The sequence below is a fragment of the Mycobacterium appelbergii genome (assembly GCF_032883035.1).
Classification (GTDB): Bacteria; Actinomycetota; Actinomycetes; order Mycobacteriales; family Mycobacteriaceae; genus Mycobacterium; species Mycobacterium appelbergii.
In genome coordinates, this window is the sequence record NZ_JAMQTH010000022.1 from 1 (window position 1) to 56,682 (window position 56,682).

Annotated in this window: 53 protein-coding genes and 2 riboswitches (1 of these 55 only partly in view); of the genes, 27 read left to right on the forward strand and 26 right to left on the reverse strand. The window is 66.5% G+C overall.

The window, feature by feature from the left end; genetic code table 11:
* Positions 1-310: 310 nt before the first annotated feature.
* On the forward strand, positions 311-3,598 hold the full coding sequence (locus M1247_RS34340; RefSeq protein WP_317160923.1) for an error-prone DNA polymerase: 3,288 nt from the start codon (positions 311-313) through the stop codon (positions 3,596-3,598).
* A 34-nt stretch (positions 3,599-3,632) separates the two neighbouring features.
* Entirely contained in the window at positions 3,633-4,793 is a 1,161-nt protein-coding gene (locus M1247_RS34345) for an SGNH/GDSL hydrolase family protein (RefSeq protein WP_317160924.1), read from the forward strand.
* Here the strand turns inward: M1247_RS34345 and M1247_RS34350 are convergent.
* Positions 4,744-5,721 (reverse strand): EamA family transporter, encoded by a 978-nt coding sequence (locus M1247_RS34350; protein ID WP_317160925.1) that lies wholly within the window; start codon positions 5,719-5,721, stop codon positions 4,744-4,746. The two genes, M1247_RS34345 and M1247_RS34350, sit on opposite strands and share 50 nt — an antisense overlap.
* Positions 5,722-5,789: 68 nt before the next feature.
* On the opposite strand from M1247_RS34350, the gene M1247_RS34355 reads away from it, so the two are divergent.
* Positions 5,790-6,671: a LysR family transcriptional regulator gene (locus tag M1247_RS34355; RefSeq protein WP_317160926.1), complete on the forward strand. Its 882-nt coding sequence runs from the start codon at positions 5,790-5,792 to the stop codon at positions 6,669-6,671.
* A gap of 38 nt (positions 6,672-6,709) precedes the next feature.
* On the opposite strand, the gene M1247_RS34360 is transcribed toward M1247_RS34355, so the two are convergent.
* Positions 6,710-7,576 carry a hypothetical protein gene (locus tag M1247_RS34360; RefSeq protein WP_317160927.1) on the reverse strand — a complete coding sequence of 289 codons (867 nt, stop codon included), beginning with the start codon at positions 7,574-7,576 and terminating at the stop codon, positions 6,710-6,712.
* Between the two features lie 333 nt (positions 7,577-7,909).
* Here M1247_RS34360 and M1247_RS34365 point away from each other — a divergent pair, with 333 nt between their 5' ends.
* On the forward strand, positions 7,910-8,479 hold the full coding sequence (locus tag M1247_RS34365; protein ID WP_317160928.1) for an XRE family transcriptional regulator: 570 nt from the start codon (positions 7,910-7,912) through the stop codon (positions 8,477-8,479).
* A gap of 33 nt (positions 8,480-8,512) precedes the next feature.
* On the opposite strand, the gene M1247_RS34370 is transcribed toward M1247_RS34365, so the two are convergent.
* Positions 8,513-8,926: a TIGR03667 family PPOX class F420-dependent oxidoreductase gene (locus M1247_RS34370; protein WP_317160929.1), complete on the reverse strand. Its 414-nt coding sequence runs from the start codon at positions 8,924-8,926 to the stop codon at positions 8,513-8,515.
* A 22-nt stretch (positions 8,927-8,948) separates the two neighbouring features.
* Here M1247_RS34370 and M1247_RS34375 point away from each other — a divergent pair, with 22 nt between their 5' ends.
* On the forward strand, positions 8,949-9,602 hold the full coding sequence (locus M1247_RS34375; RefSeq protein WP_317160930.1) for a nitroreductase family protein: 654 nt from the start codon (positions 8,949-8,951) through the stop codon (positions 9,600-9,602).
* Between the two features lie 84 nt (positions 9,603-9,686).
* Here the strand turns inward: M1247_RS34375 and M1247_RS34380 are convergent, their stop codons facing one another.
* A complete protein-coding gene (locus M1247_RS34380; protein ID WP_317160931.1) occupies positions 9,687-10,151 on the reverse strand; it encodes a tRNA (cytidine(34)-2'-O)-methyltransferase in 465 nt (154 codons plus the stop codon).
* Positions 10,152-10,442: 291 nt separating this feature from the next.
* Between M1247_RS34380 and M1247_RS34385 the strand changes: the two genes are divergently transcribed.
* From M1247_RS34385 to M1247_RS34405, 5 genes are read left to right on the forward strand one after another with little or no spacing between them, the layout of a single operon-like run.
* The gene (locus M1247_RS34385) at positions 10,443-13,280 is read left to right on the forward strand and encodes an ATP-binding protein (protein WP_317160932.1); all 2,838 of its coding nucleotides are present in this window, start codon (positions 10,443-10,445) and stop codon (positions 13,278-13,280) included.
* Positions 13,277-13,684, forward strand: coding sequence for a roadblock/LC7 domain-containing protein (locus M1247_RS34390; protein WP_317160933.1), 408 nt, complete (start codon positions 13,277-13,279; stop codon positions 13,682-13,684). Before M1247_RS34385 ends, M1247_RS34390 begins: the two co-directional genes overlap by 4 nt.
* 7 nt (positions 13,685-13,691) lie before the next feature.
* Positions 13,692-14,057: a DUF742 domain-containing protein gene (locus tag M1247_RS34395; protein ID WP_317160934.1), complete on the forward strand. Its 366-nt coding sequence runs from the start codon at positions 13,692-13,694 to the stop codon at positions 14,055-14,057.
* Entirely contained in the window at positions 14,038-14,652 is a 615-nt protein-coding gene (locus M1247_RS34400) for a GTP-binding protein (RefSeq protein WP_458695277.1), read from the forward strand. The genes M1247_RS34395 and M1247_RS34400 overlap by 20 nt, the downstream gene beginning before the upstream one ends.
* A 3-nt stretch (positions 14,653-14,655) precedes the next feature.
* Positions 14,656-15,216: a pentapeptide repeat-containing protein gene (locus M1247_RS34405; RefSeq protein ID WP_317160935.1), complete on the forward strand. Its 561-nt coding sequence runs from the start codon at positions 14,656-14,658 to the stop codon at positions 15,214-15,216.
* 75 nt (positions 15,217-15,291) lie between these two features.
* Here M1247_RS34405 and M1247_RS34410 read toward each other — a convergent pair whose 3' ends face one another.
* Positions 15,292-17,952: an FHA domain-containing protein gene (locus M1247_RS34410; protein ID WP_317160936.1), complete on the reverse strand. Its 2,661-nt coding sequence runs from the start codon at positions 17,950-17,952 to the stop codon at positions 15,292-15,294.
* Positions 17,953-18,019: 67 nt separating this feature from the next.
* Between M1247_RS34410 and M1247_RS34415 the strand changes: the two genes are divergently transcribed.
* Positions 18,020-19,795: a BamB-related PQQ repeat family beta-propellar protein gene (locus tag M1247_RS34415; RefSeq protein WP_317161018.1), complete on the forward strand. Its 1,776-nt coding sequence runs from the start codon at positions 18,020-18,022 to the stop codon at positions 19,793-19,795.
* Here M1247_RS34415 and M1247_RS34420 read toward each other — a convergent pair whose 3' ends face one another.
* On the reverse strand, positions 19,796-20,692 hold the full coding sequence (locus M1247_RS34420; protein WP_317160937.1) for a diphosphate--fructose-6-phosphate 1-phosphotransferase: 897 nt from the start codon (positions 20,690-20,692) through the stop codon (positions 19,796-19,798).
* 5 nt (positions 20,693-20,697) lie between these two features.
* Positions 20,698-21,912 (reverse strand): NADH:flavin oxidoreductase, encoded by a 1,215-nt coding sequence (locus M1247_RS34425; protein WP_317160938.1) that lies wholly within the window; start codon positions 21,910-21,912, stop codon positions 20,698-20,700.
* 39 nt (positions 21,913-21,951) lie between these two features.
* Between M1247_RS34425 and M1247_RS34430 the strand changes: the two genes are divergently transcribed.
* On the forward strand, positions 21,952-22,803 hold the full coding sequence (locus tag M1247_RS34430) for a bifunctional methylenetetrahydrofolate dehydrogenase/methenyltetrahydrofolate cyclohydrolase (protein ID WP_317160939.1): 852 nt from the start codon (positions 21,952-21,954) through the stop codon (positions 22,801-22,803).
* On the forward strand, positions 22,800-23,093 hold the full coding sequence (locus tag M1247_RS34435) for a DUF3017 domain-containing protein (RefSeq protein ID WP_317160940.1): 294 nt from the start codon (positions 22,800-22,802) through the stop codon (positions 23,091-23,093). Before M1247_RS34430 ends, M1247_RS34435 begins: the two co-directional genes overlap by 4 nt.
* Positions 23,094-23,102: 9 nt before the next feature.
* Here the strand turns inward: M1247_RS34435 and erm are convergent, their stop codons facing one another.
* Complete coding sequence (gene erm, locus M1247_RS34440) at positions 23,103-23,849, reverse strand: 23S ribosomal RNA methyltransferase Erm (RefSeq protein WP_317160941.1); 747 nt, start codon at positions 23,847-23,849, stop codon at positions 23,103-23,105.
* A gap of 232 nt (positions 23,850-24,081) precedes the next feature.
* Here erm and M1247_RS34445 point away from each other — a divergent pair, with 232 nt between their 5' ends.
* Both M1247_RS34445 and M1247_RS34450 read left to right on the forward strand, forming a co-directional pair.
* Positions 24,082-24,699, forward strand: a complete 618-nt coding sequence (locus M1247_RS34445; RefSeq protein ID WP_317160942.1) for a TetR/AcrR family transcriptional regulator — start codon at positions 24,082-24,084, stop codon at positions 24,697-24,699.
* Positions 24,696-26,264 (forward strand): FAD-dependent monooxygenase, encoded by a 1,569-nt coding sequence (locus M1247_RS34450; RefSeq protein ID WP_317160943.1) that lies wholly within the window; start codon positions 24,696-24,698, stop codon positions 26,262-26,264. The genes M1247_RS34445 and M1247_RS34450 overlap by 4 nt, the downstream gene beginning before the upstream one ends.
* A 30-nt stretch (positions 26,265-26,294) precedes the next feature.
* Here the strand turns inward: M1247_RS34450 and M1247_RS34455 are convergent, their stop codons facing one another.
* The 3 genes from M1247_RS34455 to M1247_RS34465 are packed head-to-tail and all read right to left on the reverse strand — an operon-like array spanning position 26,295 to position 29,486.
* On the reverse strand, positions 26,295-27,026 hold the full coding sequence (locus M1247_RS34455) for a class I SAM-dependent methyltransferase (RefSeq protein ID WP_317160944.1): 732 nt from the start codon (positions 27,024-27,026) through the stop codon (positions 26,295-26,297).
* Complete coding sequence (metX, locus tag M1247_RS34460; protein WP_317160945.1) at positions 27,023-28,153, reverse strand: homoserine O-acetyltransferase MetX; 1,131 nt, start codon at positions 28,151-28,153, stop codon at positions 27,023-27,025. Before metX ends, M1247_RS34455 begins: the two co-directional genes overlap by 4 nt.
* 10 nt (positions 28,154-28,163) lie before the next feature.
* A complete protein-coding gene (locus M1247_RS34465; RefSeq protein ID WP_317160946.1) occupies positions 28,164-29,486 on the reverse strand; it encodes a bifunctional o-acetylhomoserine/o-acetylserine sulfhydrylase in 1,323 nt (440 codons plus the stop codon).
* Between the two features lie 161 nt (positions 29,487-29,647).
* A riboswitch (SAM riboswitch) is annotated at positions 29,648-29,768 on the reverse strand.
* Between the two features lie 272 nt (positions 29,769-30,040).
* Between M1247_RS34465 and M1247_RS34470 the strand changes: the two genes are divergently transcribed.
* A complete protein-coding gene (locus M1247_RS34470) occupies positions 30,041-32,281 on the forward strand; it encodes an NADP-dependent isocitrate dehydrogenase (RefSeq protein ID WP_317160947.1) in 2,241 nt (746 codons plus the stop codon).
* Between the two features lie 28 nt (positions 32,282-32,309).
* Positions 32,310-33,530, forward strand: coding sequence for an NADP-dependent isocitrate dehydrogenase (locus M1247_RS34475; RefSeq protein WP_317160948.1), 1,221 nt, complete (start codon positions 32,310-32,312; stop codon positions 33,528-33,530).
* On the opposite strand, the gene M1247_RS34480 is transcribed toward M1247_RS34475, so the two are convergent.
* A complete protein-coding gene (locus tag M1247_RS34480; RefSeq protein ID WP_317160949.1) occupies positions 33,527-34,378 on the reverse strand; it encodes an epoxide hydrolase EphH in 852 nt (283 codons plus the stop codon). The two genes, M1247_RS34475 and M1247_RS34480, sit on opposite strands and share 4 nt — an antisense overlap.
* Positions 34,379-34,478: 100 nt before the next feature.
* Between M1247_RS34480 and M1247_RS34485 the strand changes: the two genes are divergently transcribed.
* A complete protein-coding gene (locus M1247_RS34485; RefSeq protein ID WP_317161019.1) occupies positions 34,479-35,270 on the forward strand; it encodes an exodeoxyribonuclease III in 792 nt (263 codons plus the stop codon).
* Here M1247_RS34485 and M1247_RS34490 read toward each other — a convergent pair.
* Complete coding sequence (locus M1247_RS34490; RefSeq protein ID WP_317160950.1) at positions 35,258-35,878, reverse strand: TIGR03086 family metal-binding protein; 621 nt, start codon at positions 35,876-35,878, stop codon at positions 35,258-35,260. The two genes, M1247_RS34485 and M1247_RS34490, sit on opposite strands and share 13 nt — an antisense overlap.
* A 78-nt stretch (positions 35,879-35,956) precedes the next feature.
* Between M1247_RS34490 and M1247_RS34495 the strand changes: the two genes are divergently transcribed.
* From M1247_RS34495 to yhjD, 3 genes are read left to right on the forward strand one after another with little or no spacing between them, the layout of a single operon-like run.
* Entirely contained in the window at positions 35,957-36,352 is a 396-nt protein-coding gene (locus M1247_RS34495) for a MarR family winged helix-turn-helix transcriptional regulator (protein ID WP_317161020.1), read from the forward strand.
* 24 nt (positions 36,353-36,376) lie between these two features.
* Positions 36,377-37,393: a tryptophan--tRNA ligase gene (gene trpS, locus M1247_RS34500; RefSeq protein WP_317160951.1), complete on the forward strand. Its 1,017-nt coding sequence runs from the start codon at positions 36,377-36,379 to the stop codon at positions 37,391-37,393.
* Between the two features lie 20 nt (positions 37,394-37,413).
* Positions 37,414-38,433 (forward strand): inner membrane protein YhjD, encoded by a 1,020-nt coding sequence (gene yhjD / locus M1247_RS34505; RefSeq protein WP_317160952.1) that lies wholly within the window; start codon positions 37,414-37,416, stop codon positions 38,431-38,433.
* Between the two features lie 7 nt (positions 38,434-38,440).
* Here yhjD and M1247_RS34510 read toward each other — a convergent pair whose 3' ends face one another.
* Positions 38,441-39,139, reverse strand: a complete 699-nt coding sequence (locus M1247_RS34510) for a helix-turn-helix transcriptional regulator (RefSeq protein WP_317160953.1) — start codon at positions 39,137-39,139, stop codon at positions 38,441-38,443.
* A gap of 90 nt (positions 39,140-39,229) precedes the next feature.
* Between M1247_RS34510 and M1247_RS34515 the strand changes: the two genes are divergently transcribed.
* A complete protein-coding gene (locus M1247_RS34515) occupies positions 39,230-39,655 on the forward strand; it encodes a hypothetical protein (RefSeq protein ID WP_317160954.1) in 426 nt (141 codons plus the stop codon).
* Positions 39,656-39,659: 4 nt separating this feature from the next.
* Here M1247_RS34515 and M1247_RS34520 read toward each other — a convergent pair whose 3' ends face one another.
* The gene (locus tag M1247_RS34520; RefSeq protein ID WP_317160955.1) at positions 39,660-39,977 is read right to left on the reverse strand and encodes a DMT family transporter; all 318 of its coding nucleotides are present in this window, start codon (positions 39,975-39,977) and stop codon (positions 39,660-39,662) included.
* An 11-nt stretch (positions 39,978-39,988) separates the two neighbouring features.
* A riboswitch (guanidine-III (ykkC-III) riboswitch) is annotated at positions 39,989-40,052 on the reverse strand.
* On the opposite strand from M1247_RS34520, the gene M1247_RS34525 reads away from it, so the two are divergent.
* Complete coding sequence (locus M1247_RS34525) at positions 40,033-40,929, forward strand: nitronate monooxygenase (protein ID WP_317160956.1); 897 nt, start codon at positions 40,033-40,035, stop codon at positions 40,927-40,929. It overlaps the preceding riboswitch by 20 nt.
* 3 nt (positions 40,930-40,932) lie before the next feature.
* Positions 40,933-41,268 (forward strand): hypothetical protein, encoded by a 336-nt coding sequence (locus M1247_RS34530; RefSeq protein ID WP_317160957.1) that lies wholly within the window; start codon positions 40,933-40,935, stop codon positions 41,266-41,268.
* A 120-nt stretch (positions 41,269-41,388) separates the two neighbouring features.
* On the opposite strand, the gene M1247_RS34535 is transcribed toward M1247_RS34530, so the two are convergent.
* Complete coding sequence (locus M1247_RS34535; protein WP_317160958.1) at positions 41,389-42,621, reverse strand: D-alanyl-D-alanine carboxypeptidase family protein; 1,233 nt, start codon at positions 42,619-42,621, stop codon at positions 41,389-41,391.
* Between the two features lie 129 nt (positions 42,622-42,750).
* On the opposite strand from M1247_RS34535, the gene M1247_RS34540 reads away from it, so the two are divergent.
* The gene (locus tag M1247_RS34540) at positions 42,751-43,272 is read left to right on the forward strand and encodes a DUF488 domain-containing protein (protein ID WP_317160959.1); all 522 of its coding nucleotides are present in this window, start codon (positions 42,751-42,753) and stop codon (positions 43,270-43,272) included.
* A 6-nt stretch (positions 43,273-43,278) separates the two neighbouring features.
* Here M1247_RS34540 and M1247_RS34545 read toward each other — a convergent pair whose 3' ends face one another.
* The 3 genes from M1247_RS34545 to M1247_RS34555 form a co-directional block, all read right to left on the reverse strand.
* A complete protein-coding gene (locus M1247_RS34545; protein ID WP_317160960.1) occupies positions 43,279-44,265 on the reverse strand; it encodes an SMP-30/gluconolactonase/LRE family protein in 987 nt (328 codons plus the stop codon).
* 97 nt (positions 44,266-44,362) lie between these two features.
* Complete coding sequence (locus M1247_RS34550; RefSeq protein WP_317160961.1) at positions 44,363-45,748, reverse strand: aspartate aminotransferase family protein; 1,386 nt, start codon at positions 45,746-45,748, stop codon at positions 44,363-44,365.
* Entirely contained in the window at positions 45,745-46,263 is a 519-nt protein-coding gene (locus M1247_RS34555; protein WP_317160962.1) for an Lrp/AsnC family transcriptional regulator, read from the reverse strand. The genes M1247_RS34550 and M1247_RS34555 overlap by 4 nt, the downstream gene beginning before the upstream one ends.
* Positions 46,264-46,386: 123 nt before the next feature.
* On the opposite strand from M1247_RS34555, the gene M1247_RS34560 reads away from it, so the two are divergent.
* Positions 46,387-47,874, forward strand: a complete 1,488-nt coding sequence (locus tag M1247_RS34560) for a gamma-aminobutyraldehyde dehydrogenase (RefSeq protein WP_317160963.1) — start codon at positions 46,387-46,389, stop codon at positions 47,872-47,874.
* Between the two features lie 72 nt (positions 47,875-47,946).
* Here M1247_RS34560 and M1247_RS34565 read toward each other — a convergent pair whose 3' ends face one another.
* The gene (locus tag M1247_RS34565) at positions 47,947-49,287 is read right to left on the reverse strand and encodes an NAD-dependent succinate-semialdehyde dehydrogenase (protein ID WP_317160964.1); all 1,341 of its coding nucleotides are present in this window, start codon (positions 49,285-49,287) and stop codon (positions 47,947-47,949) included.
* Between the two features lie 288 nt (positions 49,288-49,575).
* Between M1247_RS34565 and M1247_RS34570 the strand changes: the two genes are divergently transcribed.
* On the forward strand, positions 49,576-50,994 hold the full coding sequence (locus tag M1247_RS34570; RefSeq protein WP_317160965.1) for an NAD(P)/FAD-dependent oxidoreductase: 1,419 nt from the start codon (positions 49,576-49,578) through the stop codon (positions 50,992-50,994).
* Between the two features lie 13 nt (positions 50,995-51,007).
* Here M1247_RS34570 and M1247_RS34575 read toward each other — a convergent pair whose 3' ends face one another.
* The 6 genes in view from M1247_RS34575 to M1247_RS34600 are tightly spaced (at most 35 nt apart) and all read right to left on the reverse strand, a layout consistent with a single transcriptional unit that may run on beyond the window.
* Complete coding sequence (locus tag M1247_RS34575) at positions 51,008-51,709, reverse strand: gamma-glutamyl-gamma-aminobutyrate hydrolase family protein (protein ID WP_317160966.1); 702 nt, start codon at positions 51,707-51,709, stop codon at positions 51,008-51,010.
* Positions 51,709-52,425: an ABC transporter substrate-binding protein gene (locus tag M1247_RS34580; protein ID WP_317160967.1), complete on the reverse strand. Its 717-nt coding sequence runs from the start codon at positions 52,423-52,425 to the stop codon at positions 51,709-51,711. The genes M1247_RS34575 and M1247_RS34580 overlap by 1 nt, the downstream gene beginning before the upstream one ends.
* Positions 52,422-53,798, reverse strand: coding sequence for a glutamine synthetase family protein (locus tag M1247_RS34585; protein ID WP_317160968.1), 1,377 nt, complete (start codon positions 53,796-53,798; stop codon positions 52,422-52,424). Before M1247_RS34585 ends, M1247_RS34580 begins: the two co-directional genes overlap by 4 nt.
* A 35-nt stretch (positions 53,799-53,833) precedes the next feature.
* The gene (locus tag M1247_RS34590) at positions 53,834-54,025 is read right to left on the reverse strand and encodes a ferredoxin (protein WP_317160969.1); all 192 of its coding nucleotides are present in this window, start codon (positions 54,023-54,025) and stop codon (positions 53,834-53,836) included.
* Entirely contained in the window at positions 54,022-55,251 is a 1,230-nt protein-coding gene (locus tag M1247_RS34595; RefSeq protein ID WP_317160970.1) for a cytochrome P450, read from the reverse strand. Before M1247_RS34595 ends, M1247_RS34590 begins: the two co-directional genes overlap by 4 nt.
* On the reverse strand, positions 55,241-56,682 hold the 3' portion of the coding sequence (locus M1247_RS34600; RefSeq protein ID WP_317160971.1) for an APC family permease. Its footprint extends 88 nt past the window's final position; 1,442 of the gene's 1,530 nt are visible here — the last part of the coding sequence; the start codon falls outside the window, past its right edge — the gene reads right to left on this strand; its stop codon occupies positions 55,241-55,243. Before M1247_RS34600 ends, M1247_RS34595 begins: the two co-directional genes overlap by 11 nt.

Genomic DNA, 56,682 nt, shown 5'->3' on the forward strand with positions numbered 1-56,682 from the left:
ACGGCGAGCAGCTCAGTACGGGTCAGTGATTCGACCTCGCAGGCGGCGAACGCGTCGAACGCCGCCCGCAACCCGGCAATCGCTGTGACCGCATCACCCTCCATTCATCGAACATATATTCGACCACCGACAAGTGCGATTCACACCTAGATGTGATGTCTTAACGTCGGGACCGTGGTGGTGACAGTTCCGCCTCGGGAACTGTCACCGATGTCCTGATACAGAACTGTCACCGATGTCTAGATACATAACAGGACTGACCGCGACACGCCGCTATCGCTATCGAACAATTGTTCGATAGACTGGTAAGGTGGGTTGGCACAATGGACCACCGAGCTGGACCGAAATGGAGCGGGTGCTCAATGGCAGAGCGCGCCGTTCCGGAGGGCTGGCTGAGCCGCATGGCGACGGTGGGGACGGCCCGGCCTGGTCGCGTAAGCGCGGTGCCTACCAGCCGCCGGCGCCACAGCCGTCAACGTCCGCATCGGTCCGGTACGCCGAACTGCACGCACATTCGGCCTACAGCTTCCTCGACGGGGCCAGCACGCCGGAGGAGCTTGTCGAGGAGGCGGCCCGGCTGGGCCTGCGGGCTATCGCACTGACCGATCATGACGGGCTCTACGGGGTGGTGCGTTTCGCCGAGGCCGCCAGGGAGCTCGACGTAGCCACGGTGTTCGGTGCAGAACTGTCGCTGGGCAACATCCCGCGCACCGAGGATCCCGATCCGCCGGGCCCCCACCTGCTGGTGCTGGCCCGTGGACCCGAAGGGTATCGACGGCTCTCCAGGGAGCTGGCCAAGGCGCACCTCGCCGGTGGGGAGAAGGGCAAACCCCGATACGATTTCGACGCGCTCAGCGAAGCCGCCGGTGGGCATTGGCACGTCCTCACCGGATGCCGCAAAGGCCATGTCCGCCAGGCGTTGTCGCGAGGTGGCCCGGAGGCGGCCGCCACCGCGCTGGCCAGCCTGGTGGATCGGTTCGGTGCCGACCGGGTCAGCATCGAGCTCACCCACCACGGCCATCCGTGTGACGACGAGCAGAACGCCGCACTGGCCGCACTCGCGCCGCGCTTCGGGGTCAGCGTCGTGGCCACCACCGCTGCCCACTTCGCCGCACCGTCCCGTGGCAGGCTGGCCATGGCGATGGCGGCCATCCGGGCCCGTAATTCGATGGACAGTGCGGCCGGCTGGCTGGCCCCGCGCGGCGGTGCGCATCTGCGCTCGGGGGAGGAGATGGCCCGGCTGTTCGGTCCTGAGATCGTCACGGCGGCAGCCGATATCGGTGAACAGTGTGCATTCGGACTGGCACTCATTGCGCCACAACTGCCACCGTTCGACGTGCCGCCGGGGCACACCGAGGACAGTTGGCTGCGCCATCTCGTCATGGCGGGGGCGGCTGAGCGATACGGCCCGCCGGCAACCGCAGCCAAGGCCTACGCGCAGCTCGAGCATGAGCTGAGAATCATCGAACAGCTGACATTTCCGGGCTACTTCCTGGTGGTGCACGACATCACCCGGTTCTGCCGCGACAACCACATCCTGTGCCAGGGCAGGGGATCGGCGGCCAACTCGGCGGTCTGTTATGCACTGGGGATCACCAACGTCGACCCGATCAGCAACGAGCTGCTGTTCGAGCGGTTCCTGTCCCCGGTCCGCGACGGCCCGCCGGACATCGACATCGACATCGAATCGGACCTGCGCGAGAACGTCATTCAGTACGTCTACGAGCGGTACGGCCGCGACTATGCGGCCCAGGTCGCCAACGTCATCACCTATCGTGGCCGCAGCGCGGTGCGCGATATGGCGCGTGCCCTGGGATTCTCCCAGGGGCAGCAGGACGCCTGGAGCAAACAGATCAGCCGGTGGAACGGCCTTGCCGACTCCCCGGACGTTCAAGACATCCCGGAGTCGGTGATCGAGCTGGCCACCCAGATCACCAATCTGCCTCGCCACATGGGAATCCACTCCGGGGGCATGGTGATCTGCGACCGGCCCATCGCCGACGTGTGCCCGGTGGAGTGGGCGCGCATGGAGAACCGAAGCGTGCTGCAGTGGGATAAAGATGACTGTGCGGCGATCGGTTTGGTGAAGTTCGATCTGCTCGGCCTCGGAATGCTCTCCGCGCTGCACTACGCCATCGACCTGCTCGCCGAACACAAGGGCATCACCGTCGACCTGGCCAAGCTGGACCTGTCCGAGCCCGCCGTCTACGAGATGCTGCAGAAAGCCGACTCGGTCGGGGTGTTCCAGGTGGAATCCCGCGCGCAGATGGCCACCCTGCCACGGCTGAAACCTCGCGAATTCTACGACCTCGTGGTCGAGGTGGCGTTGATCCGTCCCGGCCCCATCCAGGGTGGTTCGGTGCACCCGTACATCAAGCGGCGCAACGAATTAGAGCCGGTCACCTACGACCATCCGTCGATGGAACCGGCGCTGAAGAAGACGTTGGGAATACCGTTGTTCCAGGAGCAACTCATGCAACTCGCGGTCGACTGTGCGGGTTTCACCGCGGCCGAGGCCGACCAATTGAGGCGGGCGATGGGCTCCAAGCGTTCCACCGAGAAGATGCGACGGCTGCGCGGCAGGTTCTACGACGGTATGCGGGACAAACACGGCATCACCGGCGAGGTGGCCGAGCGGATCTACGAGAAGCTGGAGGCCTTCGCCAATTTCGGTTTCCCGGAAAGCCATTCGCTGAGTTTTGCGTCGCTGGTGTTCTACTCGTCGTGGTTCAAGCTGCACCACCCGGCGGTGTTCTGCGCGGCGCTTCTGCGGGCCCAGCCGATGGGTTTCTACTCGCCGCAGTCGCTGGTCGCCGATGCGCGGCGGCACGGGGTCACGGTGCACGGCCCGGACGTCAACGCCAGCCTGGCCTACGCCACCTGCGAGAACCAAGGTCTGGAGGTGCGGTTGGGTCTCGGCGCGGTCCGCCACATCGGGGACGACCTGGCGCAGCGCGTCGTCGACGAGCGAGATGCCAACGGGCCGTTCGCAACCCTGCTGGATCTCACCGGACGGGTGCAATTAAGCGTCCCGCAGACCGAGGCACTGGCCACCGCGGGGGCGCTGGGTTGCTTCGACATCACCCGCCGTGAGGCGTTGTGGGCGGCCGGTGCGGCAGCCACCCAACGGCCCGACCGGTTACCGGGGGTCGGGTCGTCATCCCATATCCCGTCGTTGCCGGGAATGAGTGAGCTGGAGTTGGCCGCCGCCGACGTGTGGGCCACCGGTGTTTCACCGGACAGCTATCCCACCCAGTTCCTGCGTGAGGATCTCGCCGCGCTGGGCGTGGTGCCTGCGGAAAAGTTGCTCGAGATTCCCGATGGCACCCGAATCCTGGTGGCCGGCGCGGTGACTCACCGGCAGCGGCCTGCGACCGCGCAGGGTGTCACCTTCATCAACCTCGAAGATGAAACCGGCATGGTCAACGTGCTGTGCGCCCCGGGGGTGTGGTCGCGTCACCGCAAGTTGGCGCAGAGCGCGTCAGCACTGATCATCCGGGGCATCGTGCAGAACGCCACCGGCGCGGTGACCGTCATCGCCGACCGGATGAGGCCCATCAACCTGCGGGTGACATCCCGGTCCCGCGACTTCCGGTAACGACGCGCAGCGCGCTACTGGCACCATTGCGCCCATGGCAGATCTCATCACCACCCCGCTGACCGCCGCGCTGTTGCTCGGTGCACTCGATGTGGAGCACACCGAGCACGGGCTCATGCCCTACCGGCTGCCCGCGCGTGCTCGCGCACAGGCCGACCAACAGTTGCTGATGGCAGCGGGTCAGCCCTCGGGGGTGCGGCTGGCGTTCCGAACCCGGGCCACCGTCATCGAATTGGACGCCCATCGCACGACCATGGCCTTCCGCGGGGTCCCGCCACGCCCGGACGGGCGCTATGACCTGTTCATCGACGGCCGGGCCACCGGCCAGGCGGTGTCCACCGGCGGTACCACCGTGATCGTCGACAGTGCGACGGGAGAAGCCGAGATTCAGCCCGGGCCGCCGGCGACCGTCCGTTTCGCTGAACTGCCCGCCGGGGAGAAAGACGTCGAGATCTGGCTGCCCCACTACGAGCGGGTCGAGTTGTTGTCCCTGCGGACCGACGCCGGTGTCGAGCCGGCCGGCGCCGCGTCGCGGCCGCTGTGGCTGCACCACGGCAGCTCGATCAGTCAAGGCTCCAACGCTGCGAGTCCCGGGACCACCTGGGCGGCCCTGGCCGCCGCACACGGGGGCGTCGACCTGATCAATCTCGGCTTCAGCGGAAGCGCCATGCTCGACCCGTTCGTCGCCCGCACGATGCGCGACCTTCCGGCCGACCTGATCAGCGTGAAGATCGGGATCAACCTCGTCAACGGCGACGTCATGCGGCTGCGCGCGTTCACCCCGGCCGTGCACGGCTTCCTGGACACGATCCGCGACGGGCACCCGGCAACACCACTGCTGGTCGTCTCGCCGATCCTGTGCCCGATCCACGAGGACACCCCGGGCCCGGGCGCCCTGGACCTCACCGACGGGACCATGCGGTTCCGTGCCACCGGAGATCCCACCGACGTCCGCGCGGGCAAGCTGACGCTTCAGGTGATCCGGTCCGAGCTCACCCGCATCATCGAGCAACGGGCGACCTACGACCCCAACCTGTTTCTGCTCGACGGCCGGGAGCTTTACGGCGAGGCGGACGCCGCCGAACTGCCCCTGCCCGACCGCCTGCACCCGGACGCCGCCACCCACCGCCTGATCGCTGAACGATTCACCGCGGCGGCGTTCGGCGCCGGCGGCCCGTTCGCGCGGACACCGTAGGCAGGTCGGGGCGGGACGTCGATCCGGTGGCGAGGACAACGCCGACGTTGGCGATGACGATCAGGGCGATGGCGATCCAGTCGAGAGCGGCCAGTGCTTCGCTGAGCACGACGGCGCCGATGGCGGCGGCGAACATGGGATTGACGCTCATGAAGATCCCGAAGAAATGCGTGGGCACCCGGCGCAGCGCGAGTACATCGGCGATGAAGGGGATCACAGACGCCAGCACCCCCGCGGCGAGGCCGCAGCCCAGCGCGAAAAGGGTTGGTGGGTGGGCGATCAGGGCGACAACCCCGATCGGTATGTAGACCACCGCCGATATCGCGCCTGCCGTGGCGGATCCCTCGATCCCGGCGAATCGTTTTCCCACGATGCTGTTGAGCAGGATGTAGCCGGCCCAGCAGGTCGCGGCGAGCAGGCCGAGGCCGACACCGACGTAATCGGTGGACGGCTGCGGGCGGGTGAGCACGAGGACGCCGACCGCCGCAAGGATCGCGCAGGTGAGGGTGAGGCGGCGGCGCGTGCCCGTCGGCGTGGCGAGGAGGGCGCCGGTGAGCGCGATGGTCAGTGGGCCGAGGAACTCCAGCGTCACCGCCAGGCCGAGGCCGATGCGGTCGATCGCCGTGTACAGCGCGAGGTTGATGGCTGCGAACACCCCGGCCAACCCGATCACCGGAACCCATTGCCGCCGCGTGAAAGTGCGCAGCCGTGGCCGGCCGACAGTCAGCAGGATCACGCCGGCCACCCATTGACGGATCGCGACCACACCGACAGGTCCGATCACCGGAAACGCAAGCGCACCGACGGCCGCACCCGACTGGTTCGACAGGGCGCTGCCCACCATGAGTGCCACGCCGGCGGCACGATCTCCGCGATGATCCGCGGGCGCGGCGGTGATCGCGGATCGGTCCTGGATGTCGTTGTCCACCTGGCCAGCGTGCAGGCACGTTGTGGATTCGCAAAATGCATTTTATGTCCGATCGATACGCTTGACGCATGGATCTCGAGTTGCGGCACCTGCGCTGTCTTGTGGCGATCAGCGATCACGGCGGCTTCACCGGTGCCGCCGCGGCGCTCGGGGTGTCCCAGCCCGCGGTATCGCGCGGGTTGGCGGCGCTCGAGCGGGAACTCGGGGTGCGCTTACTGCGACGCACCAGTCGCGAGGTCGTGCCGACCGCAGCAGGGGAGCGGGTCCTCGCCAGGGCCCGCCGCCTACTCGCCGAAGCTGACGATCTCGTGCGCGACGCCCGGGGTGGAATCGGCAGGCTGCGCATCGGCCACGCCTGGGCGGCGATGGGAGCACACACCGTGGAGTTCCAACGCAGATGGGCCGCGGGACACCCAGACATCGACCTGCATCTGGTTCGTACCAACTCACCGACGGGCGGCCTGGCCGAAGGCGCCTGCGATGTCGCCGTCGTGCGGACCTCCCGGGACACTCCCGGCATCGGCGACGCGCGTTTCGACGACGTGATTGTGGGGCTGGAGTCCCGCTACGCCGCGGTGGCCGCGGATGATCCGCTCGGGCGGCGCCGCCAGTTGCGGCTGGCCGATCTCGTCGACCGTGTCGTCGCAGTCGATCCTCGCACCGGCACGACCACACCCGAGCTGTGGCCACTCGGCAGCAGGCCGGAGGTCGAGGAGATCCACGACGTGGACGACTGGCTGGCGGTGGTCGCGGCGGGTCGGTGCGTCGGGGTCACGGCGCAGAGCACTCTGACGCAGTACCGCAGACAGGGCGTGGTCTTCCGTCGCCTACAGGACGCGCCCCCGGTGCCGGTCCGGCTCGTCTGGTGGCGTGACGATGTGCACCCGGCCACCACCGATGTCGTCGGACTGCTCTCCGAGTTGTACCACCGGGCGGCCCCGTCGCGCTGAAATCATTGCGGATGACGGTGATTCGGTGCTCCCGTTGATCAACCGTTGTTGTTCGACAGCCCGGTGCGCAGTAGCGCCCAGGCCAGCCTGCGGGCTTCCGAGGCTCGTTCGTGCATGAGCCGTTGCACGGCAGGGATGGGGTTGGGTTGCGGTGTGCGTCCCTCGACCACCTCGGCGTGTACGTCCTCGGCGACCCGGATCCCCATCAGCACAGCCTCATTGATCTGATCCAGCGCCTGGTGCAGCCGGTCGTCCTCACTGAGCAGGTGGGCATTGTCGAGTTCCACCCCGACGTCGTTGACGACCTGGCTGATCTGTTCGAAGATCGCGTTCATGGCTTGTTCGCGCACGTCGCGGTCGTCGTTGCCGAGAACCCTTGCGCCTTCGCTCCACAACGTCGCCAGCATCCGGGTCTGCGCTCCCACGGCGCGGGACACCTCGATCATCGCCTGCTTCTGCATGTGTTCGTGAAGGTGGGCGCGCTCCACGCGGGCCAGTTGCCGTTGTGCCTCCAGTTCGGCGCGATGCAGACGCTGCCGGGATTCCATCTCGGCGCGGTGCCACTTCTGCGTGAGCGCAAGTTCAAGTGCCGCACGCTCGTCCGCGGCCGCCAGTTCCCGTTGCAACCGCTCGGCCGCGTCGGCGACATCCTGCCTGGCCTGACGTTGGATGTTGAGGGTCTGCCACATCGTCACCATGACGACGGCGAAGACGACGGCACCGAAGAACCACTCCGACTTGCTTCCGAGTTCGCCCGGACTGAACAGGATGAACCAGGCGATGGCCACGCCTGCCACACCGGCGCAGACCAGCCACCCGATCCCGTTCCTGCCTTCGATCGGGTTGCTGCGCGACTCCTGCGGTTCCGGCGCTACCAGTGGTATCGGTTCCGTGGGTTCACTCACCTCGCTGCGTGCTGACGATTCGATGGCTCTGGTCGATTGAGTTAGTCCGGTCATCCTGACCTCCCGTGACCCGAGCCGGCTGCGCGTTCAGACTAGGTGTACACGAATTTGGTACACCACCGGCGGGTGCCATTTCCACCGGACCCCGTTGACGCAAACACCGCCCCGCATACTCCAATTCGCCGAATTCTTCAATAACCCCTAGGCAGTGACGGGGCGCGCCCAAACCGTTACTCTCCTCGAGTGCTCAGTTCGAGCGGCGCGAATCGAAGTCGTTCCGTGTCGTCGGCTGCTCACGGCCATTGCATTTCATCGCGGGAGAATTGAGGGCCCATGGGACAGAACGCGTCATTGGATGGCGATTCGTCGATCATCGTCAGTCTCTCCGAGGCTGCGATGCACATGTACTCCGCCGCCATCGATGCGTTGCCGTTCCAAGAGGACAAGAAATTCCACAAACGCGCCGACGTCGTGCTGTCGGGCATGCGCAAGCTGCGCGCCGCACTGACCGAGGCCGCAGGCAGCTCACGGCCGTCACCCGATGTGATCGTGGCGCTCAGCGGCGTTCGTCGTCGCTACGACTCCCTCATGGCGCATGCGGCGTCGGCACCGGGGTCGAGTCTGGGACAGCAGCTGTACGTCACGCGCATCCATGCCAAGCTGTCCGCCCAGGAAGTGGCCAACGGAGCCGGATTGCGCGCAGGACTGCTCGACGAGCTTGAGGCCGGCGCCACGCCCACTGATGACGAAGCCAAGAAGATCACGGAAGCGATCGCTGCCCTCGGTGGTCTGCCCGACGCCGATCATGAGGTGCAGCCCGCAGCTCAGCCCGGCTACGAGCAGTCGCTGGAGGCGCAGGTCAACGGCTGGGACGACATGGTCCTCGCCGAGAACGCCAACTGAGCAACGCCGCAGCACACCGTAATTCGGTGCGGCTCAGCCCTCGGTCGGGGTGGTCCAGACCTTCTCGAGGCTGATGCGCAGCCGGGTGTTGTAGGCCGCCATCGCTTCGGTGAGGCCGAACTGTTCGGCGTCGGCGGCATACTTGCCCCAGTACGCCGGGTCCGTGCGGGGATCGGCCCCTTCGGCCTCCACGCGGGCGTGCCCGCCGATCACGATGACCCCGCCGCCGTTGCCGTCGGAATCCAGGTTGAGACTCACTTGCGGATGCGCCGTCACGTGACGCACCTTCGCCGCCTCGGGCATCGTGTAAACGACGACGTCGGTGCCGTCGAAGTAGAACCACACGAGCCTGGGCACCGGCTGTCCTGATTTCGTGACGGTGGTCAGCCAGCCATAGTGGTCAGCGCTCAAGCGTTGGGTGACTTCGGTTGTCAGCTCTGCAGTCATGACGCGAATGTAGTCTCGCGAGATGACCGCCGATTCGAACCTGAACCTGTCCGTCGATGAACTTCTGACCACCACCCGGTCTGTGCGCAAACGGCTCGACTTCGAAAAGCCCGTGCCGCGCGAGGTGCTCATGGAATGCCTCGACCTGGCGCTACAAGCCCCCACCGGTTCGAATGCCCAAGGCTGGCAATGGGTTTTCGTCGAGGACCCCGCAAAGAAGAAGGCGCTGGCCGACATCTACCGGACCAACGCCAACCCGTATCTCGATCTGCCCAAGCCCGAGCGCGGCGACCTCCGTGACGAGCAGATCGATGGCGTGACGAACTCGGCCAAGTACCTCAACGAGAACTTCGAGAAGGCCCCGGTGTTGTTGGTGCCGTGCCTGGAGGGCCGTCCCGACGGGGCGCCCGCGGGGATGAGTGCGTCGTTCTGGGGGTCGCTGCTGCCCGCGGTGTGGAGTTTCATGCTGGCGCTGCGGTCCCGCGGCCTGGGGTCGGCGTGGACGACGCTGCATCTGCTCGGCGACGGCGAGAAGCAGGCCGCCGAGGTGCTGGGCATCCCCTTCGACCAATACGCGCAGGCCGGGTTGTTCCCGATTGCCTACACCGTGGGCACCGACTTCAAGAAGGCCAGGCGACTGCCCGCCGAACAATTCACCCACTGGGACACCTGGTGAAGCAGGGACAGAAGTTAAGCCGGTCTTGAAGCGACTCTGAGAATCCGGTCGGCCGCCGGGGCCTCCGGGACTGAGCTACAGCGGCTACACCGCCCCGGAGAACCCGTGTTGGCGCCACGCTTCGTAGGCGGCGACGGCCGCCGCGTTCGACAGATTCAGTGACCGCCTGCCGTCGAGCATCGGGATCCGCACCTGCATGGTGATGTGCGGATCGGCCAGTGTCTCGGCGTCCAACCCGGTGGGTTCCGGGCCGAACATCAGCACATCACCGGGTTGGTAGGCGACATCGGCAAACGACGTGGATGCATGCGCAGTGAAGGCGTAGACGCGCGCAGGCATGACAGCCGCCCACGCACCCGTCAGATCGGTATGCACGGTCACCGACGCAAGATCGTGGTAATCCAGGCCGGCGCGGCGCAGCTTCGGTTCGGACAGATCGAAGCCCAGCGGCTCCACCAGATGCAATTCAGCACCGGTCGCAGCAACCATGCGGATCGCATTCCCGGTGTTGGGGGCAATCCGCGGTGAGTAGAACATCAGCCGAAACATTCGACGATGATCGTACGACCGTCGCCGGCGAGTTCACCCGGCCCAAATGCGCAGCACAATCAGCGATCGGTCGATTGTTTGCTCGATTACCACACAACTGGGCAACGGCTCGGTCACGAACTCTGTCTGTTCAGTAAGAATTGTGGAAACGACCGCGCGCGGCTGTCATACTCGTGCAATTGCCAGGCGTATGACGCCCGCCCGAGCATGGGCGAAATCAGCAGGAAGCCTTATGAATCACGCCTCAGGACTGAATTGCGGACACGCGGCCCGTAGCACGGCCGGGCGCCGATGACCGCCTTCACGCAGTTGAAACAGGCCGACGGCGCCCTGGTCGAATTCGCGCCGGCCCAGGACACGCCGCCGCCCAAACGGCCGTCCAGCTTCTCGCCCGCGAATTGGCCGGTCCGGTGGAAAGTGCTCGCGATCGTTCTGGTGCCGTTGATACTGGCCGCCACGTTCGGCGGACTACGTATCTACGCCAGCGCCACCGAGGCCGCCGAACTCCGGTTGGCTGCCGACCGCGCCGAATTGATCCCCGCGATCAACGACTACATGGGCGCCCTCGACAAGGTGATGATGGCCGCCACCGGAGGCGGCGACGTCCGGTCCGCGATAACGGAATTCGACACGCGCAAATCGGAACTGCAGCAACGGAAGGATTCCACCGACGTCGTCGACGATGCCGGTCAGGCCGTGACCAGCCTGCTCGACAAGGGGCAGGGACTGGTCGACAAAGTGAAGGCCAATGCGGTCGACCTGCGCGGCGGCGTCCTGGAATACGCACAGCTGCTGCTGACCGCCGAGACCGCTGTCACCGGATCGGTGCAGACCGACGACCATGCCGTTCAGCTGCAGGCCGAGGCGCTGGCGAGGGCCATCGGCGCACGCGGACAGATGATGATGCAGGGCCTGATGGTCAACCGGGGCGGTGACCTGCCCGAACCGGAACTGCGTACCTCGATGATCACGCTGGCGGGCACCGAGCCGTCGACCATCACGGCCATGGCGAAGGTTCTCGGCGGTGCCTCCGACGAGGCTGCGACGCTGCGCGCCGAGATGGTCAAACGCATGGCCATGATGTCCAACCCGACGGTCCCGCTCGTCGGTAACCCGGATTTGCTGGCATCCATGCAGGCCACAGGAAAGATCGCCGATCAGATCATCGCGGACACCACATCGGCCATCCCTGCTGCCGTGGAGCAGGCGGCTGCCGATGCCCGTGGCGACGCCATCCGGGATGCGGTGCTGGTAGCGATCGCGATCATCACTGCGTTGGTCATCGTGTTGCTGGTGGCCCGTTCGTTGGTGCTGCCGTTGCGCACGCTGCGTGACGGCGCCCTCAAGGTGGCGCACGAGGATCTGGCCCGCGAGATCGAGCGAGTGCGCGGCGGCGGGGAACCCGGCATGGTCACCCCGCTGCCGGTGACCACCACCGAGGAAGTCGGACAGGTGGCGCACGCGGTCGACGAATTGCACCAGCAGGCCGTCTTCCTGGCCGGCGAGCAGGCCCAGCTGCAGTTGCAGGTGTCCGACATGTTCGAGACGCTGTCGCGGCGCAGCCGCTCGCTGGTCGACCAGCAGCTGTCCCTCATCGACCGGCTGGAACGCAACGAGGACGATCCGGAGCGGTTGGACAGCCTGTTCCGCCTGGACCATCTGGCCGCCCGGATGCGCAGAAACGGCGCCAACCTGTTGGTGCTGTCGGGGTCGAAGGTCACCCGCGAACACCGCGAGCCGGTGGCCGTGGCCACGATCATCAACGCCGCGGCATCCGAGGTCGAGGACTACACCCGCATCGTCACCGCGACTGTCGTCGACACCGAGATCGTCGGCTCCGCGGCGGGCGATCTCATCCACCTGCTGGCGGAGTTGCTCGACAATGCGCTGCGGTATTCGCCGCCCGTCTCCCAGGTGCGGGTGTCTGCGGTGGACGCAGGAAACGGTGGGCTGGTGATCGAGGTCAGCGACGTCGGTCTGGGTATGACCGAATCCGACCTGCGCGTCGCCAACATCCGACTGCAGTCCGGCGGTGAGGTGAATCCGTACACCGCGCGGCACATGGGTCTGTTCGTGGTGGGGCGCCTGGCCACCCAACACGGCCTCGTGGTCCGGCTGCGCGACACCGCCGACGATGAGGGCTCGGGCACGACCGCGGGGGTGTACATCCCGGCCGAACTGCTGGCGCGCGACGGTGCCGTCCCAAGTGCTGATCTGCCCTACGGCACGCCCGACGACGCGTCGGCCGCCGTCCTGGGCGCGTCGCCGCTGGAGGCTCAACAGGCATCGGCCGACGGCGTCGGGACCGAGTATCAGTTCAACGGCCACGCGGACGTACCCGTCGGCCTGTTGCCCCAGCGCAATCCGGGCGCGAGCGGTATCTCCGAACTACCGGGAACACTGCGGCCCGACGGGCCGGCCGGCGAGGAGCCGACGCCTGTCGAGCCGGCAGCCGAGTGGCCCCAGCAGTGGCCGGCCGACGCCGCCGAGCAGGATCGGCCCAGTCAGGCTCCGACCAACACGTCATCGTTCTTCGCGTCGCGGGCCCAGGCCGGCGTCAACGGGACCAACGGAATCAACGGGGTGCACCTGCCCGCCGACGAACCCGAACCCGCCGCGGGGGAGCTGCAGCCCGTCGAGCAGCAGCCCGTCAACGTGGCCCCGGCAGAGTCGGCGACCGCATCGGACGGCGACGCGATCTACCAGTCGATGATCTCGGAATTCTCGATCGACCCGACCACTCACGCGCGCAGCGAGGACCTGGACTGGAAAACGGTGTGGGAGAAGGGCTGGTCGGTGGCCGCGGCCGCGCAAGACGCGCCCGTCGAGCAACGCACCGAGGAAGGCCTGCCGATGCGTACGCCGGGGGCCCGGTTGGTGCCGGGTGGCGTCGCTGCGGTCACGGGTGTCCCTGACGGTGTGAACGGGCGTCACCGCAACGGTGGAGCGCACCGGAACGACGACAGATCCGAGACGGTAGCATCGACAGACGAACCTGACAGCGACATATTTGCGGTGTTCCAGCCGCGCGATCCCGAGGCTGTCCGTGCGAGCATCAGCAACCACTTCGGCGGAGTGCATGCAGGCCGCTCGCACGCCCGAGAGACCAGAGGAACCGATAGCGAATGACCCGACCGACGCAGCGCGATTCCCTGGACTGGTTGGTGTCCAAGTTCGCCCGCGAAGTGTCCGGCGTGTCCCACGCGGTGCTGGTGTCGGCGGACGGTCTGCTGATGGCGGCCAGCGAGAACATGCCGATCGAACGCGCCGACCAGCTCGCGGCGGTGACCTCAGGGCTCGCCAGCCTCGCTACCGGCGCCGCGCAGCTGTTCGACGGCGGCTATGTGATGCAATCCGTGGTCGAGATGGAGAACGGCTACCTGCTGTTGATGCGGGTCGGTGACGGCTCGAACCTCGCGACGCTGACCAGCCCCTCGTGCGATATCGGGCAGGTCGGTTACGAGATGGCGATTCTGGTGGAACGTGTCGGCGCCGTGGTGCAGTCGTCGCGTCGTGCACCACAACCTTCGTGAGGGGTCAGTGGACGAACCCGAACCCGTCGATCGACCGAGCTTGGTGCGGCCGTACACGCTGACGGCCGGCCGTACCGACACCGGGATCCACTTGCCACTGGAGGCGCCGGTGGAAACTCTCGACACGCCGCGTGAACCACACTGGCCTGGGCGCGATGTGCGCGGCCAGATCGTAGAGTTGTGCGCGGACAGCCCATCTGTGGCCGAAATCGCCGCACATTTATCGCTACCGCTCGGCGTGGCGCGCGTGCTGATCGGGGACTTGGTGACGCAGGGTTATCTACGGGTGCACACCACCCTCGACGATTCGGCGACCTTCGATGAACGCCGCGAACTGATAGGAAGGACCCTGCGTGGCCTACGAGCACTTTGAAAGGCGCTCGGCCCCTGCCGATGGCCGGCCACGGCGGCGGGCGGCTGCCTCGACGAAGATCGTCATCTCCGGTGGATTCGGCGCCGGCAAGACGACGTTTGTGGGTTCGGTGTCGGAGATCATGCCGTTGCGCACAGAAGCGTTGGTCACCAACGTGTCCGAAGGCGTCGACGCACTCGACGGAACCCCGGACAAGCGCACCACCACCGTCGCGATGGACTTCGGCCGGATCACTCTCGACGAGGATCTGGTGCTGTATCTGTTCGGCACACCCGGCCAGCGTCGGTTCTGGTTCATGTGGGACGACCTGGTGCGCGGCGCCATCGGCGCGATCGTGCTGGTGGATGTGCGCCGGTTGCAGGACAGCTTCGCCGCAGTGGACTTCTTCGAGGCCCGCAAACTTCCCTTCCTGGTTGCGGTCAACGAGTTCGACGGCGCCCCAAAACATCCCGCTGTCGCGGTGCGCAAAGCGCTGGCCTTGGCCGACCACATTCCGGTGATCACCGTCGACGCGCGGGACAGGAACTCGGCGAAATCCGCACTGATCGCGATCACCGAGTATTCGCTGAACAGCCTCACGGCCCTGCCCGGCTGAGGCGTGGACAGCGGCGAGACGGTCTGGGTGGACCGCGAATTCAATGGCCATGACTTTCGCGAAGAGGATCTGAGCCGGCTCCGCACCGAGCGGGTGGTCTTCACCGAGTGCGATTTCAGCGGCGTCGACCTGTCGGAGTCCGAGCACGCCGGATCGGCGTTCCGCAACTGTAAATTCCGTCGGACCACGCTGTGGCACAGCACGTTCACCAACTGCAGCCTGCTGGGTTCGGTGTTCACCGAATGCCGGCTGCGGCCCATCAAGCTGGTGGAGTCCGACCTGACGCTGGCCGTGCTCGGCGGGTGCGATCTGCGTTCGGTCGACCTGTCCGACTGCCGGCTGCGGGAAGCCAGCCTGGTCGGTACGGATCTGCGCAAAGCGGTGTTACAGCGTGCCGATCTGACCGGTGCACGGGTGCAGGATGCCCGGCTGGAGGAGGCTGATCTGCGCGGCGCCCGCGTCGACGCCACCTTCTGGACCACCGCGAAGGTTCGCGGCGCGAAGATCGACATCGAGCAGGCCCTGGCCTATTCCGCCGCCCACGGCCTGGTGGTCGGGGGCTGACTTTCCTGCCGAGCAGGCAGTCCGGTACCGCTGCGCAGGCATTTTCGGGTACCGGCGTGTCTGCTCGCGGAAAACTCAGCGGCCCTTGAGCCGGATCTTCCAGCGCACGAAGCCGATATAAAAGATCGACAGCCCGGCCAGCATGGCCATATTGAACAGCCACGCACCGGAAGTGTGCTTCCAGAGCGCATCGTCGGGCATGATCGGCGGTTTCACCATGTCGGTCAGGCCCACGGTCGACGATGTGGCCGCAAATCCCCACCGCGCCGGGGTGATCCAGGACAGCTGATCCAGCCCGGCTCGACCCGTCACCGGGATCAGGCCGCCGGAGAACACCAGCTGGCTCATGACCGCGACCACCAACAGCGGCATGATCTGCTCGCCGGTCTTGGCCAGGGCGGACAGTGCCAGGCCGACCGCTGCGGAGCAGACGGTACAGGCGGCCATGCCGACGAACAGCTCAAACGATGCGCTGCCGAGCACGTTGGCACCATGGGTGGGTGCGCCGACTCCGATGATCGTGATGCCGGTGACGATGCCGGCCTGGATCACCGCGAAGATGCTGTACACACAGATCTTGGCCAGCAGGTACGCGGTCGTGGACAAGCCAACGGCCTGCTCGCGCAGGAAGATCGGGCGTTCGCCGATCAGGTCGCGGACCGTCAGCGCGGTGCCCATGAAAATGGCACCGACGTTGAGCAGCACCAGCACCTGCCCGGGCTGGTTGGGCGCCTCGCCGGCGGGATTCGGTTGTCCGAGGCCGGTGTCGCCGGGCACCGACAGCGACAGCGCGCCCATGATGAACGGCAACAGCGCCAGGAAGATGAAATACCCGCGGTCGGAGACAATCAGCCGCATCTGGCGCCGGGCGATCGTGGAGAACTGGCGCAGCAGGCTGGTGTGGGTCGGCTCGCCGATGTCTGCGGGTTTCTCCGCGGGCGGTTTCGGCGGCGGCGGACCGTGCAGCGCGAGGTAGCGCTGTTTGGCGCCGTCCGGGTCACTGGCGACGGAGCTGAAGATGTCGGCCCAGTTGGTGGTGCCCAGCTCCCGGCCGATGTCGTCGGGCGGTCCGCAGAACGACGTCTTGCCGCCCGGCGCCAGCAGCAGCACCTGATCGCACACATCGAGGTAGGTCAGCGAGTGCGTCACCACCAGCACCACGCGGCCGGCGTCGGCGAGTTGGCGCAGCATCGTCATGACCTGGCGGTCCAGCGCCGGGTCCAGACCCGAGGTCGGCTCGTCGAGGATCAGCAGTGAGGGACCGGTCAGCAATTCCAGGGCCACTGAGGCGCGTTTGCGCTGGCCGCCCGACAGCTTGTCGACGCGGGTGTCCAGATGCTTGGTCATCTCGAGTTCCTCGAGCACCTGCATGACGACCTGTTCGCGGTCGGCCTTGTTGGTGTCGGGTGGCAGCCGCAGTTCGGCGGCGTACATGAGCGCCTGCCGGACGGTGAGCTGACCATGCACCACATCGTCCTGCGGCACCATGCCGATACGGGAGCGCAGCGAGGCGTACTCGTGGTGGACGTCGTGACCTTCGAAGGTGATCGTGCCGCTGGTCGGGTGGGTCAGGCCGGCGACCTGGCGGGCGAAGGTGGACTTACCGGCGCCCGACGGACCGATCACGGCCGTCAGGGTGCCCGGCCGCGCCTCCAGCGAGATGTTGTCCAGCAGCGTCTTGTTGCCCTCGATGGTCCAGGTCAAACTGCTGACCTCCAGGCCACCGGTTCGGGTGTCGGCCTCGGTCTCGGTGCGGCGCACCAGCGTGCCACCGGCGAACACCAGGTCGACGTTGCCGATGGTGACCACGTCACCGTCGTGCAGCACCGCGGAGTCGATCTTGGCACCGTTGACGAACGTGCCGTTGATGCTGCGCTCGTCGCGGATCGCGGTACCGCCGGGCATCGGCATCAACGTGGCGTGGTGCCGTGACGCCAGCACATCGGGGATCACGATGTCGTTGTCGGTGGCCCGACCGATCTTCACCGCCCCGGCAGGCGCCTCCGGCGTGCGGCCGGGACGCAGGATCTTGAGCATGCTGGTCGCGAGGTTGCCGACCGGCTCGCTGGCCCGCGGCGGCGCGGCCGCGGGGCTCATCGCGGTTGGAGCCTGCGCAGGCGGCGGCGGGGCCGGTGTCCGGACCGGCTGCGATTGATATGACTGCGGCCCGCTCGGGTAACCCGACTGCGGCCCGCTGGGATAGGGGCCGCTCGGATAGCCGGTATTGGGGCCCGACGGGTAGCCGGGTTGGGGTCCGGACGGATAGCGGGGCTGCGGGCCCGACGAATAGCCCGTTCGCTGCGCGCCGGGTGGCTGGGTGTACGGCTGCTGCCAACCGCCGCCGGTCGGTGCCTGGGTGGGCCACGAGGCACTGGGCCGGCCGCCGATGGGCACCGCCGTCGTCGGTGTGCGACCCACATTGCCGTCGTGGTGGCCGACTTCGAAGGTCACCTGCGGGCCGTCCGGGTTGCCGATGTTGACGACCTGACCGTCCCGGACGTCGACCGTGGGAACTCTGCGCCCGTTGACGAACATGCCGTTGAGGCTGCCGTTGTCGATGGCCATCCATCGGCCCTGGTCGAAGCGCAGCACCAGGTGCGCACGCGAGATCAACGGGTGGGCGATCCGCACATCAGCGCGCAGATCGCGACCGATGACAACATCGTTGCCCGGTGCGAAGGTACGGGTTGACCCGTCATAGCGAACGGTCAGCGCGGGCGGGGCTGGTCGGCTCATCGCCGTCAACTCTATCGGTAGTTGTCGGCAGGGTTGCCGTGCTGCGCAGGTGGCGCGTCGTGTGACGATGACCCGCATGGGCCCGGACACGAATGAATCTCCGATCGAAGAGGTTGCCGAACGGATGCGTGCCGTGTGGCGGCCGGTGGCCTTGGTGCTGTCCGGGGTCGCGGTGGTGTTGCTGGTGTGGGCGGCCGCGCTGGGACTGTGGGCCCGCCTGGTCGCGGCGCGCCCGGTTGCCGATGGGGCGTGGTACCTGGACCGTTTGCACCGCTGGGGCGATCGGTTGCCGGACGGGATGGCCATCGCCGTCGGCGTCGTCGCGGTTTTGCTGATCGCCGCGATGGCGTTCAGCTACTGGCGCGGCCGCACCGGGCGGCTCCAACCCGGCCTGCCCGCCGGGGTGGCCGCGTTGACGGCATTGCTGTTCTTCGCCTATTTCAGTCAGGGCATCCCGGCGTTCTACCGCCTGATGATGCAGAGCTTCCCGGTCACCGCCTCGGTGCCTGCCGGTGTCGCGGCGTGGGGTTTGAGCTTTGCCGGTGCGGCCGCGACCTTGCTTGGCGCAGCGGCCTTTCCGCAGTTGACGCGTGGCGGCATGCGACTCGTCGGGGTGGGTGCGGCGATCGCCGTCGTGGCCGCCACCGTGGTGACCGTGGGAGCGCTGCGGGCCGGGGACGACGGCCGGTACGTGGATGCGACGACCGCCGCCGCGACCGAGGCTCCGCCCACGCCCACCGCCGTCGGGCAGCGCGCCTTCACCGTGTCGGTGCCCGACGGTATTGCCGGGGACCCGCCGCGACCGCAGGTGGCCGTCGTCGCGGCAGGACCCGGTTTCGTTGTGTTCAAAGACAACCGGGTGACGGCGTACGGCGTCGACGGCAAGGAGCGTTGGCACTATGCCCGCACCGGGCCCGGCGAGGTCGCGGTCAACGCGATGCGGGTATTCGACCACGGTGCGACGGTCGTGCTTTCGGTGAACGACGCGCTGATCGGTGTCGACGCCACGACCGGCGAACAACTGTGGTCGAGCGCCGACAGTCGCATGGTGTACGCACTTTCCCAGGAACCTGGCTACAACCTCGTCGTGCCGTACCTGGTGTACCGCGACGCCCAGTCGTGGGTGCGTTACGACACCCGTAGCGGTACCCCGATGTGGACGGTGCCCGCCCCCTACGTGCAGTGCGACATCCCGCCGCGCGCTGTCGACACGCGGTCCTGGCTGGTCACCGTCTTCCGGTGCGAATCCGACGGCGGCGTCGACATCCGGGTCACCGCACACGACCCGGCCAACGGCGAAACCCGGTGGGACACCGTGGTCAGTCATGGCGGGCCCGGACTCGACGCGGTTGCCACCCCGGCCAACGCGAGGGGAGTCTTCATGCAGTTCGGCGGGGATCAATCCCCGCACGGGGTCAGCTACGTCAATGTCGTCGACAAGTCGGTGACGGCGCTTCCGCCGCGGGGTGACGCTCAGCCCTCGATCGGTCCGGGCGACGACTTCGCATTCTCGGGCTGGGACGATGCCCGGCAGCTCGTGCTGTTCGGGCCCGACGGTAAGGAACGCTGCACGGTCACCGGGGATGTTCTGGGGGTCCAGACACAGGTGCCCGGCCAGGGCAATGGCCTGGCCTACGTCCCGTTCGAGGGCAGCTTCGTCGTGGCCGACCGCGACCGTCTCGGTGCCGCGGGCTCGCTACGCACATTCGACAGTGCGACGTGCGCCCAGACCGCGGCGGTACCGGCTGCCGCGGTGGTGGGTTTGGTCCCTGTTCCCGGTGCCGTTCTGGTACTGCGTCGCGACGACCGGACCCTGCAGATCGACGGGTACACCGCCGGGTAGTCAGGTCGAGTCGGCAAGGGCGGGAACGGCTTCGGAGGGATACCTGTCTGCGGCGTCCCAGACGTCCCAGGTCTGCACGCCCCAGAACACGCCGAACTGCACGATGAGGGCGACCTCGACGGTGATCACGCCGTAGCGCATGTGCGCGCACAGGAACACGACGGCCAGCACCACCGTCGTCAGCATGAGTGCGGCGATGGTCGCGTAGAACCGGGCGCGCTGCTGGCGCACTGCGGCCCGGGCGTAGCAGGCGTGGTAGACCGCGACCAGGGTGATGCCCAGGAACATCGCCACCGCAGCGAAGACATGCGCGCGGGCCATGAACCAGTCCCACAGCAGCAGTGGGGCACCGATGATCGCGATCACGAAAAGCGCCGTGGGTAGCCATTTCTCGGTGCGCAGCAGGGCCGTGGCGATGCGCTTCCACGGCGTGGCGGCCTCGGCGCAGGCCGGGGCTGAGGCGGTGGGCGCCGACTGGGCGGGACGCCACCGGTCCAGGGCGAGGTAGAGGCCCGCACCACCGGCGGCTGCGACGAACAGTGCGGTGATGTTGTTGGCCACGCCGCCGAACGGATCGGACACGGTGGGCAGCCAGGGCTGGCACAGGCCGTCATTGCCCGTGGGGATCAGCGCGACGACGAACGCCATGAACCCGGAGAAGTTCAACAGCGCGTCTTCGCCGAGGCGACTGCCCTTGTAGGCGATCAGACAGATGCCCACCGCACACAGCGCGGCCAGGAACACCGCGTGGGTGCGGGTGTAGAAGAACGCGCTGATCGAGCCCTGCAGGCAACTCTGCCCCCAGGTCAAGGCCAGCGAGACCAGCAGGAACACCACCAGCGCAACCAGACCGACCCGCACGTAGCGGTAGGTCACCATGGTGTCGCTGACGGGCATGGCGTTCAGTTCACAAGCGAGTCAGGCGCCCCGGTCACCACGCAGTGGGTGTGGCTGTAAATCGTCGGCATGCACCGGTTGCAGTGCGTACACAAGGAACGTGTGGCGCTGTCGGCCTTGATGCGATTGATCAGGTCCGGCTCGGCCAGCAGGGCTCGGCCCATCGCCACGAAGTCGAAGCCTTCGGCCATCGCCAGATCCATGGTGTCGCGGTTGGTGATGCCGCCGAGCAGGATCAGCGGCATCTTGAGCTCGGCGCGGAACAGTTTGGCGTCGCGCAGCAGGTATGCCTCGCGGTAGGGGTACTCGCGCAGGAAGTTCTTGCCCATCATCCGCACGCCCCAGCTCATCGGCGGTTTGAACGCACCGGCGAACTCCTTGACCGGGGCGTCGCCGCGGAACAGGTACATCGGGTTGACCAGTGAGCTGCCCGCGGTCAGCTCGATGGCGTCCAGGCAGCCGTCCTCCTCGAGCCACTTGGCGGTCTGCAGGGACTCCTCGGTGGAGATGCCGCCGCGCACCCCGTCGGACATGTTGAGCTTGGCGGTGACCGCGATCTGGCCTGCGCCGTATTCGTCGACCGCCTGGCGCACCGCCCGGACCACCCCGCGGGCCACCTTCGCCCGGTTCTCCAGGGAGCCGCCGAACTCGTCGGCGCGGCGGTTGATCAGCGGGCTGAGGAACGAGCTGGCCAGATAGTTGTGGCCGAGGTGCACCTCGACGGCGTCGAATCCGGCGTCGATGGCCAACCGCGCGGCGTTGGCGTGTGCTGCCATAACGTCGCGGATGTCATCGATGGTGGCTTTCTTGGCGAACCGCATCGAAAGCGGGTTGAAGAACCGAACCGGTGCCAGTGCCTTGGCCTTGTTGGTCCTGGCGTTGGCGACAGGTCCGGCATGCCCGATCTGTGCGCTGATCGCCGCGCCTTCGGCGTGGATCGCGTCGGTGAGCTGGAGCAGGCCGGGTACGGCCTCCGGACGCATCCAGATCTGCCAGCCGTCGGTGCGTCCGCCGGGTGCCACCGCGCAGTACGCGACCGTGGTCATCCCGACGCCGCCCGCCGCGGGCAGCCGGTGATAGTTGATCAAATCGTCGGTGACCAGCGCGTCCGGTGTGGACGCCTCGAAAGTCGCGGCCTTGATGATGCGGTTCCGCAGGGTCACCGGGCCGAGCTTGGCCTCACTGAATACATCAGTGAACACACTGGGCTGGGTGTTCATGACTCTAGAGCCTGCCACGTAGATGGAATGATGTGTGCCGTGGGAGCGATCATTCTGGACGGTAAGGCCACGCGCGATGAGATTTTCGTCGACTTGAAGGAACGCGTGGCAGCGTTGACAGCCGCAGGCCGCACGCCCGGGTTGGGCACGGTGCTCGTCGGTGACGACCCTGGATCCCAGGCATATGTGCGCGGTAAACACGCGGACTGCGCGAAGGTGGGCATCAACTCGATCCGTCGCGATCTGCCTGCCGACATCAGCCAGGCCGAGCTCGACGCGACCATCGACGAGCTCAACGCCAACCCGGACTGCACCGGCTATATCGTGCAGCTGCCGCTGCCCAAGCACTTGGATGAGAACGCCGCACTGGAACGCATCGACCCCGCCAAGGACGCCGACGGCCTGCATCCGACCAACCTGGGCCGGCTGGTGCTCGGCAAGGCCGCCCCGCTTCCCTGCACGCCGCGGGGGATCGTGCACCTGCTGCGCCGGTTCGAGGTACCGATCGCCGGGGCGCACGTAGTGGTGATCGGGCGTGGCGTCACCGTCGGCCGCCCGATGGGTCTGCTGCTGACCCGCCGCTCGGAAAATGCGACAGTGACCCTGTGCCACACCGGGACCCGTGACCTGCCCGCCCTGACCCGCCAAGCCGACATCATCATCGCCGCGGTTGGTGTGCCGCACATGGTGACCGCCGACATGGTCAAACCCGGCGCCGCCGTTGTCGACGTGGGGGTGAGCCGGGTCGAGGGCAAGCTGACCGGCGATGTGGCGCCCGAGGTGTGGGATGTGGCCGGGCACGTCTCACCCAACCCGGGCGGCGTCGGTCCACTGACCCGGGCGTTCCTGCTCACCAACGTCGTCGAGCTCGAAGAGTCGACACTGGCGTGACGCTAAAAGAGTTCGCCCGCAAGGTATTCGCAGGACAATGGCCCATCCTGGCGGTTGGGCTGATCTTCATCGCGGCGTTCGCGCTCGTGGTGGCCGGATACTGGCGCCGGGGCGCACTCGTCATCGGGATCGGTGTCGGGGTCGCCGCGGCGCTGCGGTTGGCGTTGGCCGACGACCGGGCCGGCCTGCTGGTGGTGCGGTCCCGGGGCCTGGACTTCGTCACCACCGCGACGGTCAGCGCGGCAGTGCTCTACATCGCCTGGACCATCGACCCGTTGGGTACCAGCTAGCACGGCCGTTCAGCAAATCGCCGCGAACAGTGCCGCCCACTGTTCGTCGGTCAGGTCCCTGGGGAGCGCCATCGGGTGAATCCCGTCGCGGCGTAACCAGCCCCGGGTGACCTGCTTGTCCAGGATCTGCACCATACCGCGGCCCCGTCCGGTGAAGACCCGATGGACCATTGCCTGGTATCGCGTCCGGTCCGCGTAGTCGATGAGCGGCTCGGCGCGCCGGGTGATGGTGAGTAGTCCACCGTCGACGCTTGGCCGGGGCCGGAATGCCGCGGCGGAAACCTTTCGTGCCAAACCGAACTCGAACCATGGCCACCATTGGGCTGTCATCATCGTGGCCCCGCCCACCGCTGCGCGACGGCGCGCCACCTCCCATTGCACCAACAACACCGCGTCCGTCCAGCCGGGGCCGTGTAGTAGTCGACGCAGGATGGCCGTCGTGAGATGGAACGGCAGATTACCGACCACGACGTGCGGTGTGCGCGGTAGCCGGTAGCGCATGAAGTCGGCGATGACGACGTTGGTTACCGGGGCGGTGCGGCGCGCGAGGCGTTGCGCACGGCGGCGGTCTATCTCGATGACGGTCAACGGTCGCCCCAACCCCTGTAGAGGCAGCGTCAGCGCGCCGTCACCAGCGCCAACCTCCAAGATCGGTCCGGTTGTGCGCGACGCGATTTCGATGATGTCGGCGACCACGCGACGGTCGCACAGGAAATTCTGGCCGAGCTCATGTCGGCCGTGCTGTGGTGGAAACACGAATACTCCGCGATCGCAGGGATGAACCAGCTGCGGCGGATGTGCGTCGAGGTGGAGCCGATCCGCCGCTAGGTGATGCGCAAGCGGATGTATGTTGCTGACATGGCAGTCACGGTAGGGAGGTGGCCGTCGGGAATCAACCGATTTTCACAGCGCCTCCACCGCTACCTCACAGGATATTGCACACTAGGCAATCTTGCCTGATGTGCAATATTTAGCTACTGTGGCCGATGTGGGTCTACGGGAACGCAAGAAACTCGACACTCGAAGGGCGCTCAGTGACGCCGCGCTGAAGCTCGCGTTCGACAACGGTCTGGAGAACGTGACCCGCGAGACGATCGCCGACCTGGCGGGAGTTTCGCTGCGTACCTTCAACAACTACTTCACCGGCAAGTACGAGGCGCTGGCCTATCGCCAGGTCGAGCGAATGCAACACAGCATCGAGATGCTGCGTGCGCGTCCCGCCGACGAGCCGTTGTGGACCGCGATCATCGAATCCGTGATCGAACCGTTGGACAAGGACTTCGCGGAGGTATACGGCGCCGAGAACGTGTTGCCGACGCGCCAGCAGCTCAGCGAGGTCCGAAAGCTGCTGATGGTTCCCGAGATCCGCGATGCGACCTTCCGGAGTATGTCCGACGAATGGGTGAGGGTGATTGCCGAACGCACCGGCACCGACCCCGAGCGCGATATGTACCCCCGGCTGGTGGTAGCCGTCGTGCGCGCGGTCGGCGACGTCGCCATGGACGAGTACGCGGCATCCGATCCACCTGTGCCATTCACTTCACTACTGCGAAAAGGCTTCGCCGCCATCACCGCGGGGCTGCCCGAACCCGGAAGGAACCCATGAACGAGAACAGAGCAGATGTCGTCATCGCCGGCGCCGGACCCAACGGTCTGCTGCTGGCGGGGGAGCTGGCGCTGGCAGGCGTCCGTCCGGTCGTGCTGGAGCGACTGCCGAGTCCCGATATCGAGCTGAAGGCCAACGGCATTGTGGGACAAGCAAATCGAGTGCTCGATTTGCGTGGTCTCTACCAGCGGCTCAGTGGTTCGGACCAGCCGCCGCAACCGATGGACGCCTACATCTTCGCCGGTATGCAGGTGCCGTTCGTCGATGTGGGCGACAATCCGATGTACGGCATGCTGATCCAACAACCACGCGTGGTGCGCGACCTGGTGGCCTGGCTGTCGGGCCTGGGCGTGGAGATCCGCTGGGCGCACGAACTGACCGACATCGAACCCGGAGCAGACGGCGTCGCATTGACGGTGGCATCACCCGAGGGCCGCCACGGTCTGCACGCCACCTATCTCGTCGGCGCCGACGGTGGACGCAGTCAGGTCAGAAAGAGCATCGGCGTCGAATTCCCCGGGTTGACCACCGACATGGTCGCCCGCGTCGCACACGTCAGTCTTCCCGAGGAGCTGCGCACCAGCGACGGCGGTCTCGATATCCCTGGATATGGCCGTATCCCATTTGGACATAACAGATTCGATCGCGGGGTACTCATCTACGCCGGGTTCGAGCCGGGGCGTCCCATGGTCGGGACCATCGAGTACGGCAGCCTGTTGCCCGACGATGCACCTCCGCTGACCATCGCCGAACTACGGGAAAGTGCCGGTCGGGTGCTCGGCGTCGACCTGCCGATCGAGCCGCCGACAGGACCCGGCCCGCATGCGTCGCGACGCATCAACGGCCAGAACACCCGGCAGGCCGAGCAGTACCGGGTGGGGGATGTTTTTCTGGTCGGCGATGCCGCCCATGTGCACTCGGCGATGGGTGGCCCCGGCCTGAACCTGGGGATGCAGGACGCGGTGAACCTCGGCTGGAAGCTGGCGGCGGCGGTACAGGGCTGGGCGCCACCCGGTCTGCTCGACAGCTATCACACCGAACGGTACCCCGCCGGCCAGCGGGTGATGATGCACTCGATGGCGCAGGCCGCGCTGATGGCCGCCGGTCCCGAAGTCACCGCACTCCGAACACTTTTCGGTGAGTTGCTGTCGACGCCGGACGGAGCATCGCACATCGCGAATCTGCTCGCCGGCTCCGATGTGCGCTACGACGTCGGCGATGCCCACCCGCTCTCCGGTTTGCTCATTCCCGATCTGGTTCTCGAAGACGGTCGCCGGATCGCCGAACTGATGCACACCGGTCGACCCCTGTTACTCGACCTGTCCGGCGGAACCTACGCCGACGCCGCACAGGGTTGGCGGGACCGGGTCGATATCGCGGTGGGGGTTGTCCCGGACCGGCCAATGGCGGCCATGTTGATCCGGCCCGACGGCTATGTCGCCTGGGCCGCAGACAGCCCAGGATGCGTCGGGCTGCGCGCCGCGTTGGAGCGGTGGTTCGGCAGGGAAGGCACGGAAGGCACGGCGAGTGTGCGGATGGGACAGGCGAATCGTGATATCGCGTGACCCGAACCCACGGCTCGGCCCGCTGAGACGTTAAGAGAGGGTGGCCCGGATACACACCGTGACGTAGGGCAGGGCAAGGCCGTTGGAGTTGGCCAGTGCCGGGTGGGTGGCCAACAGCTCGCGGACCTGCCCCAGGGTGCGGGTGCGCACCTGCTCGGGCGAGGTGATGCAATAGCTGCGCGACGCCACCAGGTCGATGAGCGCCTGCGGGGTGAGGTAGCTCGTCCACTCCACCTGGTGGCGTTCGGTGTCGGCGAACGGCGCGGGCACGCTCACCTGGTGGTTGAACGGGTCGTTCTCGTGGCCGATGATCTGGCCCAGATCCTTCACCCAGCCCAGTCGTTCGTCGCGGGTGTTCCACACCAGACCCAACCGGCCGCCCGGTCGCAACACCCGGGTCAGTTCGCGCACCGCCCGTTCCGGATCGAACCAATGCCAGGCCTGGGCCACCAGCACGGTATCGACGCTGTTGTCCGGCAAGGGAATTTCCTCGGCCGTGCCGAGCAGTGCGGGAGTGTCCGGCAGAGAATTCGACAGCCGCTCCAGCATCTCCGGGATCGGGTCGACGGCCACCACGTCGAGTCCTCGTTCGACCAGCCGCGTGGTCAGTTTTCCGGTGCCCGCTCCGAGGTCGAGCACATCGCGCGCTCCGGCAGGCAGTAGCCAGTCGATGGCCTCGGGCGGATACGACGGGCGGCCCCGTTCGTAGGCAGCGGCCTCCGAGCCGAACGACAGGGAACGTGGCTGCTGCGATGTACTCACCGTGCTGCCAGCTCCAGTGTCCGGCGGACCAGCTTGCCGACCACCTCGGTCTCCACCAGGAAGCCGTCGTGGCCGTAGATCGAATCGACCACCTCGAGGCCGGTGCAACCGGGCAGCAGCTCGGCGAGCTCTTCCTGCAAACGGATCGGGTACAGCCGGTCCGAGGTGATGCCACCGACGATCACCGGTACCGGGCAGCTCTGCAACGCGGCACGCACGCCGCCACGGCCACGGCCGATGTCGTGACTGGACAGTGAGTCCGACAGCGTCACATAGGTACCCGCATCGAACCGGGCGGCCAGCTTGCCGCCCTGATACTCCAGGTAACTCTGCACCGCGTAACGGCCGCCGGTACTGGGATCCTCGCCGTCCTGGGCATCGTTGCCGAACCGGGTGTCCAGCTCCTCCTCACCGCGATAGGTGAGGTGGGCGACGCGTCGCGCGACCTCGATCCCGGCATTCGGGGCGCGACCGGTGTCGTAGTAGTCACCGCCCTGCCAGTCCGGATCGGCCTTGATCGCCGCGACCTGGGTGCACTGGGTGCCGATCTGATCGGCGGTGGCGCGCGCGCCGACTGCGAGTACCAGGGCTGCGCGCACCTCGTCGGGATGACCGACGATCCATTCCAGCGCTCGGGCTCCGCCCATCGACCCGCCCGCTACCGCCGCGACCTCGGTGATGCCCAACGCGGCAAGCGCGGCGCGATCGGCCTCCACCTGGTCACGGATGGTGATCTCAGGAAAGCGTGAGCCCCAAGGTTTTCCGTCCGGACCGGGGGAGCTGGGGCCGGTGGATCCACGGCAGCCGCCGAGGACATTGGTCGAGATCGCGCACCAGCGGTCGGTGTCGATCGGGGCGCCCGGCCCGGCCACGCCGTCCCACCAGCCCGGCGTCGGATGTCCGTCGCCGGCGGGCCCGGTGATATGGGAGTCGCCGGTGAGGGCATGCAGCACCATCACCACGTTGTCGCGGCTGGGCGACAGCTCGCCCCACCGCTGTACGGCGATGGACACGTCGGGCAGGACGGTGCCGTTCTCCAGCGTCAGCGGACCGATGTCCACCACAGCGATCTCGCCTTCGGCCGGCAAGGGTTGGGTGTGCACGGGCGGCTCTTCGGTGATCGTCACTCTGCTTGTCTCACACCGTTGCGGGGGATTGTGACACGCCGCTGAACGGACGCGCGGCGGCGAAACCCTGTTCCAGATCGGCCAGGATGTCGTCGATGCCCTCGATGCCGACGGCCAACCGCACCAGCCCGGGGGTGACCCCGCTGGCGAGTTGCTCTTCCGCGGTGAGCTGCTGGTGTGTCGTCGAGGCGGGATGGATCACCAGGGACCGCACGTCGCCGATGTTGGCGACGTGGCTGTGCAATGTCAGCGCGTCGACAAAGGCCTTGCCTGCTTCGACGCCGCCGGCCAACTCGAATGCCAGCACCGCACCGGTGCCCTTGGGGGCGAGTTTGCGGCCGCGCTCGTACCACGGCGAGCTGGGTAGGCCCGCGTAGTTCACTGACGTCACGTCCGCGTGCCCGGCCAGGTACTCGGCCACCTTCTGCGCGTTGGACACGTGACGTTCAACACGCAGCGACAGCGTTTCTAATCCCTGCGCGATCAGGAACGCGTTGAACGGGGAGGCGGCCGAACCGAGGTCGCGCAGCACCTGCACGCGGGCCTTCAGCGCGTATGCCGGTGCGCCGAGCTCGGCGAACACCACCCCGTGGTAGCTGGGGTCCGGGCTGGTGAACCCGGGGAACTTGCCGTTGGTCCAATCGAAGGTGCCGCCGTCGACGATCACTCCGGCGATCGCCGAACCGTGCCCACCGAGGTACTTCGTCGCCGAGTGCACGACGATGTCGGCGCCGTGGGTGATCGGCTGGATCAGGTAGGGCGTGGCGATCGTGTTGTCGACGATCAGCGGGACGTCATTTTCGTGAGCGACCGCCGCCACCGATGGAATGTCGAGGACATCGATCTGGGGGTTGGAGATGGTCTCGGCGAAGAACGCCTTGGTGTTGGGCTTCGTCGCGGCCCGCCAGGAGTCCGGGTCGTCCGGATCGTCGACGAAACTGACTTCGATGCCCAGCTTCGGCAGCGAGTAATGGAACAGGTTGTAGGTGCCGCCGTACAGCCGCGGCGACGATACGACGTGATCTCCCGCACCTGCGATGTTCAGGATCGCGACGGTGGAGGCTGCCTGCCCGGAGGACAGGAACAGCGCGGCGACCCCGCCTTCGAGGGCGGCGATGCGTTGCTCGACGACGTCGGTCGTCGGGTTCATGATGCGGGTGTAGATGTTGCCGGGAACTTCCAGGCCGAACAGCGCGGCGGCGTGGGCGGTGTTGTCGAACGTGTACGACGTGGTCTGGTAGATCGGCAGTGCCCGGGCATTGGTGGCGCTGTCGGGTGTCTGGCCTGCGTGAACCTGCTTGGTTTCGAACGACCAGTTTTCTGGGGTGCTCATGGTGGGTTGTCTCCTCCGCAGGAAGGGGATGAAAAGGGTTACCGGATGGCGGCGTCAGGCCTGCACTCGGACAACGGCGGACGGACGCGAACGTTTCACGGACAACGACACATGGTGGGCCTCCATCAGGTTTCCCTGTCTCTCTGGGGCCCGTGCACTCGGACCCGCGCTTGCCTTGCAGCCAGTTACAGCTACTCAACCTGGTCAATCACCCGGGGCACCCCACCGCGGTTGGAGGGTTGCCGGCCAGCGAGCCGGGGCTTGACGCTGGCACTCATGACCGACATGCAGCTTATCTCAACGCGTCGCGCCGGTGCCAGTCGGTTGTTCCTGGAGGTTTGCGGCGCCGACTGAAACGCGTTCCACCTCAGGGGTGCGCATCGGCGGCAACCGGCGGGGCGCAACCGAAAGTTACTGGTCAGTAATGAAAGCTGCCCCTTCGTGGCGGTTCGCGCCCTTGTAGTCTGGCCGCGAAATAGCAGCGAGTGATTACGAGTGATCTAGGGGGCCTTTCCGGGCCTCATCTGACCGAAACTGACGCCGGGAGAATGTTCATGGGTGCCCAGCAGCCGACCATCATCTACACGCTGACCGACGAGGCGCCGCTCCTTGCGACGTATGCGTTTCTACCGGTCGTTCGCACTTTCGCCGACGCGGCGGGCATCGACGTCAAAACCAGTGACATCTCGGTCGCCGCGCGCATCCTCGCCGAGTTCGGCGATCGCCTGACCGAAGAGCAGCGCGTGCCGGACAACCTGGGCGAGCTGGGCGAGCTGACGCAGCTGCCGGACACCAACATCATCAAGCTGCCGAACATCAGCGCCTCGGTGCCGCAGCTCCTGGCCGCCATCAAGGAACTCAAGGCCAAGGGCTACGACCTGCCGGACTATCCCGGCGAGCCCAAGACGGACGAAGAAAAGAAGATCAAGGAGCGGTACGGCAAGTGCCTCGGCAGCGCGGTGAACCCGGTTCTGCGCGAAGGTAACTCGGACCGCCGCGCGCCCAAGGCGGTCAAGGAGTACGCGCGCAAACATCCGCACAGCATGAGCCAGTGGTCCCAGGCTTCGCGCACCCACGTGGCGACCATGAAAGAGGGCGACTTCTATCACGGCGAGAAGTCGATGACGCTGGACAAGGCACGCAAGGTGCGGATGGAACTGATCCCCGCGAACGGCGATCTTGGCAAAACCGTAGTGCTCAAGCCCGAGGTGCAGCTGGACGAAGGCGACGTCATCGACAGCATGTTCATGAGCAAAAAGGCCCTGTGCGACTTCTACGAAGAGCAGATCGAGGACGCCTACAAGACCGGCGTGATGTTCTCGCTGCACGTCAAGGCCACGATGATGAAGGTCAGTCACCCCATCGTGTTCGGCCACGCGGTGAAGATCTTCTACAAGGACGCCTTCGCCAAGCACCAGAAGCTGTTCGACGAACTCGGCGTCGACGTCGACAACGGGTTGTCGGATCTCTACAGCAAGATCGAATCGCTGCCCGCCTCGCAGCGTGAGGAGATCATCGAAGACCTGCACCGCTGCCACGAGCACCGCCCCGAACTGGCCATGGTCGACTCCGCCAAGGGCATTTCGAACTTCCACTCGCCCAGCGACGTCATCGTGGACGCCTCGATGCCCGCGATGATCCGTCTCGGCGGCAAGATGTACGGCGCGGACGGGCGGACCAAGGACACCAAGGCGGTCAACCCCGAATCGACCTTCTCCCGGATCTACCAGGAGATGATCAACTTCTGTAAGACGAACGGCCAGTTCGATCCCACCACGATGGGCACGGTCCCCAACGTCGGTCTGATGGCGCAGAAGGCCGAGGAGTATGGCAGCCACGACAAGACTTTCGAGATCCCCACCGACGGCGTCGCCAACATCGTCGACAACGACTCCGGCGAGGTGCTGCTGACGCAGAACGTCGAAGAAGGCGACATCTGGCGCATGCCGATCGTCAAGGATGCGCCGATTCGCGACTGGGTGAAACTGGCGGTGACGCGCGCCCGGCTGTCCGGCATGCCGGTGGTGTTCTGGCTGGACCAGGAGCGCCCGCACGAGGCCGAGCTGCGCAAGAAGGTACGCACCTACCTCAAGGACCACGACACCGAGGGCCTCGACATCGAGATCATGTCGCAGGTACGCGCCATGCGGCACACCATCGAGCGCGCCAGCCGCGGGCAGGACACCATCGCCGCCACCGGCAACATCCTGCGCGACTACCTCACCGACCTGTTCCCGATCCTGGAGCTGGGTACCAGCGCCAAGATGCTCTCGATCGTGCCGCTGATGGCGGGCGGTGGTCTGTACGAGACCGGCGCAGGCGGTTCGGCGCCCAAGCATGTCCATCAGCTGGTGGAGGAGAACCACCTGAGGTGGGATTCGCTCGGCGAGTACCTCGCGCTTGGCGCCAGCCTGGAGGATCTGGGCAGCAAGTTCGGCAACGAGAAGGCGAACGTCCTGGCCAAGACCCTCGAAGCCGCGACCGGAAAGCTGTTGGACGAGAACAAGAGCCCGTCGCGCAAAACCGGTGAGCTCGACAACCGGGGCAGCCAGTTCTACCTCGCGCTCTACTGGGCGCAGGCGCTCGCCGAGCAGACCGAGAACAAGGAACTGGCCGAGCATTTCGCGCCACTGGCCAAGTCGCTGGCCGAGAATGAGGACGCCATCGTCTCCGAACTCAACCAGGCGCAGGGCGGGCCCGCCGACATCGGCGGCTACTACTACCCGGACCGCGACAAGACCACCGCGGTGATGCGGCCGAGCAAGACGTTCAACGACACGCTCGGTTCTGTGTAGGCCCGGGTCGGACGCGGGGAGTCGCACAATGGCCAAGATCAAGGTCGACGGCACGGTCGCCGAACTCGATGGTGACGAGATGACTCGCATCATCTGGAAGATGATCAAGGATCAGTTGATCCTGCCGTACCTCGACATCGACCTGGACTACTACGACCTCGGCATCGAGCATCGCGACGAGACCGGCGACCAGGTCACGATCGACGCGGCCGAGGCCATCAAGCGTCACGGTGTCGGTGTCAAGTGCGCGACCATCACGCCCGATGAGGCCCGCGTCAAAGAGTTCGACCTCAAGGAGATGTGGCTCTCACCCAACGGAACGATCCGAAACATCTTGGGTGGGACCATTTTCCGGGCGCCGATCGTGATCAAGAACGTGCCGCGTCTGGTCCCGGGCTGGACCAAGCCGATCATCATCGGCCGGCACGCGTTCGGGGACCAGTACCGGGCGTTCAACGCCAAGGTCGAGCAGGGCGGCACGTTCACCGTGACGTTCACTCCGGATGACGGCAGCGAGCCGATCGTGCACGACGTCGTCAAGATCCCCGAAGACGGCGGCGTGATCATGGGGATGTACAACTTCCGCAAGTCCATCCAGGACTTCGCGCGGGCGTCGTTTTCCTATGGGCTGCAGCAGGACTACCCGGTCTACCTGTCGACGAAGAACACCATCCTCAAGGGCTACGACGGGATGTTCAAGGACGAATTCCAGCGGATCTTCGATGAGGAGTACAAAGCGGAGTTCGACAAGCGCGGACTGACCTACGAGCACCGGTTGATCGACGACATGGTGGCCGCCTGCCTGAAGTGGGAGGGCGGGTACGTCTGGGCCTGCAAGAACTATGACGGGGACGTTCAATCCGACACCGTCGCACAGGGTTACGGCTCGTTGGGGTTGATGACCTCGGTGCTGATGACCCCTGACGGGAAGACCGTCGAGGCCGAGGCGGCGCACGGCACGGTCACCCGGCACTACCGCCAGCATCAGCAGGGCAAGCCGACCTCGACCAACCCGATCGCATCCATCTTCGCCTGGACCCGCGGTCTGGAGCACCGCGCCAAGTTGGACAAGACACCCGAGGTGGCGCGCTTCGCCGAGACGCTGGAAGAGGTCGTCATCTCGACCGTCGAAGGCGGGCAGATGACCAAGGATCTGGCCCTGCTCATCGGACCGGAGCAGGCCTGGCAGACCAGTGAAGAGTTCCTCGCCGCGATCGCGGGGCACCTCAAGACGGCACTCGAGGCCTAACCGGTCGCGCGCTCCGGGCCGACATGACGGTCGACGAATTCGACGATCAGTTCGGTGATCCGGCTCGGCGCCTCGAACATCGGCACGTGGCCCACCCCGTCGAGCCGGGTGACCTCTGACCCCGGCGGCAGGTTGTCGGTGAAGTGTCGGGTGAACCGCGGTGCGGGCAGCACACGATCCTTCTCGCAGATCACCAGGTGTGTCGGGGTGCGCGATTGCGCCAGCTCGGTGAGCCCGGGTGTGGTCAAAGCCTTGTACATCAGCTCGAAATACGCGGGGCAGTGCGAGACGTCCTCGATGAGATCGTGGCGGTCACTCTCGTTGAGCGCATCGGGCGTCGCGCTGACGGCCAGGTAGGAGATCTGCCGGGAGAGCGGCAGCCGCTGGATGCGCTGCCCCAGCGCGGTGGTGGCCAGGATCACCGGCAGCCCGGCCATGAATTTGGCGATGATCTCGAATTTCGCCGGGGTGAAGCGGTCCCAGCCGCCCGCGGGTGCGATACCGGTCAGGGTGCGGGCCCGGCCGCGGCGTTCCAGCTCGAAGGACACCCAGCCACCCAGGGAGTTGCCGACGATGTGCGCGGTCGTCCAGCCCAGCTCGTCGAGGCGGCGCTCGACATCATCGGCAAGTGTCGCGACGTCGAGGAACAGTCGTCCCCGCGTGCCGCCGTTGTGGCCCGGCATGGTCGGCGCGAACACCTCGTAGCGGCCGGTCTGGGCAAGCTGGGGCGCCACGTACTTCCATACGCTCTGCGACAGCAGGAACGGGTGTAGCAGCAGGATCGGTTCCCGCGGTGGATTGTCGGCACCGCCGACGAAACCCAGGTGGATCGGTGCACGTTCGGCCATGCCGGACGACATTAAGGTGATACCGCCGGTACCGCAAGGGGCGCGGTCGGGTTGTCGGCGCCGGTCGGTAGCCTTGGCGGACGTGAGCGCGCGAACATCGATGACGGTCAGCACCATCAACGTCAATGGCATCCGCGCCGCGGTCAAGCAGCGGTCCACCGACAATCTGGGGCTGTTGCCCTGGTTGAAGGAGACCACCGCCGATGTGGTCTGTCTGCAGGAGACCCGGGCCGACGACGATCAGCTCGCCGACGCGTTGGCCCCCGCGCTCGCCGACGGCTGGAACCTGGCGTCGGCCGATCCGCACCTCAAGGGCCGCAACGGTGTTGCGGTGCTGTCGCGACACCCGATCGCTGCGACCCGGTTGATCGCCTCGGACGAATTCGCGGCGCACGGCCGCTATCTCGAGGTCGACACCGGGGGCCTGACGGTGGCCAGCGTGTACGTCCCGACCGGTGAGGCCGAGACCGACCGCCAGCTGGAGAAGGAGCGGTTCATGGCGGCCGTCGCGACGCGGATGGCCGAGTTGCGCGACGGCGATGCGGTGTTGTGTGGCGACTGGAACATCGCGCACACCGAGAACGACATCAAGAACTGGAAAGGCAACCTCAAGAAGGCTGGTTTCCTGCCCAGCGAGCGGCAGTGGCTCACCGAGTTGTTGGCCACCGGCTGGGTGGACGTGGTGCGGGCGTTGCATCCCGATGTGGCGGGCCCGTACAGCTGGTGGTCCTGGCGCGGCAAGGCATTCGACAACGACGCCGGCTGGCGCATCGACTATCACCTGGCGAGCCCTGCGCTCGCGGCGCGGGTGGTGTCCGCGCACGTGGACCGTGCCGAGTTGTACGCCCTACGTTGGTCCGACCACTCTCCGGTGACTGTTCAGTTCGGCTGACGCCAGCCCGGTGTGCGGCCGAGGTGCAACAGGATCCGCTCGAAATCCGTTGCGCCGGTAGCTTTGACCGCCGGAGCGAACGGCGCGCCTGCAGCGGTTCGGATCTCGCCGTCCGGCACCATCAGTACGAGCGGCAGTACAGCCTCGACGACGTCGGCGGGCAATTCGTATGGCGTGCCCAGGGTCGCGGCGACATCCCAACCGTGCACCACGTAGTCCACGAAGTGGAAGCCCATCGCCAGCGAGCCGGGAAATGTCGCCCCCGGTCCGAACTCGGGTAGCGCGAAGGTGGCCTCGTCGACGCCATCGGCGGCGAACGCGTCGAGCACCTCGTGGGCGGCCGCGGCATAGGCCGCGACCGGATCGGTTGCCACCGCGTCGACGACGGTCCCGGGACGCCAGATCTCTTCGTCGGCGCCGTTTCCTCGGGCCGCCGCGGCGAATCCGCGGTGCTGGACGGTCATGTGGGCGAGCAGGTCTGTGAGCGTCCAGCCCGCGCACGGCGTGGGCAGATTCAGATCCGTCGTCGTCACGGTGTTGACCACGTCGATGGAACGCAGGACTGCGGTGCGGTGCGGGGGGCGGATATCCGCGGAAATAGTAGTCATGCGCGTATCGTAAGCGCATGCATACGATAAAGCAACGCCTACCATGATCGGGTGCCGCGACGTCCTGACCTGGCGGCCATGCTCGCTCCGTTGGTGCGAGAGTTGGCCGCCGCCGAAATGCCCGTGCTGGAAGCGCACGGCGTGACGATGTGGGGCTATGTCGTGCTGAATGCGCTTGACCGCTCCTCGATCCGCACCCAGGCCGCGCTTGCCGAGGCGATCGGGGCGGACAAGACACGCATCATTCCCACGCTCGACGAACTGCAGCGCGACGGCCTCATCGAGCGTCAACCGGATCCGGACGACCGCCGGGTGCGCCTGCTGGCGATCACGCCGGCCGGCCGTGAGCTCAAGGACGCGGTGCAGGCCGAAATCCAGCGGGGGGAGGAGCGCTGGCTCGGTGAATTGAGTGCCGAGGATCGAAAAGTGTTCCTGCGGGTGCTGCGACAATTGACCCGCGGGGAGCACGGATGACGTCAATGGGAAAATCGACTCATCATGAGTAGCGGAAGCAAACGCGTCGTGTTCTCCGGCGCCCAACCCACCTCTGACTCCCTGCACCTCGGCAACGCGCTGGGAGCGGTGACGCACTGGGCGCAGCTGCAGGATGGCTACGACGCGTTCTTCTGTGTCGTCGACCTGCACGCCATCACCGTTGCTCAGGACCCGGAGACGCTGCGGCGGCGCACGCTGGTGACCGCGGCGCAGTACCTCGCGCTTGGTATCGATCCGTCCCGCAGCACGGTTTTCGTCCAGAGTCACGTGCCCGAGCACAGCCAACTCGCTTGGGTGCTGGGATGTTTCACCGGGTTCGGGCAGGCTTCGCGGATGACGCAGTTCAAGGACAAGTCGCAGAAGCAGGGTGCCGATGCGACCACGGTCGGCCTGTTCACCTATCCGGTGCTCATGGCCGCCGACGTGCTGCTCTACGACACCGATCTGGTGCCCGTCGGAGAGGATCAGCGCCAGCATCTGGAGCTGGCCCGCGATGTGGCCCAGCGGGTCAACTCCCGATTCCCGGACACCTTCGTGGTGCCCGAGCCGATGATCCCCAAGTCGACCGCGAAGATCTATGACCTGCAGGACCCGACGGCGAAGATGAGCAAATCGGCGGCCACCGATACCGGGCTGATCAGCCTGCTCGATGATCCGAAGGCCACCGCGAAGAAGATCCGCTCCGCGGTGACCGACAGCGAACGGGAGATCCGGTTCGACCCGGAAGCCAAACCTGGCGTGTCCAACCTGCTGACCATCCAGTCCGCGGTCACCGGCGCCGATGTCGACAAGCTCGTCGAGGGCTACGCCGGGCGCGGCTACGGCGATCTGAAGAAGGACACCGCCGATGCGGTAGTGGAATTCGTCACTCCGATCAAGACCCGGGTGGATGAACTGCTCGCCGACACCACCGAACTGCAGGCCGTGCTGGCCGCCGGAGCGGACCGTGCCAGGCAGGTGTCGGGCAGTACGCTCGCGCGGGTTTACGACAGGATAGGGTTTCTTCAGCAAACGTCGTAGACGCCCGGGGAGGGGTGTTGGTGAACGAGCAGGAGAAGCCGGGGATTCTGGATCGGCTGCGGGCACGGTATCCGTGGTTCGACCATGTCATGCGTGCCCAGCAACGCTATAACGACTGCAAGGGCAATTTTTACGCCGCGGGGATCACCTATTTCACGATCTTTGCGCTGTTCCCGCTGTTGATGGTGGGCTTCGCGGCCGGTGGCTTCGTCCTGGCCAGCCGACCCGAGCTGCTCGACGAGATCGAGGAACAGATCCGCAATGCGGTGTCCGGCGACCTCGGCCAGCAGCTGATCACGTTGATGGACTCGGCCATCGCCTCGCGCGGCACCGTGGGTGTCATCGGTCTGGCCACCGCGGCCTGGGCGGGGCTGGGCTGGATGGCGAACCTGCGTGAGGCGCTGAGCCAGATGTGGGAGCAGCGTCAGGAGGTATCGGGTTTCGTCCGGTCCAAGCTGTCGGATCTGGTGGCGCTCGTGTCCGCCTTCCTGGCGATGGTGATCACCATCGCACTCACCGCGCTGGGCGACCCGTCGTTGATGCGTCGGGTCTTGGGATGGATCGGGTTCGGCGACGTCTCCGGGATCGGTATCGGGCTGCGGGTGATCTCGTTGCTGGTGTCGGTGTGCATCTCATGGTTGCTGTTCACCTGGATCATCTCGCGGCTGCCGCGTGAGGCGGTCAGCTTCCGCAGTTCACTGCAGGCAGGATTGCTGGCGGCCATCGGATTTGAGATTTTCAAGCAGGTGGCGTCGATCTATCTGCAGTCGGTCCTCAACGGCCCGGCCGGTGCGACGTTCGGTCCCGTACTGGGCCTGATGGTGTTCGCCTACGTGACCGCGCGACTGATCCTGTTCGCCACGGCGTGGGCGGCCACGACGAAGGAGAGTTTGGCCATCGCGCCGGTCGCGGCGCCCGAACCCGCCCAGATCATCACCCGGGTGCAGGTGCGTGAGGGCATCGGTGCGCCCGGGGTGTTGGCCGCCGCGGCCGCGGGTGCAATTGGCGCTCTTGGGCTGGCACGGTTCAGACGACGCTGATCTGGCGCTATGCCGGCGCGTGGAGTACCACGCAGCAGCGGTCTGGCCCCGGATCGAGTTCGGCGGCGGGACCATGTGGCTGCAACGCTTCGGTCAGGCCGCCGAGCAGTGCATGGTTCATCTGACACACCAATTCGGTTTGGGTCTTTGCCAATTGGTGGAACGGGCAGTTCGCCAGTACCACCCGGCCGTCTTGGTGCCGTGGCTCGTAGCCGTGCTCGGCGATCACCTCGGTGGCCAGCGCCAAGGCCGCCACAGGGGTGGTCGGCGGCTCCCGGCCGTCGATGGCTGACTCACCCCAGGCGCGGCCACGGGCATGGGCGTGGCGGTGGAGCGTGTCGATGACCGGGGCGCCGGTGGCCGCCGCCGCGGCGATGGCATCGGCCATCAACTGGCCGGCCAGCTGATATTCGCGGTCGGGCAGGGACACCGCGATGTCGCGGTCGGTCCGCCGGTACAGCTTCGACGGGCGTCCGGCGCCCGGGCCCGAGCGTCCGTGCAACCGCGCGTAGTCGGCGATCAGCAACCCTTCGGCTTCCAGTTTGTCCAGGTGAAACTTCGCCTGATGCACCGGGATCTCGACGGCCTCGGCTGCCTGCTCTCGGCTGGCAGCGGTGGGCTGGGTGGACACGAATTCATACAGCCGGCGGCGGATCGGGTCGGCCAGCGCCCCGATTCCGGCTGCATCACGGTCGGCTATCGGCATGGCCACCCTTTCTATCGGAAGGATCTATTGACGTTAGAAATTCTGAAGCCTAACGTACAAACTACTATCCGTTACAGATTGGAGCCTGCCATGGCTACCACCGCGAACCGCTCCCAGCTCCTCAAGGACCCGACGCACCAGGCATTCCTGCTGTTGCGCACGGTGTTCACCGTCGCGCCGATCCTGTTCGGCCTGGACAAGTTCACCAATCTGATGACCGACTGGCAGGGCTATCTCGCACCGTGGATCGACCGGCTGCTGCCCGGTGACGCCGCGACGGCAATGCACCTGGTCGGAGTGATCGAGATTGTCGCCGGCATCCTTGTCGCCGTCGCGCCCCGGATCGGTGCGTACGTCGTCGCGGCCTGGCTGGCCGGCATCATCATCAATCTGATCACCCTGCCCGGCTTCTACGACGTGGCGCTGCGCGATTTCGGCCTGCTGGTCGGGGCGCTGGCGCTCGGTCGTCTCGCCGAAGGAGAGCACGCCGTGCGCACATCCGGCCCGAGAACGTGATCCCTCAGTGACCGATGGCTTTGAGTCCGACGATGCAGCCGACTATGCCGAGCATCAGCAGGATCTTGATCACCGACGCGGACTCAGCGCCGGTGATCATGGCGTAGCAGATGGTCAGCGTCGCGCCGATCCCCACCCACACCGCGTAGCTGGTGCCCGGGGGCAGAGTGCGCATCGCGATGGCCAGGCCGCCCATCGAAATCACCAGGGCGACACCGAATACCAGCGATGGTGCCAGTCGGGTGAAGCCGTCGGTCTTGCTGAGCGCCGTCGCCCACACCGCTTCGAACGCGCCTGACACGACGAGAATGATCCAAGCCATGGTGCACCTCCAAGGCCCGTCTTGTCGCTGTCCGGGTACGGTGCCGCCTCGTCCGGTGCCAGATGCTGGCAATTCCACGGTAGCAAACCGGGTAGCGTCGCAGGCTGTGAGCTTGGCAACCACATGGTCAACGGCCATCGGCATCGACGCGCCGATCGTGAACGCGCCGATGGGCGGGGCAGCAGGAGGCACGCTGGCGGCCGCGGTGTCGGCCGCAGGCGGGCTGGGCATGATCGGGATGGGCAGCTCGGCCACCCCGGAGCTGCTCCGACACGAACTCGACGCGATGGGAAACGTCGACCGCCCGTTCGGTATTGGCCTCGTGCACTGGGTGATGGCCGATCAGCCGGAGCTGCTCGACGTGGCGCTCGCGGCCGGGCCCGCATTGCTGAGTGTCAGCTTCGGCGAGGACTGGACCTGGGTGCATCGGGCGCACGACGTCGGGGTGACCGTGACGACGCAGGTGGCCACGGTCGAAGCGGCCCGGCGCGCCGTCGACGCCGGGGTCGACGTCCTGGTGGCGCGCGGCGCCGAGGGAGGTGGGCACGGCGAACCCGTGATCGGCACGCTGCCACTGCTGGCCGAGGTGCTTGATCAGGTCGAGGTGCCGGTACTGGCGGCGGGTGGCATCTCGTCGGCACGCGGTGTGGCTGCGGTGTTGGCGGCCGGTGCGGCAGGAGCCTGGGTGGGCACGTTGTTCGCCACCTGTGCCGAGGCGTTGACGCCGGCGCCCGCCCGGGATGCCCTGGTGGCAGGCACCGAGACCGAATTAACTCGAGAATTCGACATCGCAGCCGGATATCGTTGGCCGGCAACCATTCCCGAACGGGTGCTGCGCGGAACGCCCGTCAACGCCGGGCAGGGCATCGGATCGGTGACCCAGGTGCGCTCGGCCGCAGACACCCTGGCGCAACTCTGCGCAGGAGCCGAGGCGCTCCTGCGGCGGTGGTAGCAGGTGAGCTGGCGAACCGCTCTGCTGGGCGCCGCAGCAGCTATCGGGTGGGCGCCGGTCGCCGCCGCCATTGTCGGTGCGGTGTACCGGTTTCCTGTCCCGTTCGGCGGCTACGCACGAGGGCTGGATGCCGCGCCCACCGCGGCGCTCGGGTCGGTGTTCTATCTGGTGCTCGGCGGGGCGGTGGTCCTTGGCGGGCTGGGCGCCGCGGCCGGTGCGCTGCTGTCGAAACTGACGCCGACCCGGGTGACCGGGCTGACGGTGGCCGCGGCATGGGCGATCGCAATGCTCGGTGCCCTGTCACTCGCGCTACTCGAGTACGTCATCGGTCCGTGGTGAGGCTTCGTCCACAGTCAGTGTGCGGATCGCCATCCCCGGCGAGCAGACGCTGCGGTACCCGAAAACCGTGCTCTGCGGGGACCTAACTGTCTTCTCGCGGGGGATTACGCGGGAAACGAGTCAGCGCACGGGACGACGGTTCAGTGACCGGGCGACCATCATGAGCAGCAACACGACGATCGCGCCGACGACCGCCACCCCGACCCGCACCGGGAGCGTGTCGGCGGAAGGCAGGACCGCCGCGGCCTGGGCCGCCGAGGGCTGTTCGGGTTCGGGGGCCGCCAGCGATGGATCGGGGTCGACCAGCGTGCCGACCTTGGTGCCCGGGGGCGTCGCAAACCCGTAGTCCAGCAGATGTGCGGCCTGTTCCCACGGCGCGATCGGCACCCGGGTGCCCCGCATCAACACGGCGACCAGTCGTCGCCCGTCACGATTGGCCGCGCCGACGAATGTCTGCCCGGCGTCGTCGGTGTACCCGGTTTTACCGCCGAGCGCGCCGGGGTAGTTGTAGAGCAACTGGTTGTCGTTCTCCACCGGGTAGGGCGGATTGCCGTCGCGGCCGGGGAAGTCGTAGGTCTCGGTGTGCACGATGTCGGCGAAAACCGGGTTCTGCCAGGCGTACCGGTAGAACAGCCCGATGTCGTAGGCCGACGTGCTCATGCCAGGGCCGTCCAGGCCGGACGGGGTTGCGGCACGGGTGTCGCGGCCACCGAGCTTGCCTGCCAACACATTGAGCTTCTGCAACGCGGTGTCCATGCCGCCGAGTTGGACGGCCAGCGCATGTGCGGCGTCGTTGCCGGAGTGCATCAGCAGGCCGTGCAGCAGATCGTTGATCGTGTACTGGCCGCCGGGGCCGACACCGACGCGGGTGCCTTCGGAGTTCGCATCTTCCTGGGTGCCCGCGACACGCTTGTTGAGGTTGAGCTCGTTGAGGGCCGCCGTCGCAACGAGGACCTTGATGATGCTGGCCGGGCGGTGGCGGCCGTGCGGGTCCCTGGCGGCGATGACGTCTCCGGTGTCCAGGTCGGCAACCAGCCAGGCCTCGGCGGAGACGTCGTTGGGTAGCGGCGGCGTGTTGGGCGCGGTGATGATGCCGCAACCCGAAAGTGCCTCACCGCCGACGGACTTGGCCGGTACCGGCAACGGGCCCGGCGTGGGGTCACCGGGCTTGGGGACCTCCGACGCGTCGACGGCAGGCGGGGTGGTCACCTTGTAGGGGCAGGTGTTGGCCGCGGGCGGCATATCGGGTTCGGCGCGGGCCGCAGGGCCTGCGACCATCGCGGGCGCAGCGAACACGGCCAGCGCGGCCAGTAGAGACAGGCCGCGCTTCGAGGTTCTCCGTAAGGTCGCCATCGGGTTTGCAGAGTAGGCGATCTGCCGCCCGGCTCACGGGAGCCACGCTGTGACTAGTGTGACTAAAGTTGAAACTGAGCCCTGCCGACGACGCCGAGGCCCTGAAACTGCGCGATGATGGCAACTGACATGACGTTGATATCGGTGGGACACGGATCGCTGCGTCGGGAGGCGCTGGCAGAGCTCCTTGGTGGCGTGGATGTCAAAGCGCTGGTGGATATCCGACGGTTCCCCCACAGTAGGCACAATCCCGATGTCGAAACAGACGCGCTGCGCCGTTGGCTGCCGGAAGCCGGTATCACCTACCGCGTGGAGCCCCGCCTGGGTGGGCGACGACGCCTACCGGCCGGCTCACCTCGGGAAGACCCGTGGTGGCGTGTCGAGCAGTTCGCTGCGTATGCCGCCTACAGCCGCACCGAAGAGTTCTCCGACGGCCTCACCGAACTGCTGGAGGGCGTCGCCCGCGTGCGGACGGCGATGATGTGCAGCGAGAGCGTGTGGTGGCGGTGTCACCGTCGTCTCGTGGCCGATGTGGCGGTGCTGCGCTTCGGTGTGAGCGTGCAGCACCTGATGCACGACGGGCGCCTCGTCGAACACACTCCCGCCGATGGCGCCCACCTACGGGCGGACGGGCTGGTGGTGTGGACGTAGAGGCGCTCACACCGCCACGTAGGCCACCGCCGGTGACCCGATGCAACCCATCCACAGTCGGCCCTCGGACTCGACCAGGCCGGTGACCATACCGAAGTCGGGGTGGTGGGTGCGCAGGCCGGATACGGGTTCGCCACTGTCGGCGTCGAACGCGACGGCCCACACCTCTGGTTTGATCTGCGGTGCCAATCGGTCGGGCAACTGCCACAGGATCTTTCGCAGCACCGGGGCCCGAGGTGCCAGCCACTCCGCGGCGGCGTTGACGGGGGACACCAACGCGCACCAGATGCGGCCGTCGGCGCCGGTGGACAGGTTGTCGGGGTGTCCGGGCAGATTCTGGACCAGTGGCGTCACTGTCCCTGCCTGTGGTCCTTCGAGCCAGTACTTCGACAGTCGCCGGGACAAGGTCTCGGCGAACACCAACGCTGATCCGTCGGTGGTGACGGTAACGCCGTTGGTGAAATAGATGCCCTCGAGCAGCGTGGTGACCGTGCCGTCGGGATCGCGACGGAACAGGCTGCCGCGCCCGCGGGCCTCCAGCACCGCACCTTTGAAGTACTCATAGGTGAACGCGCTGGTGGATTCTGTGAAATAGATTGTGCCATCGGATGTTTCGGTGACATTCGAGCAGAATTGCAGGTGTCTGCCTGCGACCTTCTCGACCAGTGCTTCGAGCGCACCGTTGCGGGGGTCCATGGCCAGCAGGCCACGCGGGCTGTCGCAGATCAACAGCCGCCCGTCGCCCGAGACCGCCAGGCCCAGTGGGCGACCGCCGGTATCGGCCACCACGGTGGGTACACCGTCGGGGGAGATGCGCAGGATTCGGCCGTCGTCCACACCGGTCCAGATGTTGCGATCGGCGTCGACCACCACATCCTCGGGCGCATGGCCGGGGATCGGCACGACCGTCAGCTCCGCTGCGGGATAGTCCGGCAGCGGAGTTATGGGCGGCGGGGTCCAGCGGACGGGATCGATCGGTGGTTTGCGTGACACCCAGCCAAGTCTTCCGCCGAAACGGCATTCCGGCAGCGGGTTACTCGAACTTCCTCTGCTGGAATGCCGTTTCGGCGAAGGGTGAAAGAGAGAAGGGCTACATCATCTCGCTGGCTCGACCCAGGACATCGTGCAGGATTTCGTAGATGGCGTCGAACTCCGCCTGCCCGCTGATCAGCGGTGGGGCGAGCTGCACTACTGGGTCGCCGCGGTCGTCGGCCCGGCAGTACAGACCGGCCTCCCACAGGGCCGGCGTCAAGAACCCGCGCAGAAGGCGTTCTGACTCCTCGTCGTTGAACGTCTCCTTGGTGGTCTTGTCCTTGACCAGCTCGATGCCGTAGAAGAAGCCCTCGCCGCGCACGTCGCCGACGATCGGCAGATCGTAGAGCTTCTCCAGCGTGGACCGGAATGCCGGGGCCATCTCCTTGACGTGGTTGTTGATGCCCTCACGCTCGAAGATGTCCAGGTTGGCCAGCGCGACGGCGGCCGACACCGGATGTCCGCCAAAGGTGTAGCCGTGGCCGAACACCGTCTGCCCGTCGCTGAACGGCTCGAACAACCGGTCGTGCGCGACCATCGCACCCAGCGGGGAGTAGCCCGACGTCAAACCCTTTGCGCTGGTGATGATGTCGGGCACATACCCGAGGTCGTCACACGCGAACATCGAACCGATCCGGCCGTAGGCGCAGATGACCTCGTCGGACACCAGCAGCACGTCGTACTCGTCGCAGATCTCGCGGACGCGTTCGAAGTATCCGGGCGGCGGCGGGAAGCAGCCACCGGCGTTCTGCACCGGCTCCAGGAACACCGCGGCCACGGTGTCGGGACCCTCGAACTCGATGGCCTCGGCGATGCGATCGGCGCAGTAGCGGCCGAAAGCCTTCTCGTCGTGGGCATATTCGGCGGGAGCCCGGTAGAAGTTGGTGTTCGGTGCGCGGAAGCCACCGGGGGTCAACGGCTCGAACGGCGCCTTGAACGCCGGGATGCCGGTGATCGCCAGCGCGCCCTGCGGCGTGCCGTGATAGGCGATTGCACGCGAAACGACCTTGTGCTTACCGGGTTTGCCGGTCAGCTTGAAGTACTGCTTGGCCAGTTTCCAGGCGCTCTCGACGGCCTCGCCGCCGCCGGTGGTGAAGAACACCCGGTTCAGGTCACCGGGCGCGTAGTTGGCGACACGTTCGGCCAGCTCGATCGCCGGCGGGGTGGCGTAGGACCACAGCGGGAAGAAGGCCAGTTTCTCGGCTTGCTTCGCCGCGGCCTCCGCCAGCTCTTTACGGCCGTGGCCGACCTGGACGACGAAAAGTCCGGACAGGCCGTCGATGTAGCTCTTGCCTGCGTCGTCGAAGATCCGTACGCCCTCACCCCGGGTGATGATCGGCGGGGTGATGCCTTCGCCGTGGCGGGCGAAATGTCCCCACAGGTGGCGGTCGGCCTTGGCGGCGAGATCTGTAGACGTGGTTTCAGCGATATCTGCGATTGTCATCGTGTTCCCCAATTGTATTGCTGCTTAACTAGTTTCAAGTAAACGAGGGTTTCGGTGGATATCACTCCCGGTAATGCCCGAATCTCGGTGTTGAGCAGCTCGAGCAGGCTGTCGTCGTCTTCGCAGACCACCTCGACGATGGCGTCGAATGAACCCGCGGTGAGCACGACGTAGTCCACTGATTCGATGTTGGCCAGTTTCTCGGCCAACTTGGTGGTATCGCCGGTGCAGCGGATGCCGATCATCGCCTGGCGGGCGAACCCGAGCTGTAACGGGTCCGTCACCGCGACGATCTGCATGACACCGGCATCGACCATCCGCTGTACGCGTTGGCGTACCGCCGCTTCTGAGAGTCCGACGGCCTTACCGATGCCCGCGTACGAGCGTCGGCCGTCGGCCTGCAGCTTCTCGATGATCGCCTTCGACAGTTCGTCCAACTGAAACGGGGCGGCGGCACGAGAATGGTTCACGCGCAGTGGCACAGGCGCCAAGTCGTGACCATCTGGGTTGGTCATGCCACCGATTGTGCACGGAATCCGTTGTTTGAGGCAACTATATCGATGAATTCACGCGTATGGGGACGCTGTGGCTGCGGTATCCCGTAGCTGAGAGCTTGGCGCATCGGTTAGCGTTGAGGCATGAGTGTTGCGGTGAACTTGGCTAGTAGTTGGATCAACGGGGCCTCGGTGGCGACGGGCGGCGGGACGCACGTGATCACCGATCCGGCGACGGGTAAGACCGTTGCCGAATACGCCCTGGCCACCCCTGCTGACGTGGACACTGCCGTGGCCGCGGCGCGAGCCGCATTGCCTGCATGGTCAGGAGCAACCCCCGCGGAGCGCTCCGAGGTGCTGGCCAAGCTCGCCAAGCTGGCCGGCGACCACTCGGATGACCTGGCCGCCGAGGAGGTCAGCCAGACCGGTAAGCCGATGCGGTTGGCCACGCAGTTCGATGTGCCGGGCAGCGTCGACAACATCGATTACTTTGCCGGCGCCGCCCGCCATCTCGAGGGCAAGGCCACCGCCGAGTACTCCGGTGACCACACGTCGAGCATCCGGCGCGAAGCGGTCGGGGTGGTCGCGACCATCGCCCCGTGGAACTATCCGCTGCAGATGGCGGTGTGGAAGGTGATCCCGGCGCTGGCCGCGGGCTGTTCGGTGGTGATCAAACCTGCCGAGATCACCCCGCTGACCACGCTGACGCTGGCGCGCCTGGCCAGTGAGGCCGGACTGCCCGACGGGGTGTTCAACGTCGTCACCGGCGCCGGGTCGGACGTGGGGACCGCGCTGGCCGGGCACCGCGACGTCGACGTCGTGACCTTCACCGGCTCCACCGCGGTCGGCCGCAAGGTCATGGCTGCGGCCGCCGTCCACGGTCACCGCACGCAGTTGGAACTGGGCGGCAAGGCCCCGTTCGTGGTGTTCGACGACGCCGACCTGGACGCCGCGATCCACGGCGCGGTCGCGGGCTCACTGATCAACACGGGCCAGGACTGCACCGCGGCCACCCGCGCCATCGTGGCGCGCGATCTCTATGACGACTTCGTCGCCGGGGTGGCCGAGTTGATGGGCAAGGTCGCGATCGGCGATCCGCACGACCCCGATACCGACCTGGGTCCACTCATTTCTGCGGCACACCGCGACAAGGTGGCCGCGATGGTGGCGCGCGCCCCGGGGCAGGGCGGTCGCATCGTCACCGGCGGGGTGGCGCCCGACGGGCCCGGATCGTTCTACCGTCCGACGCTGATCGCCGATGTCGACGAGGCCTCCGAGGTCTACCGCGACGAGGTTTTCGGTCCGGTGCTCACCGTGCGTTCGTTCACCGACGACGACGACGCGTTGCGTCAGGCCAACGACACCGTGTACGGGCTGGCGGCCTCGGCGTGGACCCGCGACGTGTACCGGGCGCAGCGGGCCTCCCGCGAGATCAACGCCGGTTGTGTGTGGATCAACGACCACATCCCGATCATCAGCGAGATGCCGCACGGCGGGGTCGGTGCTTCGGGCTTCGGCAAGGACATGAGCGACTACTCCTTCGAGGAGTACCTCACCATCAAGCACGTCATGAGCGACATCACCGGAGTGGCCGAAAAGGACTGGCACCGCACGGTGTTCACCAAGCGGTGAGCCCGGTCGGCGCTGAGGTGCCGACGGGACCGTGGGTCCCGCCGGCACTCAGCGTCGGATCGGAGCGTCGGATCAGACGATCCTGATCATCTTCTTGTTGACGAATTCGTCCATGCCGAAGCGGCCGAGTTCGCGGCCGTAGCCCGACCGTTTCACCCCACCGAAGGGCAGCTCGGCACCCTCGGCGCCGACGGCGTTGACGAACACCATTCCGGCGTCGATCTTGTCGGCAACCCGGCGGGCCTGGTCGATGTCGGTGGTGAAGACGTAGGAGCCCAGGCCGAACGGGGTGTCGTTGGCCAGTTCGACGGCTTCGTCTTCGTCGGCGACCTTGTAGACCGACGCCACCGGGCCGAACAGTTCTTCACGGAAGTCGGCGGACACACCGGTCAGCACTCCGGGAGGGAAGAATGCGCCGTTGCGCTGGCCGTTGGAGCTCAACTCTGCGCCGCTGTCGACAGCGCGTTTGACCTGGTCGTCCAGGCGGGAAGCAGCGGCAGTCGACGACAGTGGGGCCAGCCCGTCAGCCTTGGCCAGCACCTTGGCGGTGAACTTCTCGACGAACTCGTCGTAGATGTCCGCGACCACGATGATGCGCTTCGCCGCGTTGCAGGCCTGGCCGGTGTTCTCGAAGCGGCCGTCGACCGCTGCGTCGACCGTGGCGTCCAGGTCGGCCGTGCTCAGCACGATGAACGGGTCGGAGCCGCCGAGTTCGAGGACGACCTTCTTCAGGTTCCGCCCGGCGATCTCGGCCACCGCCGCGCCCGCCCGCTCCGAGCCGGTCAGTGAAACCCCCTGGATGCGTGGGTCGGGGATGATGTCGGCGATCTGCTCGTTGGTGGCGTAGACGTTGACGTAGGCGCCTTCGGGGAATCCTGCGTCAGTGAAGATCTGCTGCAGCGCGGCGGCCGATTCGGGGCACTGGGGTGCGTGCTTGAGCACAATGGTGTTGCCCAGCACCAGGTTCGGGCCGGCGAACCGTGCCACCTGGTAGTACGGGTAGTTCCACGGCATGATGCCGAGCAGTACGCCGACCGGTCCGCGTTTGACGACTGCCGACCCTTCGCCGTCGAGCAGTTCGATCGGTTCGTCGGCGAGGAACTTCTCGGCATTGTCGGCGTAGAACTCATAGATCGCGGCGCTGAACTCGACCTCGCCGATCGACTGGTCCAGCGGCTTGCCCATCTCGCGCTGGATGATCGCCGCCAGTTCGTCCTTCCGTTCGGTGTGCAGCTGCGCCACCCGGCGGATCAGCGCTGCGCGCTCGGCGACGGTCGAGGACCTCGACCATTGGCGGAACGCGGTGGCCGCCGCGTCCACGGCCTCCTTGACCTGCTCGTCGGTGGCGGTCGGATATTCCTTGACCAGCTCGCCTGTCGACGGGTCGACCACTGCGTACAGGGACGTGCTCATGTGTTCTCTTCTCCTCGGTCGGGCCAACGATGCTCGGTGCTCATCGCTCGTTGTCTCGTGGCGCGACGCGGCAACGCGTCCCCACGAATCCTCCACGAAATCAGTCATGTCTCGCAATCTTCACGACGATATTCGTTGCGATAAGCCCTGAGCTCGATCGATCACAACCGCGCAACGTGCGCGCGCTGTGATCTGAGTTACATCGTATGCGAGACGCGACGGATCGGTTGCGGTGCCTGTCGGGCGGGGCATAGGGTCCATCGCTAGCACCAGTACAGGAGAACCAGGATGTCCCCCGACGGTCGCACGACCAGCGGCCTCGCCAACGACTTCGTGAACGGCAGCGTGTCGTTCTGGTATCGCGCGGCGGGCTGGCCGGAATCAAGACCGGCACTGCCGGGTCCACTGGACGCAGATGTCTGCATCGTCGGGGCAGGCCTGACGGGCCTGTGGGCCGCCTACTACCTCAAGCGTGAGCAGCCTGATCTCCGAATCGTCATGCTGGAAAAGGAATTCGCCGGGTTCGGGGCGTCCGGCCGCAACGGCGGCTGGCTCTCGGCCGAACTTGCCGGATCGCGCGACGCCTATGCCTCGACCCACGGTCATGACGGCGTCGTCGAGCTCATGCGCGCCATGCGGGGTGCCGTCGACGAGGTCATCGGCGTCGCGAACGCCGAAGGGATCGACGCCGACATCGTCAAGGACGGTGTGCTGCACGTGGCGCGTAACCAGGCGCAGATGGGTCGGCTCCGGGAATCGCTGGAGTACGAGCGGAGTTGGGGCGCCACCGAAGAGGACTTCGTGGTGCTCACCGGCGATGAATCAAACGCCCGGATCCGGGTCGAGCGCGTGGTGGGCGCTCTGTTCACTCCGCACTGCGCGCGGGTGCAACCCGCCAAGCTGGTTCAAGGACTGGCCCGCGTCGTCGAGGGCATGGGCGTGGCGATCTACGAGCAGACCGAGGTGACCGACATCAAGACCGGCCGCGCACTCACGGCCCGCGGCGATGTGCGGGCGCCCGTCGTCCTGCGTTGCCTTGAGGGTTTCACCGCAACCATGCCGGGACAGCACCGGGCGTGGCTGCCGATGAACTCGTCCATGGTGGTCACCGAGCCGCTGCCGGATGCTGTGCTGGGGCAGGTCGGTTGGCAGGGGGCCGAGCTCCTCGGCGACTACGCACACGGCTACATGTACGCCCAGCGGACCGCCGACAATCGCATCGCGTTGGGCGGACGGGGGATTCCCTACCGTTACGGTTCGGCACTCGATCATCGCGGAGCCACCCAGCAGTGGACCATCGATGCCCTCGGGGCACTGGTCCGTGACATGTTCCCCGCGACCCGTGACGTACCGATCGAGCACGCGTGGTGTGGTGTCCTCGGCGTGCCGCGTGACTGGACGGCCACCGTAGACTTCGACCCGGCCAGCGGCCTCGGCACCGCGGGCGGCTACGTCGGCAGCGGCCTGACCACCACCAACCTGGCCGGGCACACGCTGGCCGACCTCGTGCTCAAGCGCGACACCGCGCTCACCCGCTTGCCCTGGGTGGGGCGACGGGTCCGCAAGTGGGAACCGGAACCGCTGCGGTGGCTCGGGGTCCAGGCGATGTATGCGCTCTACCGGACCGCCGACCGTCGCGAGTCCACCCGGGGTCTGACGAACACGAGCGGGCTGGCCCGGGTGGCCAACAAGATCACCGGACGCTGAGCCGACCGACACTTCAGGCCGATTGTCGCAGGCGTTGATTCGCCTGTGCCACCACAGTATTGAACAGCCGCTGTTGATGGTCCGCGGTATCCGCGTCGTCCTCAGGATGCCACTGGACGGCCAACATGGGGCAATCGGTGTGTTCGACCGCCTCGATGCAGTCGTCGTCGGCGCGTCCGACGACCCGCAAGCCCCGCCCCAACCGCTCGATCGCCTGGTGATGGTAGGACGACACCGTGAAGGCAGCGCCGCCCATCGCGGCAGCGACCGCACAGTCATCGTCGAGCCTGACCCGGTGCACGACATCACGGTGGGCGGTGGCGTCGTCGGTGAGGTGCTGGACCAGGGTGCCACCGAGCGCGACGTTGACCACCTGCATACCGCGACAGATCGCCAGGAACGGAACACCTTGGGCCAACAGCGTCCTGGTGAACTCCAGATCGTAGGCGTCCTGCAGCGGGTCGGTGTCCGTGGTGCGCGGATGACGAGTCGCGGCGCCGTAGCTGGCCGGGTCCACATCGGCGCCACCGGGTATGACCGCACCGTGCGCGTAGCGCAGTCGGCTGATGACGTTGTCGCCCGGCGGAAGCAGGTACGGCTCACCGCCGGCGCGGAAGACGGCCTCGAGCACGCAGTCCGCGGTGACGACGCCGGATCGTCGCAATCCCGCGATCCGCGGTGACCGAATCGCGGGAATGGCGATGAACGGACGCATTATCGGCGGGCCCCGGCGGCATCGAGCGGGAACTCCAGGTCCGGCATCCACTGCGTCCATATCCGCTGCAGGGTGCCGTCGCCGACCACCTCGTCCAGTGCGGCATCGAGACCTTGCCGGAGCGCGTTGTTGCCCTTGGCCACTCCGACGCCCCAGCGGTTGCGCGTGGCGATGGTGAAGCCCACCGTCAGGTCCGGCTCGCGTCCCAGCGGCAGGATGGCAACATCGTCATCGATGATCGCGTCGACGTCACCGCGGCGCAGCGCGGCAACCATATCGCCCAGCACGTCGGCGGTGCCGGGGAACGGAACCGGGATGGCACCCGGGAACGTCTGCGCCAGCGCAAGGTTCGTGCTTCCGGCAATCGCACCGACACGCAGCCCGGCCATCTCGCTCGGTTGGCTCACCGAGGTTCCGGATCGGACCAGGACGGACTCGTCGAAGACGGCGTAGGGGCGGGTGAAGTCGACCAGCGCGGCCCGTGCTTCGGTGATGCCCTGCCCACACCACACCGCATCACCGCGCCCGTCGTTGACAGCGGGGATCATGTCGTCCCATGTGGTGATCACCCACTGGACTTCTCGGCCCATGCGTGCGGCCACGGCCGCCGCGGCGGCGGGTTCGTAACCGGAACGGGTGCCGTCAGCGGCAGCCTTGTCGAACAACGGTGGGGCGGACAGGTCGACGCAGACGAGTTTGAGCGGAGTGGTGTTCACAGGTACTCCAGGTACATCTCGCGGTCGAAATCGGTGACGGCGCCGCACGCGCGGGCCCACTCGTCGAATTTCACCGCGGTGTACTGGTCGACGAGCTCAGCCGGCAGACAGCCCCGGATGACGGGGTCGTCGTTGAGCGTGGTGACGGCCTCACCGAGGGTCAGCGGCAGCCTGGCATGCAGACCCTTGCCGTCGTAGCTGCTGCCGACCTGCGGGTCACCCGGGTCGATGGCGTTGTCGATACCGTCCTTGATGGCAGCGAGCAGCGCGGTGTGCGACAGGTAGGGATTCACGCTGGCATCGGGAATCTTGTACTCCAGCCTGCCGACCGCCGACAGCCGCACGGTGCAGGTCTTGTTGTCCATGCCCCAGTTCGCGGTGGTGGGAGCGAACTGGCCGTCGTCCCAGAACCGCTTGTAGGAGTTGACCGTCGAGGCCATGATGGCCGTGGAGCCCGCGGCGTGCGCGAGGATCCCGCCGAGTGCGTGCAATCCCGTCTTGCTCAGGTGCAGGTCGCGGCGACCGGGTTCGGCCATCACGTTCTCGGCCCCGTCCCACAGGCTCAGGTTGTGGTGGCAGCCGTTGCCCATCGAGCCCTGGGCGGGCTTGGGCATGAAGCTGGCCTTCACGCCGGTTTCGCGGGCGACCTGGTGACAGATCTGGCGATAGGTGATGAGCCGGTCGGCGGTCGTGGTGCAGTCGTCGTAGAGCCAGTTCAGCTCGAGTTGGCCGGGGTCTTCATAGTCGCCCTCGATCATGTCCAGGCCCAGTGCTCGGGCGTAGGAGATCACCAACTTGTAGATCGGGCGCATCACTTCGAGGTTGGCGGTCTGGTAGGCGGTGCTACCGCCGGGCCGTACGGTCACTTCCATTCCCGGCCCATACCAGGTCATCTCGGGCTCGCAGCCGGTCTTGAGCACCAGCCCGGTCTCTTCGGTGAACGCCGCGTGGGCCCGGTGCAGTGCCGCGCGGGTGTCCAAAGCCAGGTAGTTGCCCCCGATATCGGCGATGTGGTCGGGCTCGTAGGCGGTGCAGTAGAACCGGGCGACGGAGGTGTCCCACGGCATGACCGCGAAGGTGTCCAGATCGGGGATGGCGGTCAGCTCCGCGGCCTGTACGCCGCCACCGAGCAGTTGGCCGGTGCGGTCGGTGTGCAGGTCGGTCATGGCGGTCCGGTGGAACTGCACGCCCTTTTCGAGATTGCGGGTGAGGTGCTGGGCGGGAACAACTTTGGATACCGTGCGGCCGGTGAGGGTGGGGACCTGATAGTAGATGAATTCGACGCCGCGATCGGCGATGGTGGCGGCGATGCCGTCGGCTCGCGGGTCGGATGTGTTGGTGTGCCGGTGGCGGTCCAACGGTGTGGTGGTCATCAGAACTCCTCGGGTGGGTGATGGGGTGAGTGTTGCTATTCGCCGTCGAGGAAGATGGCCTGCGCCGGGCACACGTCGACGGCCTCTTCGATCTCGTCGCGCAACGCGTTGTCGGGATGCTCGTCGTAGTCGAGTTTTCCGTCGTCATTCATCCGGAACACCCCGGGGGCGGCGATCGTGCACTGTCCGTGGTCCTGACAGGTGCGATAGTCGACGTGAACTTTCATTTCGGACTCCTTACTTCTGATCGGTCTGCGCTGCGGTCGAAGGCGATCGGCAGGTGGATGGGACCGGTGTTTCCGCTCAACGGCAACCAGCGCGGTGTGCCGTCGATCCGTGGGTTGTGCAGCCGCTGCGCCAGCAGCGGCAGGGCTTCGCTCATGTCGCTGCGGGCTACGAAGTGCCCGAGGCAGTGGTGCATGCCGCCGCCGAAACCGAAGTGCGGGACACGTTCTGTGGTCAGGTCGAAGGGCTTGCCTTGGATGACGCGAGGATCGGTGCCTGCCGATTCCGACAGCAGATGGATGGTGGTGCCCGCTTCGATGTGTAGGCCCTGGTACTCGAAGTCCTCCAGTGCCTCCCGGGTCACCCACGTGACGGTGGGGTTGACGCGCATCACCTCTTCGACCGCGGCCTTGCCCAATTCCGGTTGGTGAGCCAGCAGTTCCCACTGATCCGGATACCGCATGAAGGTCTGCATGGCCAGCCCGAGCTGGTTTCTGGTGGTGTCCATGCCACCGAAGATCAGCAGCACCAAGGAGATTCGAAGTTCATCGCGACTGAGGTGCTCACCATCGCGCTCCGCGAGCACCAACTTGCTGACGAAGTCGTCGCGGGGGTGGGCGCTGCGGTCGGCGATGAGTTCGTCGGCGTACCCGTACAACCCGTCGAGCGCGCTCTCGACGCGATCGAGGTCCCGGCGCAGCGTCACCCCGAGGGCCAGACCCACATCGTTGGACCAGCCGGCGATCGTCTTCCATTCCGACTCGTCGATACCGAGCATGATCGCGATGACCCGTGCGGCATAAGGCTCGGCGAACTGGGTGGCGAAGTCGCACCGGCCTGCCTCGTAGAAGTCGTCGATCAGCTCATTGGCCAACTTCTGGAACCGGGGGACCAGACCGCCGATCAGTTTGGGCGAGAACGCCGGATTAAGCAGCCGGCGCAGTCGATGGTGGTCTTCGCCCTCGATGTTGAGCAGCGAGTTGGTCCACCAGTGCGCGAAAGTTCCTGTGGTGACACCATTGTGCGCCGGCCACGCCCAGCTCCCTTGCCGCAGACGGCGATCCTTCATCAGCTTGCCGACCTCGGCGTAGCGCAGGATCGCCAGCCCGTAGCTTGTCCGGGCATACCAGCTCGCCTCCCTGGCGGCGCGGACCTCGTCGGACTGCACCGAGAACTCGGGGTCGGCGAGGTTGAGGAAGGGGGCCTCGGTGAGTTGATCAGTGAGCATTGACTTCTCCGGCGACGGTTGCGGTGGTGGACAGGTCCGGTACCACGTCGATGTGGTCGGTAGGTATCGCGTCGGCATGCGGGGCGGCACCGTTGAGGTGTGAACGGGCCAGCACCATGTAGAGCGCGCCGAGACCCAGCACGAGCGCCGACATCAGCAGGACGATGTAGTTGTCGTACCAGGGGGCATCAGGGGTGCGGGGCCAGCAGATGTTGATGATTGCCGCGACGCCGTAGACGAGCGCGCCGATGTTGACGGCGAGGCCCCACCGACCGAGTTGGTACTTGCCGCTGGGGATCCAGCCTTTGAGGCGGGCGCGCAGTGCGGCCAGCACGACCATCTGGAAGGCGATGTAGATGCCGACCGAGCCGAAGCTGATGAGTTTGGTGAGCGCATCGGCCGACACGATGGACCCGACGATGAGGGCAGCGGGGATGATGACGGCTGCCAGCAGGGCATACGGCGGAACCGCTCGCTTGGAGTCGAACCGGGCCCACAGTTTGGATCCGACGATCATGTCGTCACGGCCATAGGAGTAGATCAGGCGGCTGGCCGCGGCCTGCAGGCTCAATGCGCAGGAGAGGAACGAGATCAGCACGATGCAGAGCACGATCTTGGAGCCGACGGTGCCGAACGCGGTGGCCAGAATCGTCGAGATCGGGTCGGGTTCTTCGCCGCTGATGACCGCACCGAAGTCAACCACCGACAGCACCAGGCTCAGGCACACGAATGTCGCTGCGGCGCCACCGATGTAAATGGTCCGGCGCATCGACTTGGGAATCTGGACGCCCGGGTTGCGGACCTCTTCGGCGACGTCGCCGCACGCTTCGAAGCCGTAGTACTGGTAGACGCCGATGAGGCTTGCCGCCAGGAAGGCGTACAGGTAGCTGTGGTTGCCTTCTGCGCCGAACCCGTGGAAGAACACCTCAAGACCGTGGTGGCGTTGGGTGAGCAACAGCCAGGCGCCGACGACGAGCGCGCCGATCAACTCCGCGGCGAATCCGAAGATCGCAACGTAGCTCAGGGTCTTGGTGCCGGTCAGGTTGATGACCGTGGCCAGCAGCAGGATCACCAGTGCACATCCGACGGTTGAGTACACCGACGGCGTGAAGCCGAACACGCTCGCCACAAAAGGCCCGGCGCCGTAGGCGACACCCGCGATGGTGGCGAGCAATGCGAACATGTACACCCAGCCCGTCATCCAGGCCCATTTGCGACCCCAGAGCCGGCGCGCCCACGGGTATACCCCGCCGGCGACCGGGAACTGTGCGACGACCTCGCTGAACACCAGGGCCACCAGCATCTGCCCGACGCCCGCGATCACCAGGCTCCAGATCATCGGCGGACCGGCCGAGGCCAGCGCGAAGGCGAACAACGTGTAGATGCCGACGACGGGCGAGAGATAGGTGAAACCCAGGGAGAAGTTGGCCC

What these genes read in the sequence shown, in the direction of transcription:
- M1247_RS34345 (WP_317160924.1), top strand. Translation starts at nt 3,633, where the DNA reads ATGGCAGATCTCATCACCACCCCGCTGACCGCCGCGCTGTTGCTCGGT.
- M1247_RS34355 (WP_317160926.1), top strand. Translation starts at nt 5,790, where the DNA reads ATGGATCTCGAGTTGCGGCACCTGCGCTGTCTTGTGGCGATCAGCGAT.
- M1247_RS34365 (WP_317160928.1), top strand. Translation starts at nt 7,910, where the DNA reads ATGGGACAGAACGCGTCATTGGATGGCGATTCGTCGATCATCGTCAGT.
- M1247_RS34370 (WP_317160929.1), bottom strand. Translation starts at nt 8,926, where the DNA reads ATGACTGCAGAGCTGACAACCGAAGTCACCCAACGCTTGAGCGCTGAC.
- M1247_RS34375 (WP_317160930.1), top strand. Translation starts at nt 8,949, where the DNA reads ATGACCGCCGATTCGAACCTGAACCTGTCCGTCGATGAACTTCTGACC.
- M1247_RS34380 (WP_317160931.1), bottom strand. Translation starts at nt 10,151, where the DNA reads ATGTTTCGGCTGATGTTCTACTCACCGCGGATTGCCCCCAACACCGGG.
- M1247_RS34385 (WP_317160932.1), top strand. Translation starts at nt 10,443, where the DNA reads ATGACCGCCTTCACGCAGTTGAAACAGGCCGACGGCGCCCTGGTCGAA.
- M1247_RS34390 (WP_317160933.1), top strand. Translation starts at nt 13,277, where the DNA reads ATGACCCGACCGACGCAGCGCGATTCCCTGGACTGGTTGGTGTCCAAG.
- M1247_RS34410 (WP_317160936.1), bottom strand. Translation starts at nt 17,952, where the DNA reads ATGAGCCGACCAGCCCCGCCCGCGCTGACCGTTCGCTATGACGGGTCA.
- M1247_RS34415 (WP_317161018.1), top strand. Translation starts at nt 18,020, where the DNA reads ATGACCCGCATGGGCCCGGACACGAATGAATCTCCGATCGAAGAGGTT.
- M1247_RS34420 (WP_317160937.1), bottom strand. Translation starts at nt 20,692, where the DNA reads ATGCCCGTCAGCGACACCATGGTGACCTACCGCTACGTGCGGGTCGGT.
- M1247_RS34425 (WP_317160938.1), bottom strand. Translation starts at nt 21,912, where the DNA reads ATGAACACCCAGCCCAGTGTGTTCACTGATGTATTCAGTGAGGCCAAG.
- M1247_RS34450 (WP_317160943.1), top strand. Translation starts at nt 24,696, where the DNA reads ATGAACGAGAACAGAGCAGATGTCGTCATCGCCGGCGCCGGACCCAAC.
- M1247_RS34465 (WP_317160946.1), bottom strand. Translation starts at nt 29,486, where the DNA reads ATGAGCACCCCAGAAAACTGGTCGTTCGAAACCAAGCAGGTTCACGCA.
- M1247_RS34470 (WP_317160947.1), top strand. Translation starts at nt 30,041, where the DNA reads ATGGGTGCCCAGCAGCCGACCATCATCTACACGCTGACCGACGAGGCG.
- M1247_RS34475 (WP_317160948.1), top strand. Translation starts at nt 32,310, where the DNA reads ATGGCCAAGATCAAGGTCGACGGCACGGTCGCCGAACTCGATGGTGAC.
- M1247_RS34480 (WP_317160949.1), bottom strand. Translation starts at nt 34,378, where the DNA reads ATGGCCGAACGTGCACCGATCCACCTGGGTTTCGTCGGCGGTGCCGAC.
- M1247_RS34485 (WP_317161019.1), top strand. Translation starts at nt 34,479, where the DNA reads ATGACGGTCAGCACCATCAACGTCAATGGCATCCGCGCCGCGGTCAAG.
- M1247_RS34490 (WP_317160950.1), bottom strand. Translation starts at nt 35,878, where the DNA reads ATGACTACTATTTCCGCGGATATCCGCCCCCCGCACCGCACCGCAGTC.
- M1247_RS34495 (WP_317161020.1), top strand. Translation starts at nt 35,957, where the DNA reads ATGCTCGCTCCGTTGGTGCGAGAGTTGGCCGCCGCCGAAATGCCCGTG.
- trpS (WP_317160951.1), top strand. Translation starts at nt 36,377, where the DNA reads ATGAGTAGCGGAAGCAAACGCGTCGTGTTCTCCGGCGCCCAACCCACC.
- M1247_RS34510 (WP_317160953.1), bottom strand. Translation starts at nt 39,139, where the DNA reads ATGCCGATAGCCGACCGTGATGCAGCCGGAATCGGGGCGCTGGCCGAC.
- M1247_RS34515 (WP_317160954.1), top strand. Translation starts at nt 39,230, where the DNA reads ATGGCTACCACCGCGAACCGCTCCCAGCTCCTCAAGGACCCGACGCAC.
- M1247_RS34520 (WP_317160955.1), bottom strand. Translation starts at nt 39,977, where the DNA reads ATGGCTTGGATCATTCTCGTCGTGTCAGGCGCGTTCGAAGCGGTGTGG.
- M1247_RS34535 (WP_317160958.1), bottom strand. Translation starts at nt 42,621, where the DNA reads ATGGCGACCTTACGGAGAACCTCGAAGCGCGGCCTGTCTCTACTGGCC.
- M1247_RS34540 (WP_317160959.1), top strand. Translation starts at nt 42,751, where the DNA reads ATGACGTTGATATCGGTGGGACACGGATCGCTGCGTCGGGAGGCGCTG.
- M1247_RS34550 (WP_317160961.1), bottom strand. Translation starts at nt 45,748, where the DNA reads ATGACAATCGCAGATATCGCTGAAACCACGTCTACAGATCTCGCCGCC.
- M1247_RS34555 (WP_317160962.1), bottom strand. Translation starts at nt 46,263, where the DNA reads ATGACCAACCCAGATGGTCACGACTTGGCGCCTGTGCCACTGCGCGTG.
- M1247_RS34560 (WP_317160963.1), top strand. Translation starts at nt 46,387, where the DNA reads ATGAGTGTTGCGGTGAACTTGGCTAGTAGTTGGATCAACGGGGCCTCG.
- M1247_RS34565 (WP_317160964.1), bottom strand. Translation starts at nt 49,287, where the DNA reads ATGAGCACGTCCCTGTACGCAGTGGTCGACCCGTCGACAGGCGAGCTG.
- M1247_RS34570 (WP_317160965.1), top strand. Translation starts at nt 49,576, where the DNA reads ATGTCCCCCGACGGTCGCACGACCAGCGGCCTCGCCAACGACTTCGTG.
- M1247_RS34575 (WP_317160966.1), bottom strand. Translation starts at nt 51,709, where the DNA reads ATGCGTCCGTTCATCGCCATTCCCGCGATTCGGTCACCGCGGATCGCG.
- M1247_RS34585 (WP_317160968.1), bottom strand. Translation starts at nt 53,798, where the DNA reads ATGACCACCACACCGTTGGACCGCCACCGGCACACCAACACATCCGAC.
- M1247_RS34590 (WP_317160969.1), bottom strand. Translation starts at nt 54,025, where the DNA reads ATGAAAGTTCACGTCGACTATCGCACCTGTCAGGACCACGGACAGTGC.
- M1247_RS34595 (WP_317160970.1), bottom strand. Translation starts at nt 55,251, where the DNA reads ATGCTCACTGATCAACTCACCGAGGCCCCCTTCCTCAACCTCGCCGAC.